Below are 57671 nucleotides of genomic sequence, written 5' to 3'. Positions count from 1 at the left end.
CTGCCGTGCCGGGTGGGCGGCGAGGAGTTTGTCCTGCTCTTGCCGAACAGTTCGCTACGGGCTGCAACCGATGTCGCAGAGCGCCTGCGAGCCTCGATCGCCGCGGCGCAGATCGATACTGTCGGGCACATTACGGTTTCGTTGGGCGTCAGCGTGTGGCAGCCGGGAAGTGGTTCGATCACCGCTGCGTTGGAAAAGGCCGACCAGTTGTTGTATCAGGCCAAGCAGAAGGGACGTAATTGCGTGGTAACCGAACAGCGCTCGCTGGCCGTCAGTTGAACACGGCGGCTGCCGTCGACTTGCTTGCACAGCGGCCAGTACCGGAGAATCCTCCCGGTCCGATACCTAGCAGAGGCAAGCCGCATGCTTTACCCGAAACAACTCAGCCCGGAGTTTTCCGGGGCGTTGCGCACCTTCAGTTTCTGGGTCGCCAACGGCACCCTCGGCTACCCGCTGCTGGAGGGTGTCGACTATCGCAGTTGCCTGAGCGAAGAGCCGAGCATGCTGGAGATGGCCTACGCGATTTTTGCCAATGTGCTGGAGCTGGACGAAGAGGGCGTACCGGTGAATGCCAAGTACGCCGAGTACCGTGCCGCCCAATACATTCGCCAGTACTGCGATCCGGGATACAGCGCATCGCCGGCGTTCGAGGACTGGGAGCAGGAGCTGTATGGCCCGCCTGATAGAGAGGACCGCAAGCCCTGGCCGCCCGGGCTGCGCGATGGCTGACGAGTCACTGTAGAAGCGAGCCGGCTGGCGATGGTCGCCAACGAAAACGCCGCGTTCATTGGGGAACGCGGCGTTCTTGAGGGCTTCGCGAGCAAGCTCGCTGCTACAGGTACGGGGCGCTGTGTCAGCGGTTGGCTGCGCTCCACTTGGCCCGTGCCGCGTGCAGCTTCTTGTAGCTGTCGATCAGGCGCAGGTGACGGTCCAGGCCTTCGAGCTGCAGGTTGGTCGGGGTCAGGCCGTAGAAGCGCACGCTACCGTCCACCGAGCCGATCACCGCGTCCATCCGTTCGTTGCCGAACATGCGCCGCAGATTGGCTTCGTAGTCGCCCAGCTCCAGTTCGTCGTCCAGTTCCACTTCCAGCACCGCGTTCAAGGCCTGATAGAACAGCCCGCGCTCGACGGTGTTGTCGTTGTATTGCAGGAACATCTCCACCAGTTCCTTGGCCGGGTCGAACTGCCCCAGGGCCACGTGGAGCAGCAGCTTGAGTTCGAGGATGGTCAACTGGCCCCAGGCGGTGTTGTCGTCGAACTCGATGCCGATCAGGGTGGTGATGTCGGTGTAGTCGTCCAGCTCGCTTTCTTCCAGGCGCTCCAGCAGTGAGCGCAAACCGTCTTCGTCCAGGCTGTGCAGGTTGAGGATGTCTTCACGGAAGAACAGCGCCTTGTTGGTGTTGTCCCAGATCAGGTCGTCCACCGGGTAGATTTCCGAATAGTCCGGCACCAGGATGCGGCAGGCGGTGGCCCCCAGGTGCTGGTACACCGCCATGTAGACTTCCTTGCCCAGGCTTTCGAGGATGCCGAACAGGGTCGCGGCTTCCTCGGCGCTGGCTTTTTCCCTTTCGCTGAAGCCGCTCTGGCTGGTGAAGTCCCACTCGACGAATTCGAAGTCCGCCTTGGCACTGAAGAAACGCCACGACACCACGCCGCTGGAGTCGATGAAGTGCTCGACGAAGTTGTTCGGCTCCATCAGCGCCTGGCTTTCAAAGGTCGGTTGCGGCAGGTCGTTCAAGCCTTCGAAGCTGCGGCCCTGGAGCAGCTCGGTGAGGCTGCGCTCCAGCGCCACCTCGAAGCTTGGGTGGGCGCCGAACGAGGCGAACACGCCGCCGGTGCGCGGGTTCATCAGGGTCACGCACATCACCGGGAACTCACCGCCCAGGGACGCGTCCTTGACCAGCACCGGGAAGCCTTGCTCTTCCAGGCCCTGGATGCCCGCCAGAATGCTCGGGTACTTGGCCAGCACTTCCTGGGGCACGTCCGGCAGGGCCAGCTCGCCTTCGAGGATCTGGCGCTTGACCGCCCGCTCGAAGATCTCCGACAGGCACTGCACCTGGGCTTCGGCCAGGGTGTTGCCGGCGCTCATGCCGTTGCTCAGGTACAGGTTCTCGATCAGGTTGGAGGGGAAGTACACCACCTCGCCGTCGGACTGGCGCACGTAGGGCAGGCAGCAGATGCCGCGCTCGATGTTGCCCGAGTTGGTGTCGTACAGGTGGGAGCCGCGCAGCTCGCCATCCGGGTTGTAGATGGCCAGGCAGTGTTCGTCGAGGATCTCCTTGGGCAGCTCGTCCTTGCGCCCCGGCTGGAACCAGCGCTCGTCCGGGTAATGCACGAACTCGGCGTTGGCGATTTCCTCGCCCCAGAACTGGTCGTTGTAGAAGAAGTTGCAGTTCAGGCGCTCGATGAACTCGCCCAGGGCCGACGCCAGGGCGCTTTCCTTGGTCGCGCCCTTGCCGTTGGTGAAGCACATCGGCGACTGTGCATCGCGGATATGCAGCGACCAGACGTTGGGCACGATATTGCGCCATGAAGCGATTTCGATCTTCATCCCCAGGCCCGCGAGGATGCCGGACATGTTGGCGATGGTCTGCTCCAGGGGCAGGTCCTTGCCGGCAATGTAGGTGCCTGCGCTGGTGCCCGATTGCGGCATCAACAGCGCCTGGGCATCGGCGTCGAGGTTTTCCACTTCCTCGATGATGAACTCGGGTCCGGTCTGCACCACCTTCTTCACGGTGCAACGGTCGATGGAACGCAGGATGCCCTGGCGGTCCTTGTCGGAGATGTCCGCCGGCAGTTCGACCTGGATCTTGAAGATCTGGTTGTAGCGGTTTTCCGGATCGACAATGTTGTTCTGCGACAGGCGGATGTTGTCGGTGGGGATGTTGCGGGTCTGGCAGTACAGCTTGACGAAGTACGCCGCGCACAGCGCCGAAGAAGCCAGGAAATAGTCGAACGGACCCGGCGCCGAACCATCGCCCTTGTAGCGGATCGGTTGGTCGGCCACCACCGTGAAGTCGTCGAACTTGGCTTCAAGTCGAAGGTTGTCGAGAAAGTTGACCTTGATTTCCATGGAGGGCACCGGCATCACAAAGCAAAAAATGGCGGGCATTATCCGGGATTTTGCGCGGGAAGTGTTGCGGTTTTCGGCGCACGGGTGGATCGCCAGGGCTGGCTGCCGGTCACAGACACCGGCACCCGGCCCCGGGTATCACTCAGGCATTCAGGCTTTGAGGATGAAACGATTGGATATCCGCGAATAGCCCAGGGGCAACAACTCGGCTTCGTGCTCCTTGATCAGTTCATGCAGCGCGTTGGCGGTTTCGGCCACCGGCCTGGCTTGCTCCCTGGCCTGTTGCATGACCTGGCACGACTGCCTGAACAGGCTTTCGTAGGCGGGCGAGTTCAGGGACAGGCAGCCAGGGAAGCGCACCGCCTCAAGCGCTGCATCGAACTGGCGGGCGTCGCCACTGTGTTCCAGGTCGTGCAGCAGCTTTTGCAGAAAGGCACTGCCCAGGTTGGAGCCGCTGAGCCAGACCCGATGCCACACGTTCCACAGGTGAAAGTCGCTGAAGGCTTCATAGGAGCAGGAAACCAACTGGTCATTGGTCGCCACCGCGTTCAGGCAATGGCGCTCGACTTCGATGAACTGTTCCCGTTGCCAGCGGTTGCTGCGGGCGGCGTCCAGCACCTTGGGGGCCAGTCTGAGGATGGACTCGAAGGTGGTGATCAATCCCCTGGAGAACAGCGGGTCGATAAACCCTGTGGCTTGCGGCAGCAGGCAGAAGCGATCCCCGACATTTTGCACGCTGCGGTAGTTGATGCGCGGCGCGTAGATCCACTCCCGGGCATTGACCGCATCCTTGAAGTGTTCGCCGATGGCCGGGTACTTTTTCAGCAGTTTGCGAAACTCGATCTCCGGCGCCTCGGTGGGACGGTACTTGGCGTTGTTGAACTGGAAGCCGACGCTGCACAACTGATTGGTGCCCTGCGGATGGTTATTGAAGGGGATGACCCACAACCAGCCCTCTTCGAAGATGTGGTGCAAGGTGCTCTTGAACAGTTCGATGGGGGAACGAGTGCGGGACAACGGAGCCAGGGCATCTTCGTAGCTCTTCACATTGAGCATGTGGGTGAAGAATGAGCAGGTGTCGGTCGCCAGCCCTTCGGTGGTGCGCAAGCCCAGTTGGCGGGAGAGCGGAGAGCCCTGGGCAGCAGCGTCAATGATGAACGCGGCCTTGACGGGGGCGGCGTTGGACAATGCCACCTCGACCCCGTCGTCGTTGAGGCTGATCGACTCGATCTTGATGTTCTGTCTGGATTCGGCGCCGTGTTTCAGGGCAATCATCAGAGCGAAATAGTCGATGTCCTGCCGGAAAAGATGGGCTTCCGGCGCCTTCAGCGGCGGGGCCACAAGGTGGTCGGGGGACGACGGCGCGTTCTCTTGATGCCAGGCAAAACTGAAGCCCAGCTTGATCCCGCAGGCGCTTGAACCGACGTGCTGGATGATCTTGTCGGGGTGCGAGAGGTAGGCGATTTCAGGGATGTCGAAGCGCTTTGCGAGCAAGCGCAGCAGAAAACCGCTTTCCGGTGTTGCCGCTTCGCCGACGGAGAATCGTGGGTGCTGGGCCGAGTCGAGGATCAGTACGTTCAGCCCGGACTTCGCGAGGACGGCGCCGGTCAGCGCGCCGGCGATACCACTACCGATGATAATGACGTCGTACTGATTCATGATGTCTGGCTCTTGTCGTGCAAGGTGGTGGCTCTGGAAAGCGCTGAATGCATTGCCGTATCGAAATGCAGGGTGGCCAGGGTCTGCGGTATTTCCTTTTCAAACGGCAAGTCCCAGTAAGGCGTGCTGCCGATCGAGCGTTTCAACTCATTGATGAACAGGCGGGTCTTGGCCGGGACAACGCTGCTGCGTGCCCTCAGTGCGTAGATCGCTCCCTGTTGCGGATCGGCCTCGCAATATTCGTCGAGCAGCGACACCAGTTGGCCGCTGGCGATCTGTTCATGCACCAGCCAGGTGGGTGCGTGGATGATTCCTATGCCTTGAAGGGCGCCGTCCACCAGCAACTCGGAACTGTTGACCGATAGCCGGCTGCTGGGCATGAGCTTCTTGAACAGGCCATCGACCTTGAATTGCCAAGTCAGTGAGAAGTTGCTGCAGGTGCTGTGGATCAGGCAGGCATGTTGGTACAGGTCTTCAAGAGTTTGCGGACAGCCGTGTTGCCGGATGTATTCCGGGCTTGCGCAGAGCACGCGCCGCATATCCGCAAGTTTCGTTGGAATCAGATTACTGTCCGGCAATATGCCCAGCTTGATACAGATATCGACGTTATCGATGCTGGGGTCGAGAACGTTGTCGTTAAGCGAGAATTCAATGTTCAAACCGGGATGATGGTTCAGTATTCTGCTCAACAAAGGCGCTACATGGCGCCGTCCAAAGGCCACGGGTGCTGAAACCTTGAGAATGCCAAGGGTCGATGCAGTGTGTTCTTTTACTTCTGATCTAGCATGCCCAATGCATCTCGAGATGTTCTTTGCATGTTCGAGAAAGAGCAGGCCTGTTTCGGTAAGTACCAAGCATTTTGTCGATCGATTGAATAGGCAGGTTTCAAGTTCTTTTTCGAGGCTATTGATTCTGCGCATCACCGAAGAAGGTGGGATGCCAAATAGTCTTCCTGTTTCGGAGAAACTACCAGTTTTAGTTACGGATATATAAAGGTCTATGTCATTGACAACGCCTAGCGCCTTCATTACTAAATCCTTTTAGAGTTTTTAGTGTCTTGTTTTTGTAAAGACAAATTACAAATAGATCATGACAGCCTCCTTAGTACGGCTAGGCTTTTTGTTTGTCAAGCAGTGCTGGGCCCTTGATTAGTTGGCTTTGATAAAATTGATTCATAATATTTCAGGCTCCGCAGCTCCACCCGGCGCAGAGCGGAACACCGCCCAAGTGCAAGGCTTGGTTTGCACTATCTGGATACAAAAATAGTTCTAGTGGCCAATTGCGCAGAGCGCCAAAACTATGCTTTGGCGCTCGAAAATGACTTTCTGAAGATCGTCATACAGGCCTGTGGAACACCGTTAAGTTGTGTTGGTTTCGATGTTGTCGGGGCTGTTTTGCCTTTGCGGATATGCAAAGGCCTTTTGCAAAACCGGCTATTCACAAGTGCATTCTGATTGAGGATTGTAGACGGGTTTTCCCAACCCACGATTGTCGAGTGCAGGAGCGTACGTCTATGGACGGAGAGGAAGTTAAAGAAAAGATTCGTCGCTACATCATGGAAGATTTGATCGGGCCAAGTGCAAAGGAAGATGAGCTTGATGACCAGACTCCACTACTGGAGTGGGGCATTCTCAACTCGATGAATATCGTCAAGCTCATGGTCTACATCAGGGATGAAATGGGTGTCTCGATTCCAAGTACCCATATCACCGGCAAATATTTCAAAGACCTGAATGCAATATCCAGGACTGTCGAGCAACTAAAGGCCGAGTGCGCCTAACAGGGAGTGGGCAATGAGCGATCATGATTATGATGTAGTGATTATCGGTGGCGGGCCGGCGGGTTCGACCATGGCCTCCTACCTGGCAAAAGCCGGTGTCAAATGCGCGGTGTTCGAAAAAGAACTGTTCGAGCGCGAGCATGTTGGCGAGTCGCTGGTACCGGCCACCACTCCGGTGCTGCTGGAAATCGGGGTGATGGAAAAGATCGAGAAAGCCAACTTCCCGAAGAAGTTCGGCGCTGCCTGGACCTCGGCAGATTCCGGCCCCGAAGACAAGATGGGCTTCCAGGGGCTGGACCACGATTTCCGTTCGGCGGAAATCCTCTTCAACGAGCGCAAGCAGGAAGGGGTCGATCGCGACTTCACGTTCCACGTCGACCGCGGCAAGTTCGACCGCATTCTTCTGGAGCACGCAGGTTCGCTGGGGGCCAAGGTCTTCCAGGGCGTGGAGATCGCTGACGTCGAGTTTCTCAGCCCGGGCAATGTCATTGTCAATGCCAAGCTGGGCAAGCGCAGCGTCGAGATCAAGGCGAAGATGGTGGTGGATGCCAGCGGTCGCAACGTGCTGCTGGGCCGCCGGCTGGGCTTGCGAGAAAAGGACCCGGTCTTCAACCAGTTCGCGATTCACTCCTGGTTCGACAACTTCGACCGCAAGTCGGCGACGCAAAGCCCGGACAAGGTCGACTACATCTTCATTCACTTCCTGCCGATGACCAATACCTGGGTCTGGCAGATCCCGATCACCGAAACCATTACCAGCGTGGGCGTGGTTACGCAGAAGCAGAACTACACCAACTCCGACCTCACCTATGAAGAGTTCTTCTGGGAAGCGGTGAAGACCCGGGAAAACCTGCATGACGCGCTGAAGGCCTCGGAGCAGGTCCGCCCGTTCAAGAAAGAGGCGGACTACAGCTACGGCATGAAAGAAGTCTGTGGCGACAGCTTCGTGCTGATCGGCGATGCCGCTCGGTTCGTCGACCCGATCTTCTCCAGCGGCGTCAGCGTTGCACTCAACAGTGCGCGCATCGCCAGCGGCGACATCATCGAGGCGGTGAAGAACAACGACTTCAGCAAGTCCAGTTTCACTCACTACGAAGGCATGATCAGGAATGGCATCAAGAACTGGTATGAGTTCATCACGCTCTATTACCGCCTGAACATCCTCTTCACCGCATTCGTTCAAGACCCACGCTACCGCCTGGACATCCTGCAATTGCTGCAAGGGGACGTCTACAGCGGCAAGCGCCTGGAAGTGCTGGACAAGATGCGCGAAATCATCGCTGCGGTTGAAAGCGACCCTGAACACCTCTGGCACAAGTACCTGGGCGACATGCAGGTTCCTACCGCCAAACCCGCGTTCTAAACACTAAACACCCAGTCGAAGGAGATGACTGAATGGATGCTCGTGCGCCCATGGATTTTGAACCCATTGCAATCATCGGGAGTGGATGCCGCTTTGCCAAAGGTGCATCGACCCCCGAGGCATTCTGGGAGCTCCTTCGTGCTGGGACCGATTTTGTCGGACCGGTTCCCGCAGAGCGCTGGGACACAGCAGCGATCTACGATGAGAACGCTGCTGAAACCGGTACGACCTACAGCAAGGTGGGGGCGTTCCTCGAGCACATCGACCGCTTCGATGCGCATTACTTTGGCATCTCGGCCTCTGAAGCCAAGGAAATGGACCCGCAGCAGCGCCTGCTGCTGGAGGTCGCCTGTGAAAGTGTGGCCCGGGCCGGCCTGACCCGCGAGCAGCTCAAAGGCAGCAGGACCGCGGTCTATGTCGGCATGCTGGGCATGGATTACCTGGCGCTGCATTCCCGCGAGGCCGGCATCGAACAGATCAATCCCTACTATGCCGCCGGCAAGGAATTCAGCTTCGCCGCCGGGCGTATTGCCTACCACCTGGGTGTTCATGGGCCGGCAATGACCGTGACCACGGCATGCTCTTCGTCCCTGGTGGCCATGCACCTGGCCTGTCGCGCCTTGCAGGCAGGGGAGGCGGACATGGCCCTGGCTGGAGGGGTGAACCTGATGCTGGCGCCGGACCTGACGATCTACATGAGCCAGATCAGGGCGATCTCGCCCAGTGGCCGCTGCCGGGTATTCGATGCGGCGGCCGACGGGATCGTCCGGGGCGAGGGCTGCGGGGTCACGGTGCTCAAGCGCCTGGCAGATGCCCTGCGCGATGGCGACCCGATCCAGGCTGTGATCAGGGGCTCGGCGATCAACCAGGATGGCGCCAGTGCCGGCCAGACCGTGCCCAACGCCAATGCCCAGGCTGCGGTGATCCGCCAGGCCCTGAAAGTGGCCGGCTTGAGCGTGGACGACATCGACTATGTCGAGGCCCACGGCACCGGTACGCCCCTGGGCGATCCGATCGAACTCTCTTCGCTGGACCGTGCCTTCCAGGGGCGTGAGCGACCGCTGTGGGTGGGCTCGGTCAAGGCCAACATGGGCCATCTGGATGCGGCCGCCGGAATGGCCAGCGTGATCAAGACCATGATGGTTCTCAAGCACGCCGAGGTGCCTGCGCAACTGCATCTCGCACAGTTGAACCCACTGGTGGACTGGAAGCGTTCCCGGCTGGCGGTGCCCACGGCGATCGAGTCGTTGCCCGACCGGCCGCGCCTGGCTGGAATCAGCGGTTTCGGGCTCAGTGGCACCAACGTCCACATGATTCTCGAAGATGCCAGCGCCTATCGGCAGGCACAGCCGCAGCAGGAACCATCGGCACCGGGCCGGCCCTGGGTCCTGCCGGTATCGGCCAGGTCCGCGCAGGCCGTGGTGGAGCAGGCCAGGGCCTATGCCATTCATCTGCCGCAGCAGGACGATGGGCAATTACAAGCCTTTGTCGCCAGCGCCATTCATCGTCGTGATCACTTTCCCTACCGGTCGGCCGTGGTGGGTGCGAACGCCGCGCAATTGAAGAGCCAGCTGGAGCAGTTGCCGGCCCCGACCTTGGCCTGCGCGACGGACGAAGAGGATCGGCGCGGGCCCGTGCTGGTGTTTACCGGGCAGGGCGCCCAGTGGGTGGGAATGGGCCGCGACCTGCTTGAACGGGAGCCGGCCTTCCTGGCGATGATCCGGCGTTGCGACCAGGCGCTGGCCCAGTGGGCAAACTGGTCGGTGGAGGCCGAGCTGCGCAGCGACGCCAGTGGGTCCCGCCTGCACCTGACCGAATTTGCCCAGCCCTGCATCTTTGCCATCCAGGTGGCGATCAGTGAATGCCTGCGCCAGTGGGGTGTGATCCCGGCGGCGGTGGTCGGCCACTCCATGGGGGAAGTGGCCGCGGCCTATTGCGCCGGAGCACTGAACCTGGAGTCGGCGGTGCGGGTCATCCACCATCGGGCCCAGGCCATGAAGGACACCCTGGGGCAGGGGCGGATGCTGGTGGTGGGCTTGCCCGCGCCGACGCTCCAGTCGCGTCTGGCGAACAACCCGCAACTGGAACTGTCGGTGGTCAACAGTCGAAACAGCTGTGTGGTGTCCGGCAGCCCGCAGGCTGTACAGGCTCTGGATCAGCAACTGCGTGACGAAGGCATCTTCACTTACCTGATGCCGGCGGAATATGCCTTCCACTCCTACCAGATGGATGAGTGCCTGACGCAGATCCGCGCGGGGCTGGAGGATTTGCCGGTGGTTGCCGCGCACACGCCCTGGATTTCCACCAGCGCGATGCCCGAGGAGCCGATCCTGGCAGATGCCGACTACTGGGCGAGGAATGCCCGTGGCATCGTGCGCTTCGATCGCGCCATTGAACAGTTGATCGAGCAGGGGCACCGGCTGTTCGTCGAGGTCGGCCCGCACACCGTGCTGGTGGCGTCGATCAACCAGGCCCTGGCCGACAAGGGAACCCACGGGCTGGTGTGCGGCGCCTTGCACAAGCAGGGCGACGCCGCCCTGGAGCTGGCCAGTATTGTTGCCCGCCTGTACGAGTGGGGCGCGGGTCCCGACTGGCAAGCCTTCCAACCCAGGGAGGCGGCGCTGGAGCTGCCGGCCTATCCCTGGCAGCAGGAGCGTTTCTGGTTTGCCCCGGCGCCGCGGCCGCAGCCGGCGGGACTCGTGTCCCAGCTGCGGGCGCAGGTACTGGTGTATGACGCCCAGGGCAATCTCTGCGCCCAGGCCAACGATGTGGCGCTGAGCGTGCCGCAGCTGGCACAAGTCGCAGTGCCGGCACCGGCCAAGGTGCCCGGCGCGGCGCAGCCGGTGGGGGATGTGCGGGCGCAGATTGGTGCACTGCTGACGCAGATCATCGGCGTGGCCTGTGCCGACCCGGACCCGGATCGAGGCTTCTTCGAACTGGGCCTGAGCTCGATTTCCCTGGTTGAATTCAAGCGCATGCTGGAACGCCAGTTCGCCCTCAAGCTGTCGGCGACCGTGGGCTTCGACTATCCCACCATCAACCGGCTGGGCCAGTACCTGGAAGGGCTGCTGTCCCGGGAGCCGGCCAGTACCCCGGTAACGGTCGATCCCGGGGCGACCGACGCCGCAGGGAGCATCGCCGTGGTGGCCATGGCGTGCCGGTTTCCCCAGGCCGACAGCCCCGAGGCACTCTGGAAGCTGATACTGGAACAGACGGACACCGTAGGGCCGGTACCGCCGTCCCGGCTCGCCGGCGCCAAACCGGAGGAAACCTTCCCGCGGTTTGCCAGCCTTATCCAGCGCCCCGAAGGGTTCGACGAAGCGTTCTTCCGCATTTCCCCCAAGGAAGCCCGGAGCATGGACCCCCAGCAACGGCTGTTGCTGATGGTGGCCTGGGAGGCTCTGGAACGGGCCGGTATCCCTCAGGAGAAGCTGCTGGAACAGAGGGTCGGGGTGTTTGTCGGGGCCAACGCCCACGACTACGAAACCCGGGTCCTGGGTAGCGCGCAAGGCGTGGATGCCCACTACGGCACTGGCAGTTCGTTTTCGGCGATCTGCGGGCGCCTCTCACATTTTCTCGGCGTGCGTGGGCCGAGCCTGACGGTGGACACCGCATGCTCGTCATCGCTCACGGCCATCCATCTGGCGTGCAACAGCTTGCGTGCCGCGGAGTGCGACATCGCGATTGTCGGTGGGGTGAATGTCATCGCCTCGGCATCGATCTTTCAATCCATGGGGCAGGCCGGCGCATTGGCCCCGGACGGCATCAGCAAGGCCTTCGACGACAGTGCCGACGGTTACGGTCGAGGGGAGGGCTGCGGCGTGGTCATTCTCAAGCGCCAGGCCCAGGCCGAGCGGGAGCGTGACCCGATTGTCGCGACGATTCTCGGTTCGGCGGTCAATCACGACGGTGCCTGTGCCGGGCTGACAGTGCCCAATGGTCCGGCGCAAGAGGCGCTGATCAGCGAAGCACTGGCCAACGCCGGCGTGCATCCGGGGCAAGTCAGCTACGTCGAGGCCCATGGCACCGGTACGGTGCTGGGTGACCCCATCGAGCTCAACGCCCTGCACAACGCCTATCGCCAGGCCAGCCCCGACAGTCCGGCGCTGACGGTGGCCTCGGTCAAGGCCAATATCGGGCACCTCGAGGCGGCAGCGGGCATCGCTTCGCTGATCAAGGCCTGCCTGGTGGTGGAGCACGGCCGGATTGCCCCGCAAGCCCATCTGCAGCGGGCCAACACCCGTGTCGATTGGGCGGCCATGAACCTCAAGCTGGCGCATCAGGCCATGGACTGGCCGGGCCGGCCGGAGTCGCGGGTGGCCGGGGTCAGTGCCTTTGGTTTCACCGGGACCAACGTGCATGTGCTGCTCAAGGGCTACACGGCGCCCGCGACAGCGCCTTTGCCTCCCGCCACCGCGCCAGTGGCCTTGTGCCTGTCCGCGGCCACCCCGGCGGCATTGGCGGAGCTGGCCCAGCGCTATGTGTCCTTCCTGGGCACTACCGAGCACTGCCCACAGACCATCTGCTACAACGCGCTGCTGCGGCGCACGGCGTTCAAGGAACGCCTGGTCGTCCAGGGCCAGGATTGCCGCGAGCTGGCTCAGGCACTACAGGCCTGGCTGGCCGGCAGCCCCATCGCCAATGACCGCAAACCCGCGGCCGGCGAACCCTGGGCAACCCTGGCCGAGGCCTTTGGCCGCGGCGTCCAGGCGCCGGGCCCCGAGCGCTTGCCGGACGGCTGTCAGGCCATCGGGTTGCCCACCTATCCGTGGCAGCTCAACGACTACTGGATCGACGCTGGGCAGCCGGCCACGGCGGTGCAGCCCGCCCGGGCAGCCTCGGGCCACCCTTGCCTGCAGATGCTGGTACGGCCGGCCGGGCAGCTCTGGTACTGGTCGGGGGCTCTCGCTCCCCAGGCCGGGCATTACGACCCGCTGGGCGAACAGGGGTACAGGGTCAAGACTCACCTGTTGCTGGATGCCGTGCTCCAGGCGGTGCAGGAAACACCGCGGGGCGTGCAGCAGATCCGCGACTTGCAGATTGCCCAGCTGCGTCTGCGCGGCGAACAGCACCTCACTTCGCACCTGAGCATCCACCTCAGCCAGGCCGCTGACGCCTGCTTCGAACTGGCCTTGCAAGGGGCCGGCGACGAGCGCCGCCAGGTCTGCATGAGCGGAACCCTGGTCGACTGTGCAGCGCAGTTGCAGGAGCAAACCCTGCGCGCGGTGTCGATGCTCGATGAGCCTTCAGCGCCGGCGCCGGACGTTGGCCTGTGCCCATGGTCCGGGTGTGCGGCCACGGGCGGGCAGCGGGCCTTGTACCGCTTTGCCCACTCCCTGACGGCGGCCGAGCGCCAGACCCAGTTGCTGGCCAGTGTGGTCGAGCTGTTTGAAGGCGCCCACGCCGCCGCGCTGGTCGGGTTCTCCGGGCTCCAGGTATGGGCAGACCTGCCGGCGCAGGTATGGATTGTGCTGGCCGGCCATGACGCCGACAAACCCGACAGCCTGCAGGTAGTGGATGCCCGGGGTTGCCAGCTGGCACTGTTCGAAGGTCCGCAGTTTGGCCATCCTGGTTCGTGGTACTTGCCCGACCTCCAGAGCGCACCCCTCGACCTGCCGATGATCGTTCGCCAATGGCAGGACTATCCGATGCCGGGCGAGGGTGCTCGGCAACGCGAGGGCTACTGGATGGTGCTGGCCTGGAGCACCGCCGAAGTCCAGCCACTGGCTGCGGCGTTCGCGGCTGAACAGCGTCCGGTCGAAGTCATCGAGCTGCACGCCGGGCAACAACCTCTGGCCCGCCAACTGTCCTCGGCGTTGCGCGGGGCAGTGGCCGATCCGTCCTGCCTGGGGGTGATCGTTGCCGGCGCTGATGCTCAGGAGGCCGACGACCTCGGTGTATCCCTGGTGGCCTCTGCGGCGCTGGTACAGGCCTTCGCCGGTGCGATTGCCAGCGTCGGAACACCGGCAAAGCCGGTCTGGTTCGCCCTTCATGCCAGGGATGCTGCATCGCCGGCCATGGGCGCTGTCCAGGCCACCTGGCAGGGCGCCGCGCATATCTTCGCCCTGGAGCATCCTGCCTGGTGGGGCGGTCTGGTGACTTTGCAGGGCAGCGACGGAAGAAGCTACGCCAGCCTCTGCCGGCTGTTGCACGGCCAACCTGGCCATGATCACTTTGCGATCAGCGGCGCCCGGGTCGAGGTGCAATACCTGGTGGAGGATCAAACCGACCCGCTCCAGCGCCTGGAGCCGCCGGCGCTGAACGGAACCGTTGTGCTGCATGCCGTCCCGGGATGTGACCTGGAGCCTGTGCTGACGGCACTCGGGCAGCGGGGTGTGCAGCGTGTGCTGCTGCTCTGCGAGGCCCCCGGGCAACTGCACATGCCTGAGCGGATGCCCGGGGCGATGGCGATCAGCAGCCTCTCGGACCTGAGCCGGGAAAACCTGGCTGACACCTTCGCGACGCTGCGAGCGCAAGACCGCATCGCCGGCTTTATCCACCTCGATCTTGACTGGCGCACGGTTGCACTCAAGGAGCCAGAGTTTGTCGTGCGAATGCAGGAAAGCGCTCGGCCGCTTGAGGTCTTGCAGCAGCTTCACCAACTGATCGATGACCCCGAAGCGTTCTTCCTGATCCTGGGCAGTGTGTCTTCCCTGCTTGGCGGGGCCGGCTTCGCCCGCTCGGCGATTGCCGATGCGTATGCCTCGTGGGTGCATGCACAGCGCCGGCGCCAGGGGTTGAACTGCCAGCTGCTGCACCTGACGCAGAGCGAACAGGAGCTTGAGCAGGACGCCGCCGCCCGCACGACCATGCAAGGCAGCGGCCTGCAGCCTTTGCAGCGCTCGCAGATAGTGCAAGCCATAGCTCGCGTGCTGGGCGGCCAGGGCCAGTGCGGGCTGCTCAATGTCGACTGGCAACAACTCAAAGGGCTGTACCTGAGCGTGCTGCGCTGGCCCCTGCTCGAACACCTGGGCGCCGCGGATAGCGCCGCGGATCAGCGTCTGGCCGAGCTGATTGGCCTGCCACCGCTGCAGCAGCGCCGGGCCATGCAGGCGCTGGTCTGCGAGGTAGTGGGGCAAGTGTTCGGCGTTGCCGATGGCCTGGAGCTCGATGTCAGGAAGGGCTTCTTCGACATGGGCATGTCCTCGGTCATGTCGCTGGACCTGCGCTCACGGCTGGGCCGGGCGTTGAGCATCGACCTGCCTTCGACCTTCGGCTTCGAATACACCTCCATCGAACAGGTCACGGACTACCTCATGGGCCAGCTCCTGGCGCCTGAAACCCGGGAGCCGGTGACGGCGCCCGAACCTGTGTCGCCAGCGTCGCGGCATCAGGACCTGCATGAACTGTCACGGGCCGAGCTGATTGGTGCTCTCGAAGACGAGCTGCGCGATATCGCCAATTACTAGCCCTGGGGCTGGATGACCACTGCCAGAGAATCACTGATCGAGGCCTTTATGGATAACGATGTCCGCGATGTAAGCAAGGAACAGCTGCAAGAGAGTCTTGCTCAGGCAATCACCACCATCCGTGCGCTCAAGGAAAAGGTGGCCGGCAAGAGCTCGGCGCCTGTCGAGCCGATCGCCGTAGTGGGCCTGGGGTGCCGGCTGCCGGGCAGTGCCGACACACCGAAGCGGCTGTGGAGCCTGCTGAAAAATGCCACCGATGCGGTGGGCGACATGCCCCGCGACCGTCTGTACGGCACCGACTATTACCATCCTGATCCCCAGGCACCCGGCAAGGCCTACGTCATGCGTGGCGGCTTCATCGAGGGGGTGGATCAGTTCGACCCGGGCTTCTTCGGCATTTCGCCCAAGGAAGCCGAAGGCATGGACCCCCAGCAGCGCCTGGCCCTGGAGGTCGCCTGGGAGGCCCTGGAGAACGCCGCGATCGCCCCCGACAGCCTGCATGGCAAGAAGCTCGGCGTGTTCATGGGGGTCAGTACCAATGATTACGTGCGCCTGCGCCAGCAGTTGGGCGCGGTCGAGGACGTCAACGCCTACCAGTTCTATGGCGAAACCAGTTTCGTGGCCGGGCGCATTGCCTACACCCTGGGCTCCAGGGGCCCGGCGGTGGTGCTCGACACCTCCTGCTCCTCATCCCTGGTGGCCCTGCACCAGGCCTGCAACAGCCTGCGCAGCCGCGAGAGCGAGCTGGCGCTGGCCGGTGGGGTCAATCTGATCCTGTCGCCCTACGGTTTCATCCTGGTCAGCAAGCTGCGGGCCGTGGCCCCCGATGGCCGCTGCAAGACCTTCGACGCTGCGGCCGATGGCTACGGGCGTGCCGAAGGCTGCGTGATCCTTGCGCTCAAGCGGCTGAGTGATGCGGTACGCGACCAGGACCCGGTGCTGGCCGTGATCGAGGGTAGTGCGGTCAACAATGACGGCGCCAGCAGCGGCATCACCGTGCCCAACATCCACGCCCAGGAAGAGGTGATCAGGCTGGCGCTCGGCCAGGCCGGGCTCCAGGGCAGCGAGGTCGACTATGTCGAGGCCCATGGCACCGGCACCGCGCTGGGCGACCCGATCGAACTGCACGCCCTGCATGCGGTACTGGGCAAGCAGCGGCCCGTGGATGCGCCGCTGCTGGTGGGCTCGATCAAGGCCAACATGGGGCATCTCGAACCGGTCGCCGGGGTGACCGGGCTGGCCAAGGTCCTGCTGTGCCTGCAACAAGAGGCCCTGGTGCCCCAGGTGCATTTCAACACGCCCAATCCGCGGATCGAATGGGATCGCCTGGCCCTGAAGGTGGTCACCGAATCCACGCCCTGGCCACGCCAGGGCAAGGCGCGGCACGCCGGTGTCAGTTCGTTTGGTGTCACCGGCACCAACGCCCATGTGCTAGTGGGCGACGCGCCGCTACGCGAACGTGCCCAGGGGCGCGACAATCCCTGGCAGCTGATCACTCTGTCGGCCAAGGGCGAGACGCCCCGGCGCCAGATTGCCGGACGCTATGAACGTTTTATCGCCGACAACAGCCAGCTCGAACTCAAGGACCTGTGCTACACGGCGAACGTCGGGCGGGCGCACTTTGGCCATCGTTTCGCGGCCGTGGCCGATAGCCGTGAGGGGCTGCGCGAGCAACTGGCGGCCTATGCGTCACGCAAGGTGGTGGGCCATGTATTCGAAGGGCGCTGCCAGGGAGCGGCGGCGCCGCTGGTGATGCTCTTTCCGGGGCAGGGCTGCCAGTACCGGGCGATGGCCCAGGCACTGTATGACAGCGAACCATTCTTCAAGGCGCAGATCGATGAATGCCGCGCCCTGTTGCAGCCGCTGATGGACGTGGACCTGCTGACCCTGGTGCTGGACGCGGGTGCGGCCAGTGACAGCTACCTGCAACAGACCCGCTATGCCCAGCCGGCGATATTCGCGGTTGAATATGCCCTGGCGCGGTTGTGGATGCATTGGGGGGTCGCTGCCGATGCGCTGTTCGGACACAGTTTCGGCGAGATCAGTGCCATCTGTGTGGCCGGGGCGGTATCCCTGGCTGACGCGCTGCGTATGGTGGAGGCGCGTGGGCGCCTGGCCCAGCAACTGATGACGGCCGGCGGCGCGATGTACGCACTGGGCATGAGCGAGGCGCAACTGCTGGAGCTGCTCAAGGACCGGCCCGGCAGCGCAATCGAACTGGCGGCGGTCAACAGCCCGCAGGACGTGGTGGTGGCCGGGCCGCAGGCCGAGGTCCAGGCGCTGGCCGAAGCGGCGCTCGCCAGCGGCTGCAAGGTCAAGAAGCTTGCGGTTTCCCATGCCTTCCATACCGCAGCCACCGAGCCGATGCTTGAAGCGTTCCGCCAGACGGTGGCGCAGATCACCTTCAGCGAGCCGCGCTTGCCGGTCATCAGCAGTGTCACTGGCCGGGTGCATACGCTCTCCAGCCTGAGCTCGCCCGATTACTGGTGTACGCACACCCGCCAGGCCGTGAGGTTCAGCGAAGGGGTCAACACCCTGATCGCAGAGCTGGGGGTGAAAACCTTCCTTGAAGTGGCCTCCGATGCTGTGTTGACGCCGCTGATCGGCCGTCACCCCCTGGCGCACGACAGCCTGGTCCTGGCCAGCCTGCGCCGGGCCGGCGATCCGCCCAGGGACCTGCGCCTGGCCGCCGCGCAGCTCTACGTGGGCGGCCATAACCTCGACTGGGCCCGGCTGCACGAGCATGACGGGGCCTTGCGCCAGGCCTTGCCCGGGTATGCGTTTCAGCGCCAGCGCTACTGGTTCGACAACGCCAGCGGCTCGCCCCTGCAACAGGTCGCTGCGGGAGCGGTCGGCCGGCTGCTGGGGCACTCGGTCAATGCACCCACTCCGGCATTCGAGTCGACGCTGGATAGCGCGCTCCTGCAGGCCGTGGGCGGCGAGATCCGCGATGACCTGGCGCTGCTGCGTCCTGACCGGTTGCTGGCAGCCCTGAGCGATGAGCTGGCCGGGCACTTGCAGCTGGACACCTATGGGGTGAGCCTCGCCAGCATCACCCCGGCCCTGGCGTTCCATGTCGATGACCAGTTGCATCTGTTTACCGAACTCAAGCCGCTGCCCGGGGCGGCCTGGGAGGTCAACTGCTCGGCCCTGAGCGCAGCGGCCAAGGTTGCCGGTGCCGATTGGCAGCCGGTCCTGTCGCTGACCCTGGAGGGCATGCCGGCGGTCACCCGTGGCGGCCTGCCGGACCCGGGCCATGCCGCCGCCCAGGACGCAGGCTTTGTCTATCACATGCAGTTGCCGGCAGAACCCGATCCGCACGGCAATCGCCTTGGGCAGGTCCTCGAGTACCTGGGGCAGGCGGCGCCGGGTGATGCGCCGGGCTCGATAAGCGGCATCCGCCGCTGGGTCGCCAGCCGGTCCGCTTCGCCCCGGGCACAAAGCCTGGTGATTGCCACGAGCCAGGCACATCCGCAGCAGTTCGACTGCGCCTTGTACGATGCCCACGGCCAGTGTGTAGGCAGCCTGGAAGGGCTGACCCTGGCTGCCGCGCCGAGTGAGGAGGCGCTGCGCGGCATGCTTTACCAGCCCGACGTGCTCTACAGCCTGGATTGGCTCGAACGCCCTCGCCAGCGCGCCGAAGTGCCGCAGCAGGACCGCTTGTTCACCCTGGTCAGCCGCTCTCCAGAGACCGCCGCTCCCCTGGTCGAACACCTGCAGCGTGGCGGGCATCGTACCCGGGTCCTGTGCCCGCAGCAGTTGCTCGATAGCGCACGGAGGGTGCTGGCCCAGGACCCGAGCCAGCCATTGGCCGATGAAGGCGAGGCCTTGGCCGCCGATATCATCGTGCTCGATGGCAAAGACATCGAGGATGCCGGCTCGACCACGCTGCAGAGCCTGTCGAGCCTGCAGGCGACACTGTTCCACCCGTTGCTGGAGATGGTCCAGGCGCTCATCGAACTGGGCCCGCGCGGTGGCCGGTTGTGGCTGGTGACCCAAGGGGCAAACGCCGTTGGCCTGGATCGCGACCAGCCCTTGCAAGTGGCGACCGGGCCGTTGTGGGGGCTGGGCAAGACGCTCGCCCTGGAGCACCCCGAACACTGGCGCGGGCTGATCGACCTGGCCCCCGACGATCCTCACTGGGCAAGGGCCCTGGCCGAAGAAGTCAGCGACCCCGATGGCGAGGACAAGATCTGCCTGCGCCCGGGCAAGCGCTATGTCCAGCGCCTGAACCATTTCAGCGCTGCGCAGTTGCCAGCACAGGCCTATGCGCCTTGCCCGCAGGGCAGTTACCTGATTACCGGCGGCATGGGCGGAATTGGCCTGGCCATGGCCCAGTGGCTTCTGGATAAAGGCGCTGGCGCTGTGCTGATCACCGGCCGGCGGCCACTGGAGGATGTTGCTACGGGCCTGGAGCGCTTCGGCGCTGCGGCATCGCGGGTGAGTTACGTCCAGGCCGACATCACCTCGCCCCAGGACATGCAGCGGCTGTTCTGCGGTCTGGAGGCGTCGGGCGCGAGCCTGAAGGGCATCTTCCATGCCGCCGGGATTTCAATTCCGCAGGACCTCAAGGACGTCGACCGTGACAGTTTCGACCAGGTGATGCGGCCCAAGGTCGAGGGCACCTGGTTGTTGCACGAACTGTCCCTGGGGCTGGACCTGGACTTCTTTGCCCTGTGTTCGAGCATCGCCAGTGTCTGGGGTTCGCAGCATGTCGCCAGCTACGCAGCCGCCAATCAGTTCCTCGACAGCCTGGCGTGGCAGCGTCGGGCCATGGGCCTGAGTGCCCTGGTGATCGACTGGGGACTGTGGGCCGGCGGCAGTCACCTGTTCGACGAGCAGGTGCTGAATTTCCTCACCAGCGTTGGCTTGAAACAGATCGCCCCAGTGCAGAACGTCGGCCTGCTGTCGCGGATTCTGGCCAGCGAGCTGCCTCAGCTGGTGGTGTCAGGGGTGGACTGGAATCGCTTCAAGCCACTGCTCGAATCCCGCGGCCCGCAACCGCTGCTGCAGTACATCCGCAGCCAGGCTCCGACCGCCAGGGCCGGCGACAGCAGCAACGTGGAGATCCTGCAGCAACTGGCGGGCGCCGACGAAGCCGCCGCCCTGGCATTGCTGGATGACTACGTGTGGGAGCAGTACGCGCAGTTGCTCGGGGTCAAGACCGAACAGGTGCGGGCCAAGCTCGAGGATGGCGGCAGCCTGATGGACTTCGGCCTGGACTCGCTGCTGGTGATGGACATGGTCGCCCGCTGCCGGCGCGATCTGAAGCTGGAGATCAAGGCCCGCGAGTTTCTTGAGTGTCCGGGCCTGATGTGGCCGGACTTCCTGGCCCGTTCGATAAAGGAACAGGGCTGCGTGGCCGAGGCCTGACGGGCCGCAGGCAGTGCAACCCAGACCCATGATCTGTGATTGAGGTGGTTATGAACGATGTGCAGTCTGGCAAGGCGCCAGAGCATTACGACATTCTCTTGGCGGGCAACAGCATCAGCGTGATCATGCTCGCCGCCTGCCTGGCCCGGAACAAGGTCCGGGTCGGTTTGTTGCGCAACCGGCAGATGCCCCCCGACCTTACCGGTGAGGCGACGATTCCCTATACCTCGATGATTTTCGAGCTGATTGCCGACCGCTATGGCGTGCCGGAAATAAAGAACATCGCCCGCACCCGGGATATCCAGCACAAGGTGATGCCGTCTTCCGGGGTCAAGAAGAACCTCGGGTTCATCTATCACCAGCGCAGCCGGGCGGTGGACCTGGGCCAGGCGCTGCAATTCAACGTGCCTTCCGAGCATGGCGAGAACCATCTGTTCAGGCCCGACATCGACGCCTACCTGCTGGCGGCGGCCATCGGTTATGGCGCGCAGCTGGTGGAGATCGACAACAGCCCCGAGGTGCTGGTCGAGGACAGCGGGGTCAAGGTAGCTACGGCGCTGGGACGCTGGGTCACTGCCGATTTCATGGTCGATGGCAGCCAGGGTGGCCAGGTGCTGGCGCGGCAGGCGGGCCTGGTCAGCCAGCCTTCGATGCAGAAGACCCGGACCCTGGAATTCTCCACTCATATGCTCGGGGTGGTGCCGTTCGATGAGTGCGTGCAGGGCGATTTTCCCGGCCAGTGGCATGGCGGCACTCTGCATCACGTGTTCGATGGGGGCTGGGTGGGGGTCATCCCGTTCAACAACCACCAGCACTCGCACAACCCTTTGGTCAGCGTGCTGGTTTCACTGCGTGAGGACCTCTGCCCGAGCATGGACGGCGATCAGGTCCTGGCCGGCCTGATCGAGCTGTACCCCGGCCTGGGGCGACACCTGTCCGGCGCCCGGCGGGTACGCGAGTGGGCGCTGCGCCAGCCGCCCCGGCAGGTCTATCGCACGGCGCTCGAACGCCGCTGCCTGATGTTCGATGAGGGCGCCGCGAGCAACGATCTGTTGTTCTCGCGCAAGCTGTCCAATGCTGCGGAACTGGTCCTGGCCCTGGGGCACCGGTTGATCAAGGCGGCGCACAGCGGTGACTACCGCAGCCCGGCCCTGAATGATTTTGTCCTGATCCAGGACAGCATCATCAGCTTGAGTGACCGGATCGCCTCAGCGGCCTATGTGTCGTTTCGCGACCCCGAACTGTGGAATGCCTTCGCCCGTGTCTGGCTGCTGCAGTCGATTGCCGCCACCATCACCGCGCGCAAGATCAACGATGCCTTTGCCAAGGACCTGGACCCGCGAGTGTTCGATGAAATCGACCAGCTCGCAGAGGACGGTTTCTGGATGCCTCTGTATCAGGGGTACAAGGATATTCTCAACACTACGCTGGGCCTTTGTGATGACGTCAAAAGCGCCAATGTCTCAGCTGCGCAGGCGGCGAGCAGCATCTTTACGGAGCTTGCCAACGCCAGTTTTGTGCCGCCTATTTTTGATTTTGCTAATCCTCACGCTCGTGTCTATCAACTGACCACCTTGAGAAAGCTCAAGGCGCTCTGGTGGGGCCTGATGCAAGTGCCCTCAGAGGTCGGACGGCTGATTTTCTATCGATCCTTCAGAAAACCTTCCCTGCGCAAGGAGAGTTGAAATGGACTTCAACTACGACGATACCCAGAAAAAACATGCGGCCATGATCGCCCAGGTGTGTGCCGAGCAACTGGCGGCCTGTGGCAATGAACACTCGCGGTATTTCACCGCCCGGCAATGGGCGATCTGCGGCGAGGCCGGGTTGCTGGGGCTGTCGATTCCCCGGGAATACGGTGGCCAGGGCCTGGGTGCACTGTCGACGGCCATTGCCATGCACGCCTTTGGCCTGGGTTGCACCGACATGGGCCTGGTGTTCGCGGCGGCGGCCCACCAGTTTGCCTGTGCGATGCCGATCGTCGAGTTCGCAACACCGGAAACCAAACGCGATGTGTTACCCAAACTCGCCAGCGGTGAATTCATCGGCTCCAACGCGATCACCGAACCCGAGGCCGGCTCCGACTCCAGCAATTTGAAGAGCCGTGCCTGGCCCCAGGCCGATGGCAGCTATCGCCTTGACGGCCACAAGAGCTTTGCCGGCAATGCGCCGATTGCCGACATCTTCGTGACCTATGCCACCACCCAGCCCGAGTACGGTGCCCTGGGGGTCAGCGGTTTTATCGTCCACCGCAGCACTGCGGGGCTCAGGGTCAGTGAGCCCCTGGACAAGGTATGCCTGAGAAGCTGCCCCGCGGGTGAAGTGTTCTTTGACGATTGCATGGTTCCTGAGGTCAACCGCCTGGGTGAGGAGGGGCAGGGCCGGCAGGTGTTCCAGAGTTCCATGGGCTGGGAACGTGCCTGCCTGTTCGCAGCGTTCCTGGGGATGATGGAGCGGCAACTGGAACAGGCCATCGAGCATGCGCGCACCCGGCGCCAGTTTGGCAAGCCGATTGGCGACAACCAGGCGGTTTCGCACCGTATCGCGCAAATGAAGCTGCGCCTGGAGTCGGCGCGGTTGCTGCTGTTCCGGGCGTGCTGGGGCATGGACCAGGGCGATCCGGGGCAGCTCAACATTGCCCTGTCGAAACTGGCCATCAGTGAGGGGGCGCTGGCATCGAGCATCGATGCGGTGAGGATTTTCGGCGGCCGGGGCTGCCTGGAATCTTTCGGGATCGAGGCGATGCTGCGTGATTCCATCGGCACTACGATCTTTTCCGGCACCAGCGACATGCAGCACGAGATCATTGCCCGGGAGCTGAAGCTATGAAGCTGCTCCATGAACGGATGATGCACAGCCTTGCCCGCTACCCGCGGCAGACGGCGGTGGTGGATGAGCAGGATGCCTTGAGCTACGAGGCACTGGAGCTCAGGACCCGGGAATTCGTGGCAATGCTCTGTGCCCTGGGGGTCGGGCAGGGGCAGCGGATCCTGCTCTGGGCGCACAAGTCGGTGGACCTGGTGGCGGTCATGCAGGCGGCCCTGCGGCTGGGGGTGGTGTATGTGCCGGTGGACCCTCTGAGCCCGGTGTCGCGCCTGGAAAAGATCGCCGGGGATTCCCAGGCCGTGCTGGTTCTCTGCACCGCGGCACGCCTGGAAGAACTCGCCGGCTCCGCGCTTGCCCAGGTGCGCAGCGTGGTCCTGGACGACCCGGCCAGCGCCGGCTACTGGCGCAACATCGATACCGGCTCCAGCCTCGTGCCGACGCTGGACATCCAGCCGGACGATCTGGCCTACATCCTCTACACCTCCGGTTCCACCGGCGTGCCCAAAGGGGTTGCGCTCAGCCACGGCAATGCCCTGGCCTTCGTCGACTGGGCGTGCGAGCGCTATTGCTTCCAGCCTGGCGAGCGGTTCGCCAACCATGCCCCCCTGCATTTCGACCTGTCGGTCCTGGACATCTACTGCGCGCTCAATGTGGGCGCGACGGTGTGCCTGGTTCCCGAGTCGATCGCGTTCTCGCCGCGGCTGCTGACCGACTTCATCCGCCAGCACGAAATCAGCATCTGGTACTCGGTGCCCTCGGTACTCATGATGATGATGCAAGACGGCGACTTGCTCAGCGATATCCAGGACACCCTGCGGGTGCTGCTGTTCGCCGGCGAGCCTTTTCCGATCAAGCACCTGCGTGACCTGCGCGCGGCCTATGCCGATGTGCGTCTGGCCAATCTCTTCGGCCCCACGGAAACCAATGTGTGCACCGCATTCGAGGTCGGCGCCATCGATCCCGAGCGCGTGCTCCCGGTGCCCATCGGCACGGCCGCCTCCGGCAACCAGGTGTGGGCGCAAAAGACTGACGGCAGCCGCTGCGCAGTGGGTGAAGAAGGTGAGCTGGTGGTGCAGGGGCCTACGGTCATGCTGGGCTATTTCGCCAAGCCGGCTCAGGAGGGGCCCTACAAGACCGGCGATATGGTCAGGCAGCGGCCTGACGGCAACTACGAATACCTGGGGCGTCGTGACGACATGCTCAAGGTGCGTGGCAACCGGATCGAGCGCGGGGAAGTCGAAGCCGCGCTGCTGGCCCATCCCCAGGTCAGCGAGGCCGCCGTACTGGTGGTCGGGGAGGGGATGAACGCGCAGTTGTGGGGCGTGCTGGTCGCTCACACCCGGGACGCTCTTTCGCTGATCGACCTCAAGCGCCACTGCGCCCAGCGCCTGCCTCGCTACATGATCATCGACAAGGTGCTGTGCCTGGATGCACTGCCACGCAACGCCAATGGCAAGGTCGATCGCTTCGCCCTGGCCAGGCAGGTGGAGGGCTGACCCATGGGAACTCCATCACGCGTGGCCAAGGACGCCTGGTTTCCCTATGCCAGCCGGCCTCGGGGCAAGATGCGCTTGTTCACCTTTCCCTATGCCGGGAGTGGGGCCTCGGTCTTTCATCGCTGGTTCCTGCCCCTGTACGACCAGGTCGACCTGTATGCCTTGCAGCTGCCGGGCCGCGAGGGTCGCAGCCAGGAGGCCTGCTACAGCGACATGCAGGCGGCGGCCAATGACGTGGCCGACTGCCTGGAGCAGTTTGGTGATGACGTCCCCTGCTGTTTCTTCGGCCACAGCATGGGCGCCTTGCTGGCCTTTGCGGTCGCCGGAGTGCTGCAGGAGCGGCGGTTGCCAATGCCGCAGCAACTGATGCTCTCGGGCATGGTTGCGCCCCATGTGCGGCAACGGGTAGCACCGCTGCACCAGCTGCCGGCAGAGCAGGCCATCGCCGCGCTGCAGGCCATGGGGGGCGTGCCGGCGGTGGTGCTGGCCGAGGAGGACCTGATGCAGATGTACCTGCCCATCATTCAGGCCGACATACAAATGGTCTACTCCTACGCCGGTGCCCAGCCGCAGCCGCTGGACACCCGCATGATCTGCCTGAGCGGCGCCCAGGACCTGATTGCGCCGCCTGCGCAGATGCAGCAGTGGCGGCGCTACACCCTGGGCGGCTTCGAGCAGTTCGTGTTTGCCGGTGGCCATTTCTTTCTCGACGCCCAGGTCATGTCGCGGGTCAAAACTGTGCTGGGCAGCGCCCTGCACAATCAGCCTGGCAGTCTGGCGGTGTGAGCCGACTATTGGGCAATGGCCGCGAGGCCGGACCTGGCGAACAGCTTGAAGTGGGCTTTCAGGGCGTTGGCGTCGTGTTGCAGGACGGCTTGCAGCGGGCTGGGCTGCTGGCGATCTATCACCGCCAGCATCAGGCAGGGCGCGATGATGCTGATGGTGCAACGCGCCAGCGCCGGGTCACCGATCGGAAAGCCGGTGATCTCGCTGATGAGCGCTTCCAGCAGACGGAATTTGGGCATCACTTCTTCTTGCACAAGGCTGGTGAAATGGACAGTGGGCGCCAGTATTTCCCGTGCACAGACTTTGCTTTGCCAGCTCTGCTCATCGAGCACCCGGGTGACGATGGCATCGATGAAGCTATCGAGCTTGATCAGCGCCGGCTCTTCGCTTTGCGCCAGCTGCGACAGGGCTTCGAAGCTCACCAGCTGCTTGTGTCCCTCGATCAGCACTGCCTTGTACAGGGCTTCCCGGCTACCGAAGTGGTAGTTGATGGCGGCGAGGTCGGCGCCGGCTTCTTCACAGATGAGCTTGCTCGCGGTGTTGGCATAGCCATGCTGGGCAAACAGGCGGGCAGCCACATCGAGAATGCGGATTTTAGTGTGTTCGCCGTCGCTTCTGCTGGTTCTGCGTCGCGTGTTCATGATGTTCCTCGTGGTCTGAGCGGGGGGTTGCTTCATGGCCAGTATCTGTTATTTTCTAATTTAAATTCAAATTGAATTTTAATTAGGCCTTGGCAAACAAAGGACTCATGGATGAAGAAGCAGTTGATTGTAGGGGTTGCCGTACTGCTGGTGGCCACAGCGGGTGTTTCCTGGTTTCTCCTTCGCCCCGAGAAGCAGAACGACCACCTCAAGCTCCATGGCAACGTCGACATTCGCCAGGTGTCCCTGGCGTTCGACGGCAGTGAGCGAATCGCCGCGCTGTATGCCGAAGAGGGCGACCTGGTGCAGCCAGGCCAGGTCCTGGCGGAACTCGACACACGCACACTGCGCCTGGAAATAAATCGCTCCAAGGCCAGGATCGGCGCCCAGGAACAGGCGCTGCTGCGCTTGAAGAATGGCACACGGCCTCAAGAGGTCGAGCAGGCCAAGGCACGTTTTGATGCCGCCCAGGCGCAAATGCAGCTGGCTCAACTGCACATGCAGCGCCTGCGCAGGATCGCGGACGACACCCAGGGCAAGGGCGTCAGCCAGCAACGCCTGGACCAGGCAGCCGCCCGCTTGCAAGTGGCCAAGGCCCAGTCGCAGGAGCAGCGCGAATCCTGGACCCTGGCCAAGATCGGCCCACGCAATGAAGACATCGCCCAGGCCACGGCCGACCTGCAAGCCTCCAGGGCCGACCTGGACCTGCTGGAACATTACCTGGCGCGCGCTCAGCTCAAGGCGCCGACCCAGGCCCGGATCCGCACGCGCTTGCTGGAGCCGGGGGATATGGCCTCGCCGCAGCGCCCGGTGTTTGCCCTGGCCCTGACCGACCCCAAGTGGGTACGGGCCTATGTCAACGAACGTCAGTTGGGCCACATACGTGCGGACCAGAGGGCGCGGGTCTACACCGACAGCTTTCCTGACCAGGCCATCGACGGCAAAGTCGGCTACATCTCCTCGGTTGCCGAATTCACCCCCAAGTCGGTGGAAACGGAAGACCTGCGCACCAGCCTGGTCTACGAGATCCGGGTACTGGTCAAGGACCCTGACGATCGCCTGCGGCTCGGTATGCCGGCGACCGTCTACCTTGACCAGGCACCGGTGGCCGGGGCCACGCCATGAGTGCGCCAGCGGTAACGGTTCAGGCTGTTGAACTGGTCAAGCGCTTTCGCAGTGGAACGCGAGAGCAGTTGGCTCTGGAGCAGGTTTCTCTGGAGGTGCCCAGTGGCAAGTTGAGTGCCCTGGTGGGGCCGGACGGGGCCGGAAAAACCACCCTGTTGCGGATGATTGCCGGCTTGCTCAAGGCCGACGAAGGGCTGTTGAAGGTGCTGGGGCTGGACGTCGCCGCAGATCCGCAGCAGGTGCAGGACCTCATCAGCTACATGCCGCAGAAGTTCGGCCTGTACGAAGACCTGACGATCCAGGAAAACCTCGAACTCTATGCCGACCTGCATGGCGTGCGCGCCCAGCAGCGCGAGGAGCGCTTTTCCCGCTTGCTGCAGATGATGGACCTGACGCGTTTTCGCGACCGGCTGGCCGGACAGCTCTCCGGCGGCATGAAACAGAAACTGGGGCTGGCCTGCACCCTGGTCCGTTCACCGCAACTGTTGCTGCTGGACGAGCCCACCGTGGGGGTGGATCCGCTGTCGCGGCGGGAACTGTGGAGCATCATCGAACAACTGATCGAGCAGGAAAACCTCACGGTGCTGATCAGCACTGCCTACATGGACGAGGCCCAGCGTTGCGCCCAGGTCTTTGTGCTGTACCAGGGGCGGCTGATCGCCCAGGGGCCACCGGCGCAGTTGTGCCATCTGGCGCAGGGCCTGTGCTATGGCGTCGACCCCGAGGCCGGCACCCCGGCCAGGCTGTTGCAGGCGCGCTTGCTTGACGACAATGAACACATCATCGATGCCGTGCCCGAAGGCGGCATGGTTCGCTTTATCCGCAGCGCCCAGGTGCCTCTGCAGGCCATTCCATCCCTGGCTGGCCAGGCCTCTCCCCAGGCGCTGGAGGCCCGCCTCGAAGATGGCTTCATGGTGTTGCTCCGGCAGCAGGTTGGCAGCGTTGCAAGCCTGGACGAGCCGGCGCAGGTGCCCGCCAGCGACGGCCAGGGCGACGTTGCCTCTGGGCGTGCGGTGGTCATCGAGGTCCGCGACCTGGTGCGCAAGTTCGGGGACTTCACCGCGGTTGCCAGCACCTCGTTCGAGGTGTTGAAGGGCGAGATATTCGGCTTGTTGGGCCCCAACGGAGCCGGCAAGACCACCACGTTTCGCATGCTTTGCGGTTTGCTTCCCGCCTCCAGCGGGCACCTTGAGGTGGCTGGCGTCAACCTGCGTACCGCACGGGCGGCGGCGCGGCGCAAGATCGGCTACGTCTCGCAGAAGTTCGCCCTGTACGCGAACCTGTCGGCCCTGGAGAACCTGCGCTTCTTCGGCGGCGCCTATGGCCTGCACGGCGCGAAGCTGAAAGCGCGGGTGGCGTTGATGCTCGAACAGTTCGACCTCGACGAACACAAGCACCTGCGCAGCGGCGAGCTGCCCGGTGGCTACAAGCAGCGCCTGGCCATGGCGGTCGCGCTGCTGCACGAGCCGCAGATCCTGTTTCTCGACGAACCCACCAGTGGTATCGACCCCTTGGCCCGCCGGGCGTTCTGGCGCCGTATCACCGCCCTGGCGCAAAGCGGCACGACGATCGTGATCACCACCCACTTCATGGAAGAGGCCGAGTACTGCGACCGTATCGTCATCCAGGATGCCGGACGGCTGCTGGCCCTGGGCACTCCGGAACAGGTACGCCACCAGGGCAGCGAGTCGCTTGCCGACATGAACAGCGCCTTCATTGCCGTGGTCGAGCGTGCTCGGGCCCAGGCCAGCGCCCCGGTGCAGTGAGGAATGACCATGACTGACTCCAATCGATCCGCCTCAGGGTTCAGGCGCAGGCTCATTGCGCTCACCCGAAAGGAGTTGCGCCAATTGATGCGCGACAAGAGCAACCTGGCGATAGGCATTGTCCTGCCCATCGTACTGATCCTGATATTTGGCTACGGCCTGTCCCTGGACATTCGCAACACGCCGCTGGCCGTGGTCCTGGAAGACAGCTCCCCCAGCGCCCGCAGCGTGGTGGCGAAGCTTGCGAGTTCGGACTACTTCTCGGTGGTCCAGGTGACCAGCATGGCCGAGGCCCAAGCACTGATGGACAAGCGTCGGGTCGACGGCATCGTTCGCGTGCCGGCGGATTTTTCCAGGCGCCTCGAACAGCAGGATGCGCGCTTGCAATTGCTCCTGCATGGCGCCGATGCCAACAGCGCGGCGACCCTTGGACGCTATGTCAGGGGCGCGCTGAATGTCTGGCAACAGCAGCAGTTCGACCGCTCCGGGCAGCCCCAGTCGGCCGGTCGGGTGCTGGTCGTCGAACGCATGTGGTTCAACGCCGCCAACAGCAGTACCTGGTACCTGGTGCCCGGGCTCATCGCCCTGATCATGACCCTGGTGGGTGCCTTCCTGACCTCTCTGGTACTGGCCCGGGAGTGGGAGCGGGGCACGCTCGAATCACTGTTCGTCACCCCGGTCAGGTCGATCGAAATACTCCTGGCCAAGATCATTCCCTATTTCCTGGTGGGCCTGCTGGGCCTGGTGATGTGCCTGGTTTCGGCGCGGCTGCTGTTCGAGGTGCCGATCCAGGGGGCGCTGGTGCTCCTGCTGCTGAGCTCCATGCTCTACCTGCTGGTCACCCTGGGCATTGGCCTGCTGATTTCAGCGAAGACACGCAACCAGTTCCTGGCCAGCCAGATCGCGATCATCTTCAGCTTCCTGCCGGCGCTGATGCTCTCGGGGTTCCTCTTCGATCTGCGCAATGTGCCGACGTTCATCAGCGTGGTGGGCTCGATCCTGCCGGCGACTTACTTCATGGAACTGGTCAAGACCCTGTTCCTGGCTGGCAACAACTGGCCATTGATCGCCAAGAACCTCGCAATCCTCGCGGCCTACGCCGTGTTCCTGTTGAACGCTGCACGCCTGTGCACCCGCAAGAAGCTGGATTGAAGCCATGGACAAGCTAATGAATTTCCTACGCGAGTTGCTGTTCCTGTTTCAGAAGGAGTTCCTGGCCATCGTCAAGGACCCGGCCAACCGGGTGATCCTGATTGCCCCGGCGATCGTCCAGTCATTGCTGTTCGGCTACGGCGCCACCTACGACCTGAACTACGTGCCTTATGCCGTGCTGGATCAGAGCCAGGGGCGCGCTTCGACAGAGCTTTTGGCCCGCTTCGATGCCTCCGGGGTGTTTGCCCGAGTGTCGACCCTGACCAGCGTCGATGAGATCGCCCCGGTGATCGACCGGGGCAGTGCCTTGCTGGTGCTGCATATCGCCGCAGACTTCGACGAGCGCCTGAGCCGGCATGAAAACGCCGGCTTGCAGTTGATCCTGGATGGTCGCAACTCGACGACCGCGGGAATGGCGGCCGGGCATATCGCCAACCTGGTGGCTGACTTCAACCAGCAGTTCCTGGCGGTGGACAACGCGCCGATCCGCCTGGAGACCCGTGCCTGGTTCAACCCCAACCTGCAAACCCGCTGGAACATAGTGCCGGGCCTGATCGCCGCGCTGAGCATGATCCAGACCCTGATGCTGGCGGCGTTGTCGGTAGCCAGGGAGCGCGAGCAGGGCACCTTCGACCAGTTGCTGGTGACTCCGCTGACGCCTTTCGTGATCTTGCTGGGCAAGGCACTGCCGTCGGTACTGATCGGTCTTTTGCAGTCCAGCCTGATCCTCCTCATCGGCCTGTTCTGGTTCAAGATCCCCATGATCGGCTCCGTGCTGGACCTGTACCTGGGGCTGTTCGTCTTCACCAGCGCCTGCGTGGGCATCGGGCTGTCGATCTCGGCGCTGTCGGCCAACATGCAGCAGGCCATGGTGTACACCTTCGTGCTGATGATGCCGCTGATCCTGCTCTCCGGCCTGGTCACCCCGGTGCACAGCATGCCCGAGGCCCTGCAACTGCTGACCTATCTCGATCCGCTGCGCTTTGCCATCGACCTGGTCAGGAGGATCTACCTGGAGGGGGCAACGCTGGCGGATGTGTCCTGGAACCTGGTGCCCATGTTTGCCGTTGCGCTGGTGACCCTGCCGCTGGCTGCGTGGCTGTTTCGCAATCGATTGGTGTGATAAGGAACGTCATGAAAACTACTCACTCTGGATACCTGCGTAATGGGCTGACGCTGGCCATGCTGCTGGCCATTACCGCCTGCACCGTCGGGCCCGATTTCAAGGCGCCGGCAGTACCTAGCCCGGAACGCTGGACGGATTGGCACAGTGGCCCGCCAGCCTCTTCGGTGCCGGGCAAAGCCCCGGCGACCACCTCGCACACCGCAGACGGCAACTGGTGGCAGGTGTTTGGCGACCCGGTGCTGGACCAGCTGCAGGCCCAGGTGCGCGAAGGCAGCCCGGACCTGCACACGGCCTTGCTGCGGTTTGCCCAGGTGCGGTTGCAACGCCAGATAGTCGCTTCCCTGGAAACGCCCGAAGTGTCCTTTTCCGCGGCGGCTTCGCGAAACCGGCAAAGCCGGTACGCGCCGAACAATCGAATGCTTGAAGCCTTGGGCAGCGACAGTGATGCCCTGGAAAAGGTGCTTACCGACCCTTATAGCCTGTACCAGGCCGGGTTCGACGTTTCATGGGAGCTGGATCTCTGGGGGCGGGTGTCACGCCTGGGTGAAGCCGCCCAGGCCGAGGTCGATGGTGCGGCCGCGACCCTGGACGACGTGTTGCTCAGTGTCTCCAGCGAGCTGGCGCGAAACTACTTCGAAGTGCGTACCGCACAGCGCCAGACCCGTCTTCTGGAGCAGGAGGCACAGATCCTGGCCGCGCACCTGCAAGTGGTTGCCGTCCAGGCCCGGGAGGGCGAGGAAGACGGGTTCGCGGTGGAACGCCAAGAGGCACGGCTGGCCTCGCTGCATGCACAGATACCGGGTTGGAAGGCGCTGCACACCCAGGCGGGCAACCGTATTGCGCTGTTGCTGGGGGAGCATCCCGGAGCCCTGGAAACCTTGCTCGCGGAGCGGCCTGATAATGCCTTGAGCCGCCCGCTGCCCAACCTGCAGTTGGGCCTGCCTGGCGACCTGGCCCGGGAGCGTCCGGACATCCGCGCGGCCCAGGCCCGCTTGCACCGGGCGACGGCGGGCATCGGAGTGGCCGAGGCCGAACTGTACCCGAGCGTGATGCTGGGGGCCGACTTCGGCTTCGAATCCTACAAGAGCGGCCAGTTTGCCGACTGGAGCAGCCGCACCTGGTCGGTAGGGCCGCGCCTGGACCTGCCGCTGTTCGACCGTGGGCGGCGCAGCAAGACCGTGGTCCTGCGCACTCTCGAACAGCAAGAGGCGGCCGTGGCATTTCACCGGACCGTACTGGCAGCCTGGCAGGAAGTGGACGATGCCATGAGCCGCTACCACAACGAATACCAGCGTGCCGCGCACCTCAAGGACAGCTATGACAGCAAGGCCCGCACCTATGAGTGGACCCGCGTCCGGTACGCGGCCGGGGAGGCCAGCTACCTGGAGGAACTGGAAGCGCAGCGCACCGTGCTGGAGGCGCAGCGCGACCTGGTCAATAGCGACAGTCAACTGCGTACTCACCTGATCAGCATTTACAAATCCATGGGTAGGCATTCCACCTGAGCCCCTGAAACGCTGCCTCTGGCAGCACTCCCCACAGACCCACTTTCCTAACGGAATAGGAAGCCATGCAAATGGATGACCTCTACAAGATCGCGCTTTTTTCGTCCCTGATACTGGTAGTGCCGGGGCCCTCAAACACCTTGCTGCTGGCCTCGGGCTTCAAGTTCGGCGTGTTGCGCTCGCTGCCACTGGTGTTGATCGAAATGCTCGGCTACACCGTTTCGATCTGCACTTGGGGCTGGGGGCTTGTGCTGCTGTCCCACGACTACCCGTGGCTGATCCACCTGATCAAGCTGCTGTGCGCCTTGTACATCGCGGCGCTGGCCTTGAAGACCTGGAAGACTTCCACCACCGGAGCCCAGCACACCGAGCGCTTTGAGAGCTGGCCACGGCACCTGTTGATTGCCACCTTGCTCAACCCCAAGGGGCTGATCTTCGCCAGTGTGATCTTCCCGGCCAGCTCATTCGCCAGCCTGGGAGGGTTCCTGCCGTCATTAAGCGCTTTCTTCCTGGCACTGGCGCCAATAGCCTTGCTCTGGGTCTCGCTGGGGGCGGGCATTCGAGCCGAATACCTGGGGCGGGTTTCTGGACCGCTGTTTTCCCGGGGCACCGCCGTCGTTCTGGCGCTGTTTTCCGCCACCCTCACTTACACCGTGGTTCGTGCGGTGTAGGTGTTTGTTGATCTGTCCTTGAACGCTGACATGCCCGAGCCGGCCTTTTCCATCTACCTCGCGTTTGATGCCGGAGAGTATCGTCACCCGGGGGATGGGCAGGATGAGTTGCCTTGGGAAAAGTGGACGCGGCCGGCGCTTGAACGGATTCTGCGCGAAGCCGATGAGGGGGCGTCTGCCGAGGTTTAGCCGGCCCGGGTGACGACCGGAACCCGGGCGAACTCACGCGGTTTCGCTACGGCTCCAGCATCAAGCGGCGCCAAAGAATCGGCGGTGCAACAACATCCGCCGGCACTTGCGGTGCAGGTTTGTCCGGCGCCTGCGCTGGCGTTGCCTCGTCGGGTTCAGGGGCTGTCGTCGATTCAGTCGGGTCATCGGTAGGCGCTGTGGTCATTTGATCTTGATCACCACCTTGCCCTTGGCTCGTCCCTGCTCGACGTACTGCAAGGCCTCTGCCGTCGATTCGAAACTGAAGCTGCGGTCAACCACAGGCTTGATGATGCCGGCCTCGATCAGCGCGGTGATCTGTTGCAGCTGGGCGCCATCGGCCCGCATGAACACAAAGGCGTAGCGGACGTCCCGCTGGCGCGCCTTGCGCCGGATACCGAAGCTCAAGAGGCGCATGACCTGCTGCAACGGCCAGGCCAGCCCTTGCTCCTGGGCGAATTGCACCGTGGGTGGCCCGGAGATGGAAATCAGCTGGCCGCCGGGCTTGAGGACCTTGAGGGATTTCTCCAGCACATCGGCACCGAGGCTGTTCAACACCAGGTCGTAGCCATGCAAGAGGCTTTCGAAATTCTGCTGCTTGTAGTCGATCACCTGATCGGCGCCCAGGGCTTTGACCCATTCGACATTCCCCGTGCTGGTGGTGGTCGCGACAAAGGCGCCGAGGTGCTTGGCAAGCTGGATGGCCAGGGTGCCGACGCCGCCTGAGCCTGCATGGATCAGCACTTTCTGGTCTTTTTTCAGTTGCGCGGTTTCCACCAGCACTTGCCAGGCAGTCAGGGCCACCAGGGGAATGGACGCGGCTTGCGCCATGTCGATGTTGGCCGGCTTGAGAGCGACCGCGTCCTGATGCACGGCGATCCATTGGGCAAAGGTGCCGATCCGCGTTTGCGGCGGGCGAGCATAAACGGCATCGCCGGGTTTGAAACGCCGCACTTGCGGGCCGACTTCGAGCACGACCCCTGCCAGGTCATTGCCCAATATCAGCGGCAATTTATAAGGCAGGATCAGCTTGAATTCGCCCTGGCGGATTTTCGAATCCAGCAGGTTGACGCTGCTGGCATGAACCTCGATCAATACATCGTGGGGGCCCACCTCGGGCGTGGGGACTTCGCTCAGGCGTCCGCTGTTCTTGCCGTAGCGATCAATTGAAAATGCCTTCATGGGTATGCGGCTCTGTTGGGTTGGCGTCAGTAGGGGGCTGTTGCGGTTGCGGCCAGGTGCTGTCAGTCATCAAGGAACCTCAATACCCGGGTCACGAAGTCCGTGTGGTGCTGGAAAATGCTGCCGTGGCCGGCGTCCTGATACAGCACAAGCTGCGCATGGGGGATGCGCTCAGCCAGGGCGCGCGAGTTGACGCTGGGCACCATGAGGTCGTTGTCGCCGTTGACCACCAGCGTCGGCGTTTTCAGGTGTTGCAGGTCGTGCGGCGTCTGTTTGCCCCATGCCGTGATGGCCTGCAACTGCCGCAGGAAAGCCCTCGGCGTCGGGCCCTTGTCGTGATTTTTTCGGCGTGCTTTGAGCCGTTGCAGATACGCCGAGGCGGCTCGGCGACCATTGTCCGTCGACGTGAAGAACAGGTAGACCTTGGGATCGCGCAAGGTCAGCAAGCCTTTGAGCATCAAGGGCCAGGTCACCGAGCCGACCTTGTCGATACCGCTGCCACCGGCCGGTCCGGTGCCGGTGAGAATCAAGCGGCGCACCCATTCGGGGGCTTTGAGGGCGATCTCCTGAGCAACGAAGCCGCCGAGTGAAAAGCCCAGTACATCGACACTCTTGAACCCCAGGGCCTGGATCAACTCAATGGCGTCTTGCGCCATTTCGCCGACCGTCAGTGGCGCGCTGCCACCCGAGCCGCCGATGCCGCGATAGTCGGTGGTGATGACCCGCCGGGTCTGGGCCAGTCCATCGATGATGGCCGGGTCGAAGTGGTCCAGCACCGCGCCCCAATGGTTGAACAGCACCAGGGGCACGCCGCCCACGGGACCGGTATCGCGGTAGGCGAAGGGAATGCCCCTGACCATGATCGACTGGTTCGCCGCGTCGATGAACGAGGTCTGCTTAGCCGGGGCGCGAGTTGTCTGTATGGGATTCATTGCTACTCCGAACAGCGGAGCGGATTCGTCGCAGTGCCTGCCGCGAATCCGCCGCGAATGCTCGCTATCTGACGATCATTGTTGGGCCTGGTAACGCTGGGCAACCTCGGATTGACGGATCTGCCCCAGCAGGGCCTGACGCGCGTTCTGCAGGTCATCCCAGCGTTCGGCCTGTTGCAGCGGCGGGATGGTCACCGGTTCGCGCCGATCGAAACCGACCAGGGCGGCATCCACCAGATCGCCGACTTCCATGATGTCGCTCAGGGTGTTGATGTCGACGCCGGAGCGGTCCCAGATCTCCGTGCGGGTCGCCGCCGGCAGCACGGCCTGCACGTACACGCCCCGGGGCGCCAGCTCCAGGCTCAGGCCTTGAGACAGGAACAGCACGAAAGCCTTGGTCGCGCCATACACCGTCATGCCGAATTCCGGCGCCAGGCCCACCACCGAACCGATGTTGATGATCGCGCCATCGCCGGCCTTGGCCAGGCGCGGGGTAATGGCACTGGCCAGGCGCACCAGCGCGGTGGTGTTGAGGGCGACCAGTTGCGCAACGCTGTCGGTGCTTTGTTCGACGAAGCTGCCGGACAGGGCGGCGCCGGCATTATTGATGAGGATGCCGATGCGGGCGTCGTCGCGCAGGCGGGCTTCAACGGTGGTCAGATCGCTGAGTTGGGTCAAATCCGCTTTCATCACCTCGACGGCGACCTCGTGCTCGCTGCGCAATCGGGCGGCCAGTGCGTCCAGGCGCGCCTGATCGCGGGCGACCAGCACCAGGTCGTGGCCGCGTTGTGCAAAGCGCTCGGCGTAGGTGGCGCCAATGCCGCTGGAGGCGCCGGTGATGAGAACGGTAGGGCGAGTGTTCATGGGGGTATCTCTCTTTCAGGAAAGGGACAGGCAACTGGTGTGAGCGGGTAGGGCTCAGTTGGCGCCGGCGCCCGACTCGGCCAAGGTCGGGTAGTCGATATAGCCCGTCGCGCCGCCGCCATAGAGCGTGGCGGGATTGAAGGCGGACAGCGGCGCACCGCTTTGCAGGCGCTCCACAAGATCCGGGTTAGCAATGAACGGGCGACCGAAGGCGATCAGATCGGCCTGGTCTTCGGCGAGCCGCGAGGTCGCCAGCTCCAGGTCATAGCCGTTGTTGGCGATGTAGGTGTTTTTGAAGCGCTGGCGCAGGGCGGCGAAATCCAATGGCGCCACGTCACGCGGGCCACCGGTCGCGCCTTCGACCATGTGCAGGTAAACCACGCCGAGGGCGTCGAGTTGATCGACGAGGTAATCGAATTGCGCCTGCGCATTGCTGCTGGAGACACCGTTGGCCGGCGACACCGGCGACAAGCGCACCCCGGTGCGATCTGCGCCGATTTCATTGATCACGGCTGCGGTGACTTCGAGCAACAGGCGCGCACGGTTTTCAATCGAGCCGCCGTAAGCATCGGTGCGCACGTTGGCACTGTCCTTGAGGAACTGATCCAGCAAGTAGCCGTTCGCGCCGTGAATTTCCACGCCGTCGAAGCCGGCGGCAATGGCGTTTGCCGCGGCCTGGCGGAAATCGGCGACTATCCCCGGCAGTTCGCTGATGTCCAGTGCGCGCGGCTCGCTGGCGTCTTCAAAGCGGTTGTTGACGAACACCTGGGTGGCCGCGCGCAACGCGGAAGGGGCCACGGGGGCGGCGCCGTTTTCTTGCAGGTCAACGTGGGATACGCGGCCGACATGCCACAGTTGCGCAAAGATCTTTGCGCCCTTGGCGTGCACGGCGTCGGTCACGGTGCGCCAGCCCTCAATCTGCGCCTGGGTGTAGATCCCGGGGGTGTCCTGATAGCCCTGGCCCTGTTGGGAAATCTGCGTGGCTTCGCTGATCAGCAAGCCGGCGCTAGCGCGTTGGCTGTAATAGGTGGCGGCGAATTCGCTGGGAACAGAGCCTGCGCCGGCGCGGTTGCGGGTCAGTGGCGCGAGGACGATGCGGTTCGACAGCGCGAGGGCGCCGAGGGTGTAAGGGGTGAACAGGTTCTGATCGGTCATCTGGTGTCTCTTGCGTGCCCGTGGGTGGAGGTCGGTGGTGCGTGCAATTAGGATGATGATCGAAATCTAAGCTGTCAACGGTTTTGATTATGATCGACATCTATGTATGATCGGGCCCATGATTTTCCGATGTATAGGAGGTATTGCAGGTGAGAGTGAGCAAGGCTCAGGCGCAGGCCAATCGAGAGCACATCGTTGAAACGGCCTCAGAGTTGTTCCGTGAGCGCGGCTTCGACGGTGTGGGGGTGTCGGACCTCATGGCGGCGGCCGGTTTCACCCATGGAGGTTTCTACAAGCATTTCGGTTCGAAGGCCGACCTCATGGCCGAGGCCTCGGCCTGCAGCCTTGCCAAGTCGCTGGCTGGCCTGCAAGCGCTCGATGTGCCTGGCTTCATCGACGTCTATGTGACCCGAGAACACCGCGACGAACGTGGCGGCGGTTGCACCATGGCCGCATTGGGTGGCGACGCGGCGCGTCAATCGGATGATGTGAAAGCGAGGTTTGCCGAAGGGATCGAGCACACCCTGAAAACCCTGGGGGACAAATACCCGACCCGGCCGGATGCCGCACCGGGTGAGGGCAGGCAGAAAATGATCGACCTGCTGTCGCGTGCGGTCGGTGCGATTATTTTGTCCCGTGCCTGCCCGGATGATTCGGCGCTGGCGGATGAGATTCTTGAGGTGTGCCGCGCTGAGATGTTTGCTTCGTTGCCGGTTGATAAAGACCAGCCGGCGTGAAGGGCGACGATTCAAGCCGATAGTGGTGTGGCGCACCAGCACCCGCAGCAGCCCCGGCGGTGGACGCACCCGCGCGAACGGTTAACGGCTGAACCATTGAGGCTGCTGGGCTCTGCTTGCTCTTAGAGCTTCATGCCCACCGCCAGCCGGTTAAAGGCATTCATCAAGGACACGGCCAAGGTCAGGTCGGAAATCTCGACCTCGCTAAAGTGCGCTTTCAGCGGTTCGTACAGTGCGTCCGGCGCGCCCTTGTCGTGGACATAGGTGAGGGTTTCGGCCCAGTCCAGGGCGGCGCGTTCGCGGTCGTTGAACAGTTCGCTGACGCGCCAGCCAGCGAGGCAATCCAGTTTGTCCTGGGCGACTCCACATTCACGCAGGGTCTGTGAGTGCTTGCCCAGGCAGAACGAGCAGCCGTTGATCTGCGACACGCGCAAATACACCAGCTCCAGCAAGGGCAGGCCCAGGGGGCTGGCGGCCAGGGCGGTGTTGGTGGCGAGCAGGCCTTGATAGGCGGCCGGCGACAAAGTGGCAAAGGGCAGTCTGAGTTGGCTCATGGTGAAACTCCGATATGGAAAAAAGTGATCAGGCACAAACGAGGGGGTTGAACAGGGGCTGCAAGGACAGTGCGCTGCGGGCCTCGTCGAGGGTTGCGCGCACCGCTTCGTCACCGAACACCAAGCCCTGCAGATAGGTGAACTGCAGGTCGAACAGGCCAAGAGTGTTCAACACCTGGCGCAGGTAAGGCGTGAGAAAGTCCGGTTGGCGTGCCCGTTCGCCCTGGTGAAAACCGCCGGAACTCACCAGCACATGCACCGGGCGGTCCTTGAGCAGGCCGACCTTGCCCTCTGGGCCGGAGCTGAAGGTGCGGTGAATGCGCAGCACGTAGTCGATCCACAGCTTGAGCGCCGCCGGCAGGGTGAAGTTGTGCATGGGCGTGGCAATCAGCAGCACATCGCAGCGCTCCAACTCACGAATCAGCCCTTCGGACACCTCGAACAACGGCGCGTCGAAGGGCGTGGCGGTGGTCAGGGCGTGGGCGTAGTCCAGGCCCAGCGGTGGCAACGGCTGCGCCCCCAGATCGCGCTCGACCAGTGCGAGCTGCGGATAGCGTTGGCGCAGGGAGCTCAGCAGCTCCAGTGCCAGCCGGTGCCCCTGGGAAACCTGGCCATGGGGGCTGGCGTTGATCAACAGGACAGTGTTCATGCCGGCTCCCCACCACGAAGCCGCTGGGTGAAGTGCATGCCGCGGGCCAGCAACCCCTGGCGGAAATAGAAGCGCTGGGCCAGAGGCATATGCAGGCCGGTATCCAGCACGAAGTGATCGCATTGACGCTGCACGGCCTCATCCCGCACCGCACTCAACAGCCGCGCTCCCAGGCCGCTGCGCTGCAGCTCCGGGCTCACCACCAGGTCATCGACGTAGATGAAGCGTCCGTAGAGCAGGTTTTCCAGCTCGCGGTAACCGGCCAGGCCGACGATGCGCTCGGCGTCCCACGCGGCGAGCAAGCGGTAGCCCTGTTCGGTTTGCCGGGCCAGTTGGGCGACATAGGCCGCCGGGTGGGTGAGGTGCGGGCGCAAGACACGCATCACGTCGAAACTGGCCGCCAGGGCCGCTTCGCTATCGAGGTGTTGAAGGGTGTAGGGCATGTCCGTCATCCGCTGCAAAGAGATGACCCACTGTAGAAGGCCAATGGCTTAAGCTACAGGGCCAAAAAATGCATAAATGACTAGGCCATGATCCTTCCTTTCGAACTGGACCGCAGCCAGACGGCGCCGATCTATCGCCAGCTGTACCAGCGGTTTCGCGAGTCCATCGCCGATGGCCGCCTGCGTCCGGGAGACCGCGTGCCGGCGGTTCGCGCCTTGGCGGCGGAGCTGAACCTGGCGCGGGGCACTGTGGAAGCCGCCTACCAACTGCTGATAGGCGAGGGCTACCTGATTGCTCGCGGGGCCGCCGGGACCATTGTCACCCCGCAACTGGCGCCGATTTGTGCGCCCACGCAGCGCGCCCCGGTGGCTGCAACGACCCATCAAGCCACCCATGCCGGCATGTCGCCCTTGGCACTGCAAATGGGCCTGCCAGCGCTGGACGCCTTTCCGCGCAAACTCTGGACCCGCCTGGCGGGCCGGCAACTGCGCCAGGCGGGCGTCGAAGGCCTGGTCTACCCGGACGCTCGCGGCTACGCCCCGTTGCGGGCGGCCATTGCCTCCTACCTGGGGATTTCCCGCGGCATCACCTGCCACCCGGAGCAGATTTTCGTCTGCGCCGGCTACCGCGCCTGCCTCGACCTGATCAGCCACACCCTGATGCGTCCAGGCGCCACCTGCTGGCTGGAGGAGCCCGGCTACTTCATGGCCAGGAACGCACTGCTGGAAGCCGGCGCGCAGTTGGTGCCGGTGCCCGTGGACGATCAGGGCCTGGACGTCGCCCAAGGCATCGCCCGCGCCCCAGAGGCCGGCTTTGCCGTGGTCACCCCGACCCACCAGAGCCCGCTGGGGGTGTCGCTGTCCCTGCCGCGGCGCCTGGCCCTGCTGGACTGGGCCAACCGCCAAGGCAGCTGGATCATCGAGGACGATTACGACAGCGAATACCGCTACCAGGGCAAGCCCTTGCCGGCCCTCAAGAGCCTCGACCAGCAGGGCCGCGTGCTCTACACCGGCACCTTCAGCAAAGTCCTGTTTCCAGGGCTGCGCCTGGCTTACCTGGTGGTGCCCGCCGAACAGACCCCAGCGTTCGCCCGTCAGGCGGATCGTCTGCACAATCACTGCCCGCACCTGCTTCAAGCGACCGTCACCGCCTTCCTCAACGAGGGTCACTTCGCACGGCATCTAAATAAAATGCGCGGCCTCTACGCGCGACGCCGTCAATGGCTGATCGATGCGTTGCATCAACAGTTTGCCGAGGGTTTACAGATAAACCCTCAAGCAGGCGGCATGCACTTGGTCGCCGGTCTTGGGCAAGGGAATGATGTCGAGTTCGCCCAGCGCGCCCGGGCGGTGGGCATCGCGGTTGAGCCGCTGTCACAGTGGTACCTGGAGGCCCAGTCCAGGCAGGGGCTGGGGATGGGCTTCACCAACGTTGCCAGTGCCGAACAGGCATCGACGCTGGCGCTGCGCTTGGCGCAAGTCATCCAGTGAAGAAGGAAACTGATTGTTACTGGCGCGAAATGGCCCGCAGCAAGGTTTGAGTCGCAACAGTCCCGCCGGGACCACTTCGCGATGCAGCACTTTTTTCTGAGCTTGAAAAGGGAACGCATGTGGCGGCGTGGTTATGCCGACCCTGCCGAAGCAGGCAGCGACATCGCTGAACGAGGTGTCTGTTTGCCGTGGCGTTGCTGCGTATCGCAAGGTTGGGTGTTCTGGTATAGAAACACTCCACTCAAGCCAAGGACGACGACTGTGCAGATACGCAAGATGACTCACGAAGACCTGCCGAGCGCCACAGCCCTTTGCCTGGAAGCGTTCATGCTGGCAGTTGCGCCTTCGCTGTCAGCGCAGGGCGTGGAAACCTTCGCCAAGGTGGCGGCAAAGGAGGCGTTTGCCGAACGAATGGCGAGTGACAACCTGATGCTGGTTTGTGTCGCAGAGGGAACCCTGGTCGGACTGATCGAGCTCAAGGAAGGGCGCCATGTGGCGATGCTGTTCGTTGCGCCGCTGTGGCAGCGTCGCGGCGTTGGCAAACGCTTGGTGAGCGCAGCTCTGGAGCAGGCCAGAGCCGATGTGGTAACCGTCAGAGCGTCTCTGTCCTCAGTGGCCGCTTACGAAGGTTACGGTTTTGCCTTGGCTGGGGAGGAGGGTGAGTTTGCCGGGCTGATCTATCAGCCGATGGAGAAGCGGCTGAGCCTGTGAATCCACACCCTTTCTCCCGGCGTCATTCCACGTAGCGCAGCCACAGGTGTGTCCGCTCGCGGATCGCCTGGACGACCGCTGAAGTCACCGCTTGCCGGTTCTCTTCAGGGGTGTTGTAGAGCGCACAAAAATCCTTCGCCACGGCGTTGGCGACGTGCAGGTCGGCAGGCGCTGCACGCAGGAAACCGAGGTAAGACGCGCCAACCCCGATCAATTCATAACCGTGGGCCTGAGCAAAATGGCGCGCTAGCGCATAGTTTTGCGCGGGGCCCAGGTCGCAACTGAAATAGCCGTTGGGAAACGCAGCCAGTGCCTGGCAGGCATGCTCGACCGGAACCAGGAGCGCCGAGAGAGGCTGGTCGAGCAGTGAAACCGGGTTGTCCTGATAGTCCATCCATTCCTGCAGGGCGGGCTGGTCAAGGGTCAGGCCGTGGGCGCAAGCCTCTTCGAACGAGCTGCCGGCCACCAGCTTGGTGAAGTTGCGCAAGCAGATCGGGAACTCGGCTTTGGTGGTGGAATAGCCCAGGTATTCGCCCTGTTCGAAGCATTCGGCAGGTAACTGGGCAATGTCCTGTTCCGAGGCCTCATCCAGCCCCAGGTTGTTGCGTGCATGCCCGCAGGTGTAGCGGGCCTGGGGCAGGTCATCCAGCGAGAGCAGGGGCCTGAAGCCCGGGTGCTTGTCGGCGATCTGGCGGTAGACGTCGATCAGCTCATCCAGGCTGGAAATGCCGCTCAGGCTGTACTCATCGCAGGTGCCGGCAGCGGGGTTGTCAGGCATTGCGTTGCCGCGAAATTGGATATCCATCGAAGGGCTACCTGTTCACTGTTGATGTTCAGACGAATGATTCAGCTTTCTGCGCGCCAGCGCACCCCCCGCCAGCACCGCCGGCATGATGGCCAGGCAGCAACTGATATGCACCCAGCTTATCTGGCTCAAGGAGAAGATCCCCACGGGAATGCCCCAGACCAGCAGGATGATGACCCCGACCCAGAGGGCGGGACGCAAGGAGCGGGTCGCGTGGGTCCGGGTGCTGACAAATCCCCCCAGCCCTGCCATGAGGGCCCAGCTCAGCACCGTCAGCCATTGAACGCTATGCAGGCTGACCAGTTGATTGTGCTGTTGTTTCCAACCCGGTTCGCCAAGGGCAACGAACCCAGGCGGGAGAAACTGTGAAATCACCAGCCCGAAAACAGGCAGCACCAGGGCGCAGGAGAGCAGGCCGAAGAGAATGGCTTTAAACATGGGGTGTTCGACATCCGTGTTGAGAGGGGCTTGGAGGGTGTTGCTGATGGAATGCGGGGTTATCCAGGCTATGCAGTGGTTTGCTTACGGTTTGCCGGCAGGGATCGTCATCGAAGTCGATAGCGTCAAGAGAGAACATCCTGTTTTGGCATGAAGAATCGAGCGAAGAGTTCGGATTGCGACTTGATGTTCAGCTTGGCGTAAATGTTGCGACGGTGAACCTTTATCGTCTCTGCCGAGAGGGAAAGTTTGCCAGCGATCTCCTTGTTGGAAAAGCCACTGAGCAACAGCCTGAGCACATCGCTCTCGCGGGTGGTTATTTGTGTGCCTAGCTGGCTAATGGTTTCGGGCCATTGCGGCGGGGCGCTGAGGTTTTTCTCGACATCTGTTTCAAAGCACATGCGCTGATGCATCAATGCAGTGACCCACGGCTTGATCAGATCCAGCATCGTGATCTGTTCTTGATTGAAGTGCACGCCGCTGCCAATGGAGATGCACAGGGTTCTGTCGGCATCGAGCTGGATGTTGTATTGCACTTCATCGACAGAAATGTATTGCGCAAAGTACTTGTGGTAGTACTCGGTTTCCCGAAAGTACTCCGGTGCAATATCCAGCAGGTGAAAGAATCCGCTCTGCGGGTTTTCTCGATTGGCGATATAAAAGGGGTCCAGCAGATATAGCCCCTTTACATACAGGTGAATAAACGCATCCACCTCTTCCACATCGGCTACTTCGGGAAGACTGACCACTTGTACTTGTTGATTGCTGAAGATCAGCACGACCCAGTTATCGATCTGCACATATTCATTGAGTGTGCGAATAAGCGAACTCCAGAAGTCTGGACGGTTCAGCTGCATGATCAGTTTTCCAATCGAGCGGTGCCAAGCCAGGCTATGCAGGTCGAGTGGCATTTTCTACCCCTTTAGGGTTAGGGAATCGTGGGTCAAGGGTAAGTAATCGTAGGTATTTACTATTGCCCAAGGCTCGGTATATTCGCCTTCAAGGTTTACGACAGCCATGAGGGCACGTCGTCTAGACAGGGATGTTGCATGAGAAAATCACCTTTGCGAACCGTTTTTTCGGTCGCGTTGCTCTGCGCCGGAATCAGTACATCCGCAGGTGCAGTAGAGCCAGGGATGTACCTGTACAACTGGTTCGGGCTGCTGGCTCCGGAAACGCCAAAAGAGTTCGAACAGGCCACGGGCACCCGAATTCACATGGATGCCTTCGACAGTGCCGAGATCATGCAGAGCAAGGTCATGGCCGGTCGCACCGGCTACGACGTGGTGGTGGCGACCTCCAATGTGTTGCCCAGCCTGATCGAAGCGGGGGTGCTGCAGCCGCTGGACCCTGCCCAGCTGAGTAACCTGTCCCACGTCGATCCGGCCATCCTGGCCCAACTGGCGGTCAACGACCCAGGCAATCGCTACGCTGTGCCTTATTTGTGGGGCACCACCGGCATTGGCTATGACGTGGATAAAGTCAAAGCGGCATTGGGTGATCATGCGCCGGTCGATAGTTGGGACTTGATCTTCAAGGAAGAGAACATCAGCAAGCTCAAGTCTTGCGGTGTGGCCATGCTGGATTCGCCCAGCGAGATCATTTCGATTGCCTTGAATTACCTTGGGCTCCCCAGCAATAGCAAGAACCCGGATGATTACCAGAAGGCTCAGGAACTGCTGTTGAAGATCCGGCCTTATATCGTTTATTTCGACTCGTCGAAAATCGATACGGACCTGGCAGGCGGCAACATTTGTGTCGTGGTGGGCTGGGCCAATGGTGCCCTGGCGGCGCAGGCTGCCAACGAGAGCGCCAACACCGGACGCACGATCAGCTACAGCCTGCCTCGCGAAGGTGCGTTGGTCTGGTCGGAAAACCTGGTGCTGCTCAAAGACGCGCCTCACCCAAAAGAAGGCCTGGCGTTTATCAACTACATGATGCGTCCGGAAGTGATTGCCAAAACGTCAAATCACACGCTGTATCCTAATGCCAATAAGGACGCCACCGAGTTTGTCCAGCAGAAGTTGCGCGATAACCCATGGATATATCCAGACAAGGCAACCGTCGCAACACTGGTTCCGCTTGAACCGCTGCCATTGAAGTTGGAGCGCATCCGGACGCGGGTCTGGACTAAGGTGAAGAGCAGTATCTGATCGGGTTTGACTCTTCCTCTCCTGCGCCATGCACGTTTCATAGCGAGTGCGGGCTCATTATTTAAAACATTCGTTGAAATGTATTCGTCATGCGGGAAATTAACTTTCCCGCCTGGCGGTATGCGCCTGTGTCCATTCAATACCTGATCCAAGAGGAGCACAGTGGATGTTCAGCCCAGCCAATCAAACGCACTTCTGTTTGACCATCGACGGTTTTGCGCATGAGGTTCAAGTGCTCGCATTCACCGGGGAAGAGGCGATCAGCAAGCCTTACTTTTTCAAGGTGGAGTGTGTGAGTGAACGACCCGACCTGGAACTGCAAAGCCTGGTCGACAGGGAGGCCTTCCTGGCTTTCGATGGCCACGGCCATGGCATTCACGGGCGCATCTATCACATCGCCCAATGTGCGGACACCCAGTGCTACAACCTGGCCCTGGTTCCGCACCTGTCCTACTTGCGCCACCGTACCAACCAGAGGATCTATCAGCAGTTTTCGGTGCCGGCCATCGTTGCCCTGATTCTCGAAGAACACGGGATTCTGGGCGATGCCTACCGCTTCGAGTTGGGCTCGACCTACCCCGAGCGTGATTGCTGTACCCAGTTTGGTGAAACGGATTTGCACTTCATCCAGCGCTTGTGTGAGGAGGAGGGGATTCACTTTCACTTCCAGCACAGTGCTCAAGGTCATGTGCTGGTGTTTGGCGATCATCAGGCGGTGTTTCCCAGGATCGAGCAAGCCACGGCTGTCGCCCCCGAGGGCGACAGCCGGGCCACTGAGCGACTGATCAAGCCCGCCAGGCAGGTCACCCCGCAGGCCGGCGAGCACCGCCGCGCGGCCTACCGTCCGCTTGAAAGCCAAGGTCAGCAAACCGGGCTAGCCAGTGGCCATGTTGTGGAAATCCCCGGCCCGCCGGGCCAGGAGCGCCATGAGCCATGGCTACTGACTCGGGTCATCCATGAAGGCAGACAGCCACAGGTATTGAATGAGTCCGCCAGTGGCGACCCGGCTGACGATGACCGGCATCCGGGTTACTGCAATCGCTTCATGCTTGTGCCGGGGGATGCGCTCTATCGTCCGCCTTTGGCTCACGAGAAACCGCAGGTGCCCAGCCAGACTGCGCTGGTTATTGCCATGGAAGATGAAGCGCTGCGCACTGATGGGCGCTGCGCGAGGCTCAAGGTCAAGTTTCCCTGGGATCGGGAAGGTCGGTTTGACGACAAAAGCAGCTGTTGGCTAGGGGGCGCTGCCAATTGGCAGTGTGAATTGACGCCACTGCGAACGGGCGTGGAAGTCAGGGTCACCTTTCTTGAAAGCGACCCCGATCAACCGTTGATCAGCGGTTGCCTGTGCTGTCAGTGATTCGATGCTGAGCCTGCCTTGCTCGTTCATACGCAGCGCAACTGACGGGTTTTTGCGGCGGCTTGACGGACCTGTGGTCAACGAAGACGAGCTGGCCGCCAGCGTTTACCGCGCCGTCGCTGTTTTCAGTTGCCACGGTTTGAAACTCAGCCACAGCAACACCCCAGGTACCTGCAAGGCAATCATCACGCCCAGCGACCACTGGTAAGCCTCCACCGGATGCCCTTGTCCATTGGCCGGCCACAGGTTCAGGATCTCTCCCATCAACCATTGCAAGGCGAACGCCAGCACGAACACCACCAGGTTGAACGACGAGCTGACCCGCCCGGCCAGTTCAGGCGATACCGACTGAGCTACGATCGCGTAGTTCATGGTGGTGGAGGTGCCGAAGAAGCTGAACCCCATGGCAATCAGCAGCGGCGACACCGGCAGTCCGCTGATCATCAGCGATTGAAACACGATGAAGATCGCAACCCCGGCGCCGCACACCATGATCGGCTGCACACCAAAGCGGCGCAGGTAGTCGGTGATCGAGCCGAAGGCCAGCGAGCCTGCCACCATCGCCACGGTGCCCCAGAGCAAGGTATTGGCCATGCTCGACTCACTGAGCTGGGCGACATCGCGCAGCCACGGTCCCATCCACAGCGACAGCACCGACATGTAGATCGCATGGGCAAACACCGAGTACAACGCCAGTCGCCAGAATACCCACGAGGAGTAAAGCGTCCCCACGGCCTTGGACATTTCGGCCAGAGTGGTGTGCTTGGGTTTGTAGGTGCGCGGCACGCTCAGGTGAATGACCACGCTGACGAACAGAGTCAACAGCGCCAGAATCAAGAACGCTTCACGCCATGAGATCCACTTGAGCAGTTCATGCAGCGGCGTGGTGGACGCCATGGCGCCCAGGCCGCCTACCGACAACAGGCACGCCGTACTCAGCGGCAGGCGCTCGACCGGCAGCCAGATGGTGCACGCCTTGATCGCACTCATCAGCGAACCGGCAACCCCCAGGCCGATCAGGCCGCGACCGATGATCAGACCCAGCTCGGTGTGGGAGAAGCTGAAAATCAGCGAGCCCAATACCGCGAACAACAGCATGGGGGCCTGCACGCTGCGCGGACCGTAGCGGTCGAGCATGACGCCGAGCGGAATCTGCGCCGCGGCGAAGGTCAGAAAGTACACGCCGGTCAGCAGGCCCATGCTGCTGGCGGGCAGGTGCAGTTCCTGCTCCAGGTCCACATAGATCAAAGCGTTGACCGTGCGAAACAGGTACGAGACGAAATGGCCGAGGCCAAAGGGAATGAATATGGTCAAAAACAGGTACACAAAGGTGTGCTTTATTTCCTGGTCGGCCTTGGCGCAAGAGGCTGCATTTTCTTTACTCATGTCGCAAGAGCCTCGCATGGGGAAAAGGTTGTGCGTATTTCACAGCAGAAACGCCCTCGTGCCTCTTCAAGCCAAAGTTCATCGGGGCACGGTCGCATTTCCGAGAACTTGACGTGGCCTGCGTTCTTCAGCGCATTGCTGATGCCGTCGAAGGACAAAGGGTTGTCGAAGTCGAGGAACAGCGGTTTGGGTTCGGTATCGATCTTGACGAAGGCATAGCGGGGCAAACCGTGAGCGCCAGCCCAGGCACGCCATTGCAGGGTGTGTTCAAGCTCGTCGATCGAGCCCTTCGGTTCCGGCAGGCGATCGCGGGCAAATAGCCAGGAAGCGCGCTTGTAGAGGGTCCGGCCCAACCAGATACGGCGGTGATCGTGTTTGGCCACGGCGCTGCCGGCCAGGGCGAAGCCCAGCCGATGCAAGGGCGTGGAGTACACGCACAGCAAGTCTTCGCTGAACTGACCCAGGGCGTCGACCACTTGCAGACGACCGTTCACCCGCAGCACTTTTGCCCTGCCAGCGGCAAACTGCTGGTGCGCTGCGACACAACCGCCGCCAGACGGCAGCACCAATTGCAGGTAGGAGGGCTGCAGTGGCCAGTCGATGTGGGAGCGCTGATAGCTCTCGGGCGAGTCAGCCAGTACCAGGCGAGGGCGTTGGAAAATCGCCTCCACCTGTTGGTTTATCTGCGTATTGAAGGGGCCGAACGGGGCGGCAACGGGCTGGCTCAGCGTATGAACTGCCGGGTGCACTTCACCGACGATGATTTCGTAGTCGCCGCGATTGAAAGCCTCGACCGAGGCGCTGGAGAGCAGGATATCCGGAGAGTGAAAGTCGCTGCCGAACACCTCGAAGCCTTCGACATCCAGACGGCTGTTCAGCAGGCTGATCAGGCGTTCGACGTCCGCAGCACACAGACGCACTTCGGCATGCCCCGGGAAGTCCTGCAGCAGTTGCGCCCAAGCGCTTTCCAGGCGCTGATCGAGGTCGCCGATGATGCGCGCCTCAAGTGCAGGCAACAGAGGGGCAAGGGTGTTGAGCAGGTCGAGAAAATCAACCGGTTTGCCGGGGTTGGCCACCTGGCGCTGCTCCCAGACCTCAATGAAGGCCTGATTGAGCTGGTGCGCGATGGCTTTGATCAGCCACTGATTGATGCGCATCAGCGGCGCCAGTTCTTGGTTGACTTGGTCGAGCATGGCTTGCCCAAGGCTGATGTTCATGTTTCTCGAACAATCTTCGTACAGCGGGTAACGGCCGACATACATGGCGCCGGTTTCTCGGCTGAGGTCGACCCCGGCCTCGCCAAGCAGTTGGTTCAAGCGCTCCAGGCATTCGGTCCGACGCATCAGGTCGCCGTGGGCATAGTCATGGCGCAAGCCCTCCAGCGCTTCAAGGCGCGATTGCCAGAGCTGGTTGAACGGGTCGGATACCCCCGCGTTGGCCAAACAGCGTTGCAGCTGCACGATGGGGTGACGCTCACGGGGCGACATTTGCCAGCCCCGGCGCACGATACGTTTGCTCACCAGGTGCTCCAGCAGATCGCGCAATGTGCCAGCCGCGTCTTGCGGGCAGTCGTTCAATATCCCCGCGTAAGTGGCGGCTCGATCCTGGTGCTCGCTGATGTACTGCAGTACCTGGGCGGTTTGCGGGTTGAGGCGCTGGCTTTTGCCAATCGGCATGAACAGGGTCTGTTCGTGCAGGTAGCAACCGGTATTGAGCTGCAAGGGCATACGGTCGGTGTCTGGGCATTGCTGGTTGATCTGTTCGACCAACCGCTGTACCACCCAATTCTCGAAGAAGGTGTGGCGATCCTTGATCCACGCCGTGTCATCCTGGGTCAGATGCACATTGGCTGTCTGCCGGGTATCGAACCGGCCCCAGGCCAAAGGTCCGAAAAAACTGGAGGTATCGTTCTTGGCGCAGAAACGTTGCGCGTAACTCCAGCCCAAGCGCAGCTTCTGCTTTTTGCGGGTGTCGTTCCTGCTGTGCCGATCCCTGATCAGCTCACGGATGCGTGTCAACGCCGACGGGTTGGAGATGAACAAGGCCTCGGCCACCGCATCGTCATCCAGGAAGTCGATCAGTCCTTGGCGGGCGCTTTCCAGATAGGCGTCATATTCACGGGCGGCTTCTTCAGGCGCTGACGTTCGCGCGAGCAAAGCATTCCAGTGTTGCAAAGCCTCACCGAGAGGTTCGCGCAGTACTTCTGGCAGATCGGTGGGTTGCAGGGCCTGGTTCTCGTTGAGTTTGCGGATGAATTTGCGGCAGGCCTGGGGCGAATGCGCGTTGGCCTTTTCAAGTAGCGTCGCCTTCAGCGTCTGCAAGGAGCGGAAGTCTTGCTCGAAGGCGCGGCACGCCGGCAGGTCGGCGAATCGGCCCAGATCCGTCAAGTGATGAATGGGGAAGCCGGTCGAGCGCAGCCAGAAGTACTGTGAGCTTTCCATGGTCTAGGCCGGCATCCTGATGGCGTTGAGTCGATGCAGCTTATCGAGCAGTGCCAAGTCTTCACCGCTGGGTTGTGCGGCGCTGGAACCCAGTATCTGCATCAAGCTGACGAGTGACTGTGGTTGCTCCAGGCAGTGATAGAGGTACGCAGCGCGCGGGCTGATCAGGGTGAATTTGTGGCGCGCCTCAGGGCTGGGCAAATACACCAAGATGTGCTCGCAGGCTTCCTCCGGTCTGCTACGCCCGAGTAGGCTTTTATCACGCAACCAGTGCGACAGCGCATAGCGGCTCTGGTAAATGCGTGCACCGTCGGTGCGTTGATAAGTGCCCGGCACTGCGGCACTGGTTTCCACCAGCCCGATGTAGAGGCGCACAGATTCGCGCTCAAGGCCCATCAGGTCGCGAATCTGCGGGTAGTCGGCAAGTTCCTGGCGCTCGAGCAGAAAGCCCAATGCCGCGTCGCAATAGCCATACACTCTTGGCCCGTAGTCGAACCACTCTTGTTGGCGCAGGAATGCCTTGGACAGTGCCGGCAGGTCCAGGCCGATATTGAGCAGCGCGCGCAGCGTCAATGGCGCGCCGGTTTCCAGCGCATTGATAAAGGAATTGACCAAGCGGAACTGATAGTTTTCGACGAACCATTTCACTCGTTCAAACTGACTGCCATAGGCCTGCAGAATCACCCGCTCGTTATCAGGAAAGTGTTCCAGCCATTGAGTCGCGCCTTGAGCTTCGAACAACTGCTGCTGCAGTGTTTCATCGCGTAGCAGGCGTCGCCACAGCTTCCAGACCTGCTCAGCATCCATGCGTCAGCTCCTGTGCCGCTTTTGTGTAGTGATTCCAGATGTTCTGTGCGCGCCGCACATCGGTGACGATCATGTGTTCGTCGTTGGCGTCCATCACGCGAGTCAGTGCGTGGTGAGCCTGCCCCTGGTATTCGAGGATGATCGCCGAGGGTTGGCAGCGGGACATGAGTTCCTGGTACAGATCCCAAACAGGTTCGGGCACACACGAGTCATGCCAGTCGTGGTAGAGCCCCTCATGCCAGCTGCCACCTGCCAGATGCACAGAGATCACCTTGTCCAACGGCAAGGTGTCGAGGTAGTCGCGCAAGTCGAAGTCTTTCAGGTTCAAGTGGTTGGTGTAGATGTTGTGCAAGTCCAGATGCAAGAAGGTGCCGGACTGCTGCACGAGACGGGCCAGGAACTCGGCTTCGCGCATTTCTGCACCCGGGCACTGCAAGTAATAGGCGGCGTTTTCATGGGCCAGTGGCATCCCATAATGTGCCTGCAAAGCCTTCGCGCGTTCGGCGCAGCGCAGAACCTCTGCATTGGAAAACTGCAGCGGGCTGCTCCAGATATCCAGCCAGGAGTTGTCGCCATAAAAACAATGGTTGGCGACCCATGGGCTGTTGAGCATCTTGGCCAGGGGCACATGGCGTTGCACAGCGGCGGTTTCTTCAAGAGGGCTGAAACCAAAGTCGCAACCGTAGTTGGAATGCGCCAGCAAGGTGAATTTCTCAGACAGCCGATTGATCATCGCCTGGGCCGCGGGCTTGATGATCTGGGGGCCGTCCATAGGGGCCATGATGTTGTCGAGCAGTATTTCCAGCACATCGACTTCGATGTCCTCAAATGGAAACCAGTCGAGGATCTCGGGGTTGTACTGGATACCCACACCAATCGGTTCGGGCTTAACGAAGTGAGCCATGTGGTTGCCCAGTTTGAGGAAGGGAAGGCTTCCTCGACGTCAAGCCGAGGAAGCTCGGAGCGATCAGGCGAACACTTTGCTTTCGATGATTTCGATATCGTCGAGGTCGAACTCCTCGAACGGTGCATCGGTAAGGGCTTGCGGCGCGACGTCGGCCGGGGCGGTTGTGGTGGTGGCTTCATCCATGGCGGCAATCGCCGGAGTCACTGTAGGTTGAGTCATGACACTGTCCTTATGGGTGGTTGAAAAGGCGAATCAGGGTGGCTGCGATGAAGCTCCAGGCGATGACCCAGCCCAGGCAGGTCAACAGGAATGTGCCCCAGTAGAGCCTGCGCAATGCAGGAGAAACCGTTTCCTGCGGCGCGCTGCGCCAATGGCGCTTTACATAGTTGAAAGCACGCTGGCGCAGGCGTGGTTGCCCCAGCACTTCGGTAATCGCCAGGTAGGTGTCGCCATTGAAGATGGGCAGCAGGGTGGGGATGAGGGAAATGCACGAAGCCACGATCATCACCACGAAAAGGGCGGGCAAAACCCCTTGGGTGTCACGGAACATCGCCCACAGGGCAATGCCCACTCCCGCATACAGAAGGCTGACCAAGGGGCCTGCCAGAATGGTGATCACCCGTTGGTTCAGCGGTAGCTGCGACCATTGTGTCTGCACCGGACGTACCCAACCGGTGGCGAGCAACAAGTAGATGCCGATCCCGAAATCGTTGACCTTGACCCCATAGTGACGACAGGCCATCGCATGCCCCAGTTCGTGAAGGGCGATGGAGGTCAGGATCACCGGGAAGTGCCAGAGCAGCCAGCGGTAACTCTGGATATAGGTGGCGCTGGCATCGGCCATGAAGCTGTCCAAGTGCGCGCCCAGGTACACGAAGCTCAACAGGGACAAGGCCAGCAGCGGCAAAATGAATGCCGCGCGGCAGCACCAGGGCGCCAACCGGTAAAGACGATCAAGCAATGGCTGCGGGTTGGTTTTAACCAGGTTAATCAGCAAATGCTCTTTCAGCGGGCCATAGGTTATGCCCGTGGCGGGATCGCGCAGGTCCTTTTTATGATCCGTTTGCTCGCTGCTCAGCAGTTTCAGGTTGAGCAGTTTGCGCTCGAACTGCGCAAGCTTCTCGGGGCTGACCTTGATTCGATGCTGCGCCAGGGCGGCGTCGACAATCTCTTGCAGGTTTCGCTGGCCATCGAAGAGCAAGGCAAGTGAGTACTCGGCCTGGCCCAGTTCAAAACCGATATCACTACGGGGGTCGTAGAGGTTGTAGCGCCGGGTGACCGCGTCTGCTGGCGGTGGTGTCACGACCAGATCATCCCTGAAGCAGGAATGGACGCGGGCACTCGACTTTTCGAGGGCATAGGCCGAGGCACTCATGTGCGGGGTCGCATCGAGTGCAGGCTTGGCATGTAGGACTCCTGCAGTGCCTTGCGGCCCTGAGCCTTGATGCTTTCGAGGTGCTCGGTGGCAGGCTGGGCACAGGCTCGCCCCAGCACGAACACCGCCCCCGGTCGGGTCGGCCCGCACACGGGCTCATGGGTAGTCTGGATCGGCTCCCAACCATGCCGGTACATCAGGTGCTCGATACTGCTGGCACTCAAGTAGCGGCGATGGTTATGGGTTAGAAACCCTTGTTTGATGCCATAACCCAACGCGCGACCTTCAATCAGCAGCAATCCATCCTCGGCACTGGCCTGCCGGCAAAGCTGCATGACCTGGTTGACGTCATGCACATGCTCCAGCGAACCGTTGATGATGATCAGGTTGTAATCACCCGTGGGGCTCATGTGTTCGGCGCCCACCAGGTCGATGTCCAGGCCGATATTCTTGCCGTATTCGACGTAGGCCCGGTCAGGGTCATTGCCTCTGACTGTCCAGCCGCGCTTGGCAAAAGGAATCATCAGGCCGCCGGCGGAGCAACCGACGTCAAGCATTTTGCCTTTGGCGGGAAGCACATCTTGCAGGTGCTGATACAGGTGTTCGCCACGGCGTACCTGGTCCAGAAAGAAGGCGCGCTCCGGCTCCGTATTGCCGAACAAACTCAGGCGGTAGAACTTGTCGTAGTAAGCGCTGTAGAAGGCTTCGTCGAAGCGGTATTGCTGGAAAATATGCCCACAATCCTGGCAGCCGAGCACTGGCAATGCCACCGCCTGGTCACCGGGGCCCTGGACACTTTCCAGCAACACCCGATGATCTTTGGAATTGCAAAGTTCACAATCCATTTTCTGCGCACGAAAGGTTTCAGGCATTTGCAATAGTTGCAAATACTGTTGTTCTATAGTTGTACTCACAATGAAGCTCCATTCACTTAATGCAGAAGAAGCCTTCAAAGCAAATATATTTGAAAATACTGGTTATATCCTTGAAGCCGGCGCGGGATAACATGTCGATATTGCCGGCCGTGGAAAAAGGCTCAAGGACACCTTTTAAACTTCTGGTCTTCGCCAGGATTTCATCGGCGTTATAACCTTGGTCGCGCTTATAATCTACATACAGGCTGCTGAGGATATCTTGAAAGCGTGCGTCTGGGCCGCGTACTTTTTCAAACATGATAAAAGCACCGCCCCAGTTCAAGGTCTCGTAGATACGATCGAACAAGGCTTGGCGAATGCGCGGGTGCACGAACTGAATAGTGTAATAAGCAACTATCAGATCACTTTTTTCATAGGGAAAGGTCAGGATGTCGTCGGTAACGAAGCTGACGTTGTGCTGCGGCGACGCGCTCAAGAGCTCATTCGCCTTGCGCGTCATGGCCTCTTCCACATCAATGCCCACCCACTTCACCGAGGCGCAGTGGCGCTGTGCAAGTTGTCGAGTGAGGGTGCCGGTGGAACTACCCAGTTCGTAGCAGGTGCTATCGCTCTTTACAAAAAAGTCGCTGAGCGACAGCACGATGTTATGCCCGTCCTTATATTTAGGTACGGACTTCGAAACATGGGAGTCAAAGTGTTGCGGAGTACTGCCTCCGAAACTCCATGAGGCATTACTCGACTCTACGCCGTCACCGACGGTTTCGTAGAGAGTGGCAGGCGAGGTAATTAGGGAAGACATGTATGTCACATCCTTGTCCGATACCAATGGGGGTGTACTAGTACAACGAGAATCCTTTCTCTCGGACAGGAGAGTATCCAGTCTTAGTTAACGTGTCATCATTTTTTTTTTGCGAACAATAAAGGTGCGATCGCACCAAAAAGGTGCGAGAAATCGCTGTTGAGAATAGTCCGCAGTACACATCGATTGTTGATGTTCTCGGTACTTGAGGTTGCACTGTTTGAGGCGGTGGATCTTGCATCGCCTTGAAGGCGCATCAAGCCGCAAGGCAGAGGGCTCGGACCGCGCTCGACAGTGATGCGTTGTTTGACATCATCGGCCTGATTCCCGGTATCGATCTTGAGGCCAGGTCTTCTTCATGACTGTTTGGCAGCGTAGGTCTCGCCAGTCAGCAGCAGGACGCCTTCTTTTGAGCTGACGCGGGTGATGCTGTTGATCACGACATTAAGGCCGCTTGAATGCGGGAACAGCGACAACAACAACTCGAAATACAGGTAGTCCTGGACCAGGCGCGCCGCCAGATCGGGATGATCTTGCAAGAGCGCCCTGAAGCTTGGGTAGCCCAGCTGTGCCAGCTGCGGAATGTCGACAAAACCCTGGTCGATATCGTCGGTTTTGCATTCGGCGGCAAAGGTGTCGGCGCAGTCAAGAAAGCATTGCGGCAGATCGCGGTGGTGGATGCGCAGTTCATAGGGCGTTGCTGGGATCGTCAGCGCCTCGCCGAAGCCCAGGCTGCGATAGCCGATGGTTTTTGGGTCGATGAGTTGGTCGGCCGAGGTGAATTTCATGGGGATTGGCGCCTGATGGTCCACGTCGGCTGTGCCGGTTCTATTGGCCAGTTGTTCGGGAGTGAAGTGAGTGTCATCCATGATTTGCAATCGTCAGAGAAGCCGGGAAGGGACTGTACTGTGTCCGATGTATAGTGGCGAGCGGCAGTTAACGGATGCTGCGCCCATGACTGATCGGAACGATACGGATGTTTGATGAACTGATCTTTACCTGTGAAATGCCTGCAAAAGATGATGCCTATGTCGGTGGCGGGGCCTGTCTGCCGACTGATCTGGCATGGCCCTGTTCGCCTGATGGCGTGCCGCTGACACACCTCATGGCCTTTCCTGGAAGTTGGTTTTCAGAGGCCTTGATTGATGGGGTGTATTGGGTTTCGGTTTTTATGCCTTATCAGCTGGGTGACGTGGCTCACTATCGAAAGCTGCGCGCCATTGACGGTCGTTCGCAAGCAATTGTCATGGGCTATGTTCGAGCCGGTTCCGAGCGGAATGAGGCGGTTCAGCCGATTTCAGATCGCGGGACAGTGCGGCTGGGGATGAACGCCGACGTGGACGATGATGAAAACCTGGCCTCGAAGTTGGATGGCGTGGACGCTTGGCTGCAGGCGCCTGTTTCAGCGGGGGCAGGGCGCAGAAGGGTATCCATTTATGGGGGCGATCTGGATAGAGCGCTGCCTGAGCACAAAGGCGTGCTTTCGGATGGCATGGGGTATCTGTTTCTGGATGAGGACTTTTCAGAGAGGACAGGCGCGGGGATTGGTCGGTTCTTTTTGCAGTTGGGGTAGGGCGATAGGGCGCTATCGAAAGCGGAGGCCAGGCCAGCGATCTTCGCTGAAAGGGCGTTTAATGCCAGTTGAGAGG

General features: G+C 61.9%; 45 protein-coding genes (1 of these 45 cut by a window edge). 22 read left to right on the top strand and 23 right to left on the bottom strand.

Going from position 1 to position 57671, the window contains the following annotated elements:
• Positions 1-279: the end of a diguanylate cyclase gene (locus ACMGF8_RS21885; protein ID WP_416757072.1), read on the top strand. 1107 nt of this gene lie to the left of the window's left edge; 279 of the gene's 1386 nt are visible here — the last part of the coding sequence; its start codon lies beyond the left edge, outside the window; the stop codon is at positions 277-279.
• Between the two features lie 84 nt (positions 280-363).
• Positions 364-729, top strand: a complete 366-nt coding sequence (locus ACMGF8_RS21880; RefSeq protein WP_102863356.1) for a DUF7677 family protein — start codon at positions 364-366, stop codon at positions 727-729.
• A gap of 124 nt (positions 730-853) precedes the next feature.
• Here the strand turns inward: ACMGF8_RS21880 and ACMGF8_RS21875 are convergent, their stop codons facing one another.
• From ACMGF8_RS21875 to ACMGF8_RS21865, 3 genes are all read right to left on the bottom strand, one after another.
• Complete coding sequence (locus tag ACMGF8_RS21875; RefSeq protein WP_416757071.1) at positions 854-3073, bottom strand: OsmC domain/YcaO domain-containing protein; 2220 nt, start codon at positions 3071-3073, stop codon at positions 854-856.
• A 150-nt stretch (positions 3074-3223) separates the two neighbouring features.
• Entirely contained in the window at positions 3224-4732 is a 1509-nt protein-coding gene (locus ACMGF8_RS21870; protein ID WP_115580183.1) for an NAD(P)/FAD-dependent oxidoreductase, read from the bottom strand.
• A complete protein-coding gene (locus tag ACMGF8_RS21865) occupies positions 4729-5760 on the bottom strand; it encodes a LysR family transcriptional regulator (RefSeq protein ID WP_115580182.1) in 1032 nt (343 codons plus the stop codon). The genes ACMGF8_RS21870 and ACMGF8_RS21865 overlap by 4 nt, the downstream gene beginning before the upstream one ends.
• 485 nt (positions 5761-6245) lie before the next feature.
• On the opposite strand from ACMGF8_RS21865, the gene ACMGF8_RS21860 reads away from it, so the two are divergent.
• From ACMGF8_RS21860 to ACMGF8_RS21825, 8 genes are read left to right on the top strand one after another with little or no spacing between them, the layout of a single operon-like run.
• Positions 6246-6512: a phosphopantetheine-binding protein gene (locus tag ACMGF8_RS21860; RefSeq protein ID WP_011061078.1), complete on the top strand. Its 267-nt coding sequence runs from the start codon at positions 6246-6248 to the stop codon at positions 6510-6512.
• Positions 6513-6525: 13 nt separating this feature from the next.
• Positions 6526-7875: an NAD(P)/FAD-dependent oxidoreductase gene (locus ACMGF8_RS21855; RefSeq protein ID WP_011061079.1), complete on the top strand. Its 1350-nt coding sequence runs from the start codon at positions 6526-6528 to the stop codon at positions 7873-7875.
• Between the two features lie 32 nt (positions 7876-7907).
• Positions 7908-15284: a type I polyketide synthase gene (locus tag ACMGF8_RS21850; RefSeq protein WP_416757070.1), complete on the top strand. Its 7377-nt coding sequence runs from the start codon at positions 7908-7910 to the stop codon at positions 15282-15284.
• 48 nt (positions 15285-15332) lie between these two features.
• Entirely contained in the window at positions 15333-20657 is a 5325-nt protein-coding gene (locus tag ACMGF8_RS21845) for a type I polyketide synthase (protein WP_416757069.1), read from the top strand.
• A gap of 50 nt (positions 20658-20707) precedes the next feature.
• Complete coding sequence (locus ACMGF8_RS21840; protein WP_416757068.1) at positions 20708-22342, top strand: NAD(P)/FAD-dependent oxidoreductase; 1635 nt, start codon at positions 20708-20710, stop codon at positions 22340-22342.
• Between the two features lies 1 nt (position 22343).
• Positions 22344-23486: an L-prolyl-[peptidyl-carrier protein] dehydrogenase gene (gene pltE / locus ACMGF8_RS21835; protein WP_207165971.1), complete on the top strand. Its 1143-nt coding sequence runs from the start codon at positions 22344-22346 to the stop codon at positions 23484-23486.
• The gene (gene pltF / locus ACMGF8_RS21830; protein ID WP_207165970.1) at positions 23483-24979 is read left to right on the top strand and encodes an L-proline--[L-prolyl-carrier protein] ligase; all 1497 of its coding nucleotides are present in this window, start codon (positions 23483-23485) and stop codon (positions 24977-24979) included. The genes pltE and pltF overlap by 4 nt, the downstream gene beginning before the upstream one ends.
• A gap of 3 nt (positions 24980-24982) precedes the next feature.
• Positions 24983-25765, top strand: a complete 783-nt coding sequence (locus tag ACMGF8_RS21825) for a thioesterase II family protein (protein WP_207165969.1) — start codon at positions 24983-24985, stop codon at positions 25763-25765.
• 5 nt (positions 25766-25770) lie between these two features.
• Here ACMGF8_RS21825 and ACMGF8_RS21820 read toward each other — a convergent pair whose 3' ends face one another.
• Positions 25771-26406 carry a TetR/AcrR family transcriptional regulator gene (locus ACMGF8_RS21820; RefSeq protein WP_180988573.1) on the bottom strand — a complete coding sequence of 212 codons (636 nt, stop codon included), beginning with the start codon at positions 26404-26406 and terminating at the stop codon, positions 25771-25773.
• Positions 26407-26517: 111 nt separating this feature from the next.
• Here ACMGF8_RS21820 and ACMGF8_RS21815 point away from each other — a divergent pair, with 111 nt between their 5' ends.
• The 6 genes from ACMGF8_RS21815 to ACMGF8_RS21790 all read left to right on the top strand — a co-directional run bounded on the left by ACMGF8_RS21815 (position 26518) and on the right by ACMGF8_RS21790 (position 33751).
• Positions 26518-27531: an HlyD family efflux transporter periplasmic adaptor subunit gene (locus ACMGF8_RS21815; protein ID WP_207165968.1), complete on the top strand. Its 1014-nt coding sequence runs from the start codon at positions 26518-26520 to the stop codon at positions 27529-27531.
• Entirely contained in the window at positions 27528-29297 is a 1770-nt protein-coding gene (locus tag ACMGF8_RS21810; protein ID WP_207165967.1) for an ATP-binding cassette domain-containing protein, read from the top strand. Before ACMGF8_RS21815 ends, ACMGF8_RS21810 begins: the two co-directional genes overlap by 4 nt.
• A gap of 3 nt (positions 29298-29300) precedes the next feature.
• A complete protein-coding gene (locus ACMGF8_RS21805) occupies positions 29301-30449 on the top strand; it encodes an ABC transporter permease (RefSeq protein WP_416757067.1) in 1149 nt (382 codons plus the stop codon).
• A 4-nt stretch (positions 30450-30453) separates the two neighbouring features.
• A complete protein-coding gene (locus tag ACMGF8_RS21800; protein ID WP_416757066.1) occupies positions 30454-31572 on the top strand; it encodes an ABC transporter permease in 1119 nt (372 codons plus the stop codon).
• Between the two features lie 11 nt (positions 31573-31583).
• On the top strand, positions 31584-33080 hold the full coding sequence (locus ACMGF8_RS21795) for an efflux transporter outer membrane subunit (protein WP_115580176.1): 1497 nt from the start codon (positions 31584-31586) through the stop codon (positions 33078-33080).
• A 65-nt stretch (positions 33081-33145) separates the two neighbouring features.
• Entirely contained in the window at positions 33146-33751 is a 606-nt protein-coding gene (locus ACMGF8_RS21790; RefSeq protein ID WP_102863371.1) for a LysE family translocator, read from the top strand.
• A 390-nt stretch (positions 33752-34141) separates the two neighbouring features.
• Here ACMGF8_RS21790 and ACMGF8_RS21785 read toward each other — a convergent pair whose 3' ends face one another.
• From ACMGF8_RS21785 to ACMGF8_RS21770, 4 genes are all read right to left on the bottom strand, one after another.
• Positions 34142-35140 (bottom strand): NADP-dependent oxidoreductase, encoded by a 999-nt coding sequence (locus ACMGF8_RS21785; RefSeq protein ID WP_207165966.1) that lies wholly within the window; start codon positions 35138-35140, stop codon positions 34142-34144.
• Between the two features lie 62 nt (positions 35141-35202).
• Positions 35203-36072, bottom strand: coding sequence for an alpha/beta fold hydrolase (locus ACMGF8_RS21780; protein ID WP_207165965.1), 870 nt, complete (start codon positions 36070-36072; stop codon positions 35203-35205).
• Between the two features lie 75 nt (positions 36073-36147).
• The gene (locus ACMGF8_RS21775) at positions 36148-36936 is read right to left on the bottom strand and encodes an SDR family NAD(P)-dependent oxidoreductase (protein ID WP_207165964.1); all 789 of its coding nucleotides are present in this window, start codon (positions 36934-36936) and stop codon (positions 36148-36150) included.
• A 54-nt stretch (positions 36937-36990) separates the two neighbouring features.
• Complete coding sequence (locus tag ACMGF8_RS21770; protein WP_207165963.1) at positions 36991-38091, bottom strand: alkene reductase; 1101 nt, start codon at positions 38089-38091, stop codon at positions 36991-36993.
• 149 nt (positions 38092-38240) lie between these two features.
• Between ACMGF8_RS21770 and ACMGF8_RS21765 the strand changes: the two genes are divergently transcribed.
• Positions 38241-38828: a TetR/AcrR family transcriptional regulator gene (locus tag ACMGF8_RS21765; protein ID WP_180988380.1), complete on the top strand. Its 588-nt coding sequence runs from the start codon at positions 38241-38243 to the stop codon at positions 38826-38828.
• A 122-nt stretch (positions 38829-38950) separates the two neighbouring features.
• Here the strand turns inward: ACMGF8_RS21765 and ACMGF8_RS21760 are convergent, their stop codons facing one another.
• The 3 genes from ACMGF8_RS21760 to ACMGF8_RS21750 are packed head-to-tail and all read right to left on the bottom strand — an operon-like array spanning position 38951 to position 40474.
• Positions 38951-39382: a carboxymuconolactone decarboxylase family protein gene (locus ACMGF8_RS21760; protein ID WP_016968757.1), complete on the bottom strand. Its 432-nt coding sequence runs from the start codon at positions 39380-39382 to the stop codon at positions 38951-38953.
• 28 nt (positions 39383-39410) lie between these two features.
• Positions 39411-40031 carry an FMN-dependent NADH-azoreductase gene (locus ACMGF8_RS21755; protein WP_207165962.1) on the bottom strand — a complete coding sequence of 207 codons (621 nt, stop codon included), beginning with the start codon at positions 40029-40031 and terminating at the stop codon, positions 39411-39413.
• The gene (locus tag ACMGF8_RS21750) at positions 40028-40474 is read right to left on the bottom strand and encodes a GNAT family N-acetyltransferase (protein WP_207165961.1); all 447 of its coding nucleotides are present in this window, start codon (positions 40472-40474) and stop codon (positions 40028-40030) included. The genes ACMGF8_RS21755 and ACMGF8_RS21750 overlap by 4 nt, the downstream gene beginning before the upstream one ends.
• Before the next feature lie 87 nt (positions 40475-40561).
• On the opposite strand from ACMGF8_RS21750, the gene ACMGF8_RS21745 reads away from it, so the two are divergent.
• A complete protein-coding gene (locus tag ACMGF8_RS21745; protein WP_102863381.1) occupies positions 40562-41965 on the top strand; it encodes a PLP-dependent aminotransferase family protein in 1404 nt (467 codons plus the stop codon).
• A gap of 261 nt (positions 41966-42226) precedes the next feature.
• On the top strand, positions 42227-42676 hold the full coding sequence (locus ACMGF8_RS21740; RefSeq protein ID WP_102863382.1) for a GNAT family N-acetyltransferase: 450 nt from the start codon (positions 42227-42229) through the stop codon (positions 42674-42676).
• Between the two features lie 22 nt (positions 42677-42698).
• On the opposite strand, the gene ACMGF8_RS21735 is transcribed toward ACMGF8_RS21740, so the two are convergent.
• From ACMGF8_RS21735 to ACMGF8_RS21725, 3 genes are all read right to left on the bottom strand, one after another.
• Positions 42699-43481 (bottom strand): hypothetical protein, encoded by a 783-nt coding sequence (locus ACMGF8_RS21735; protein ID WP_242553861.1) that lies wholly within the window; start codon positions 43479-43481, stop codon positions 42699-42701.
• A 15-nt stretch (positions 43482-43496) separates the two neighbouring features.
• A complete protein-coding gene (locus tag ACMGF8_RS21730; protein WP_102863384.1) occupies positions 43497-43919 on the bottom strand; it encodes a hypothetical protein in 423 nt (140 codons plus the stop codon).
• 125 nt (positions 43920-44044) lie between these two features.
• The gene (locus tag ACMGF8_RS21725; protein WP_102863385.1) at positions 44045-44830 is read right to left on the bottom strand and encodes a response regulator transcription factor; all 786 of its coding nucleotides are present in this window, start codon (positions 44828-44830) and stop codon (positions 44045-44047) included.
• A 138-nt stretch (positions 44831-44968) separates the two neighbouring features.
• Here ACMGF8_RS21725 and ACMGF8_RS21720 point away from each other — a divergent pair, with 138 nt between their 5' ends.
• Positions 44969-46072, top strand: coding sequence for a polyamine ABC transporter substrate-binding protein (locus ACMGF8_RS21720; RefSeq protein ID WP_207816371.1), 1104 nt, complete (start codon positions 44969-44971; stop codon positions 46070-46072).
• 166 nt (positions 46073-46238) lie between these two features.
• Positions 46239-47432 carry a contractile injection system protein, VgrG/Pvc8 family gene (locus ACMGF8_RS21715; protein ID WP_416757065.1) on the top strand — a complete coding sequence of 398 codons (1194 nt, stop codon included), beginning with the start codon at positions 46239-46241 and terminating at the stop codon, positions 47430-47432.
• Positions 47433-47537: 105 nt separating this feature from the next.
• Here the strand turns inward: ACMGF8_RS21715 and ACMGF8_RS21710 are convergent, their stop codons facing one another.
• The 9 genes from ACMGF8_RS21710 to ACMGF8_RS21670 all read right to left on the bottom strand — a co-directional run bounded on the left by ACMGF8_RS21710 (position 47538) and on the right by ACMGF8_RS21670 (position 56891).
• Positions 47538-48818 (bottom strand): MFS transporter, encoded by a 1281-nt coding sequence (locus ACMGF8_RS21710; RefSeq protein WP_102863388.1) that lies wholly within the window; start codon positions 48816-48818, stop codon positions 47538-47540.
• Entirely contained in the window at positions 48815-51259 is a 2445-nt protein-coding gene (locus tag ACMGF8_RS21705) for a lantibiotic dehydratase (protein ID WP_416757064.1), read from the bottom strand. The genes ACMGF8_RS21710 and ACMGF8_RS21705 overlap by 4 nt, the downstream gene beginning before the upstream one ends.
• 3 nt (positions 51260-51262) lie before the next feature.
• Positions 51263-52066, bottom strand: coding sequence for a hypothetical protein (locus ACMGF8_RS21700; protein ID WP_207165957.1), 804 nt, complete (start codon positions 52064-52066; stop codon positions 51263-51265).
• Positions 52056-52970, bottom strand: coding sequence for a DUF692 domain-containing protein (locus tag ACMGF8_RS21695; RefSeq protein WP_115580162.1), 915 nt, complete (start codon positions 52968-52970; stop codon positions 52056-52058). Before ACMGF8_RS21695 ends, ACMGF8_RS21700 begins: the two co-directional genes overlap by 11 nt.
• A gap of 63 nt (positions 52971-53033) precedes the next feature.
• Positions 53034-53192, bottom strand: a complete 159-nt coding sequence (locus ACMGF8_RS21690) for a TglA family RiPP precursor (RefSeq protein WP_162884043.1) — start codon at positions 53190-53192, stop codon at positions 53034-53036.
• A gap of 10 nt (positions 53193-53202) precedes the next feature.
• Positions 53203-54276: a M50 family metallopeptidase gene (locus ACMGF8_RS21685; protein ID WP_416757063.1), complete on the bottom strand. Its 1074-nt coding sequence runs from the start codon at positions 54274-54276 to the stop codon at positions 53203-53205.
• A 68-nt stretch (positions 54277-54344) separates the two neighbouring features.
• Positions 54345-55157, bottom strand: coding sequence for a class I SAM-dependent methyltransferase (locus tag ACMGF8_RS21680; protein ID WP_242553860.1), 813 nt, complete (start codon positions 55155-55157; stop codon positions 54345-54347).
• Positions 55158-55275: 118 nt separating this feature from the next.
• Positions 55276-56022, bottom strand: a complete 747-nt coding sequence (locus tag ACMGF8_RS21675) for a methyltransferase domain-containing protein (protein WP_102863393.1) — start codon at positions 56020-56022, stop codon at positions 55276-55278.
• Positions 56023-56378: 356 nt separating this feature from the next.
• The gene (locus tag ACMGF8_RS21670; RefSeq protein WP_416757062.1) at positions 56379-56891 is read right to left on the bottom strand and encodes a hypothetical protein; all 513 of its coding nucleotides are present in this window, start codon (positions 56889-56891) and stop codon (positions 56379-56381) included.
• Positions 56892-56998: 107 nt separating this feature from the next.
• Here ACMGF8_RS21670 and ACMGF8_RS21665 point away from each other — a divergent pair, with 107 nt between their 5' ends.
• Complete coding sequence (locus ACMGF8_RS21665) at positions 56999-57595, top strand: hypothetical protein (protein ID WP_207165954.1); 597 nt, start codon at positions 56999-57001, stop codon at positions 57593-57595.
• Positions 57596-57671 lie beyond the last annotated feature (76 nt).

The organism is Pseudomonas sp. BNK-7, from assembly GCF_048072025.1.
Taxonomy (GTDB): domain Bacteria; phylum Pseudomonadota; class Gammaproteobacteria; order Pseudomonadales; family Pseudomonadaceae; genus Aquipseudomonas; species Aquipseudomonas danubii.
This window is presented reverse-complemented; position numbering and strand designations above follow the sequence as displayed.

Bases quoted from the DNA above. Each gene is read 5' to 3' on its own strand.
- ACMGF8_RS21880 (WP_102863356.1), top strand. From the start codon at position 364: ATGCTTTACCCGAAACAACTCAGCCCGGAGTTTTCCGGGGCGTTGCGC.
- ACMGF8_RS21875 (WP_416757071.1), bottom strand. From the start codon at position 3,073: ATGGAAATCAAGGTCAACTTTCTCGACAACCTTCGACTTGAAGCCAAG.
- ACMGF8_RS21870 (WP_115580183.1), bottom strand. From the start codon at position 4,732: ATGAATCAGTACGACGTCATTATCATCGGTAGTGGTATCGCCGGCGCG.
- ACMGF8_RS21865 (WP_115580182.1), bottom strand. From the start codon at position 5,760: ATGAAGGCGCTAGGCGTTGTCAATGACATAGACCTTTATATATCCGTA.
- ACMGF8_RS21860 (WP_011061078.1), top strand. From the start codon at position 6,246: ATGGACGGAGAGGAAGTTAAAGAAAAGATTCGTCGCTACATCATGGAA.
- ACMGF8_RS21855 (WP_011061079.1), top strand. From the start codon at position 6,526: ATGAGCGATCATGATTATGATGTAGTGATTATCGGTGGCGGGCCGGCG.
- ACMGF8_RS21850 (WP_416757070.1), top strand. From the start codon at position 7,908: ATGGATGCTCGTGCGCCCATGGATTTTGAACCCATTGCAATCATCGGG.
- ACMGF8_RS21845 (WP_416757069.1), top strand. From the start codon at position 15,333: ATGGATAACGATGTCCGCGATGTAAGCAAGGAACAGCTGCAAGAGAGT.
- ACMGF8_RS21840 (WP_416757068.1), top strand. From the start codon at position 20,708: ATGAACGATGTGCAGTCTGGCAAGGCGCCAGAGCATTACGACATTCTC.
- pltE (WP_207165971.1), top strand. From the start codon at position 22,344: ATGGACTTCAACTACGACGATACCCAGAAAAAACATGCGGCCATGATC.
- pltF (WP_207165970.1), top strand. From the start codon at position 23,483: ATGAAGCTGCTCCATGAACGGATGATGCACAGCCTTGCCCGCTACCCG.
- ACMGF8_RS21825 (WP_207165969.1), top strand. From the start codon at position 24,983: ATGGGAACTCCATCACGCGTGGCCAAGGACGCCTGGTTTCCCTATGCC.
- ACMGF8_RS21820 (WP_180988573.1), bottom strand. From the start codon at position 26,406: ATGAACACGCGACGCAGAACCAGCAGAAGCGACGGCGAACACACTAAA.
- ACMGF8_RS21815 (WP_207165968.1), top strand. From the start codon at position 26,518: ATGAAGAAGCAGTTGATTGTAGGGGTTGCCGTACTGCTGGTGGCCACA.
- ACMGF8_RS21810 (WP_207165967.1), top strand. From the start codon at position 27,528: ATGAGTGCGCCAGCGGTAACGGTTCAGGCTGTTGAACTGGTCAAGCGC.
- ACMGF8_RS21805 (WP_416757067.1), top strand. From the start codon at position 29,301: ATGACCATGACTGACTCCAATCGATCCGCCTCAGGGTTCAGGCGCAGG.
- ACMGF8_RS21800 (WP_416757066.1), top strand. From the start codon at position 30,454: ATGGACAAGCTAATGAATTTCCTACGCGAGTTGCTGTTCCTGTTTCAG.
- ACMGF8_RS21795 (WP_115580176.1), top strand. From the start codon at position 31,584: ATGAAAACTACTCACTCTGGATACCTGCGTAATGGGCTGACGCTGGCC.
- ACMGF8_RS21790 (WP_102863371.1), top strand. From the start codon at position 33,146: ATGCAAATGGATGACCTCTACAAGATCGCGCTTTTTTCGTCCCTGATA.
- ACMGF8_RS21785 (WP_207165966.1), bottom strand. From the start codon at position 35,140: ATGAAGGCATTTTCAATTGATCGCTACGGCAAGAACAGCGGACGCCTG.
- ACMGF8_RS21780 (WP_207165965.1), bottom strand. From the start codon at position 36,072: ATGAATCCCATACAGACAACTCGCGCCCCGGCTAAGCAGACCTCGTTC.
- ACMGF8_RS21775 (WP_207165964.1), bottom strand. From the start codon at position 36,936: ATGAACACTCGCCCTACCGTTCTCATCACCGGCGCCTCCAGCGGCATT.
- ACMGF8_RS21770 (WP_207165963.1), bottom strand. From the start codon at position 38,091: ATGACCGATCAGAACCTGTTCACCCCTTACACCCTCGGCGCCCTCGCG.
- ACMGF8_RS21760 (WP_016968757.1), bottom strand. From the start codon at position 39,382: ATGAGCCAACTCAGACTGCCCTTTGCCACTTTGTCGCCGGCCGCCTAT.
- ACMGF8_RS21755 (WP_207165962.1), bottom strand. From the start codon at position 40,031: ATGAACACTGTCCTGTTGATCAACGCCAGCCCCCATGGCCAGGTTTCC.
- ACMGF8_RS21750 (WP_207165961.1), bottom strand. From the start codon at position 40,474: ATGCCCTACACCCTTCAACACCTCGATAGCGAAGCGGCCCTGGCGGCC.
- ACMGF8_RS21745 (WP_102863381.1), top strand. From the start codon at position 40,562: ATGATCCTTCCTTTCGAACTGGACCGCAGCCAGACGGCGCCGATCTAT.
- ACMGF8_RS21735 (WP_242553861.1), bottom strand. From the start codon at position 43,481: ATGGATATCCAATTTCGCGGCAACGCAATGCCTGACAACCCCGCTGCC.
- ACMGF8_RS21730 (WP_102863384.1), bottom strand. From the start codon at position 43,919: ATGTTTAAAGCCATTCTCTTCGGCCTGCTCTCCTGCGCCCTGGTGCTG.
- ACMGF8_RS21725 (WP_102863385.1), bottom strand. From the start codon at position 44,830: ATGCCACTCGACCTGCATAGCCTGGCTTGGCACCGCTCGATTGGAAAA.
- ACMGF8_RS21720 (WP_207816371.1), top strand. From the start codon at position 44,969: ATGAGAAAATCACCTTTGCGAACCGTTTTTTCGGTCGCGTTGCTCTGC.
- ACMGF8_RS21715 (WP_416757065.1), top strand. From the start codon at position 46,239: ATGTTCAGCCCAGCCAATCAAACGCACTTCTGTTTGACCATCGACGGT.
- ACMGF8_RS21710 (WP_102863388.1), bottom strand. From the start codon at position 48,818: ATGAGTAAAGAAAATGCAGCCTCTTGCGCCAAGGCCGACCAGGAAATA.
- ACMGF8_RS21705 (WP_416757064.1), bottom strand. From the start codon at position 51,259: ATGGAAAGCTCACAGTACTTCTGGCTGCGCTCGACCGGCTTCCCCATT.
- ACMGF8_RS21700 (WP_207165957.1), bottom strand. From the start codon at position 52,066: ATGGATGCTGAGCAGGTCTGGAAGCTGTGGCGACGCCTGCTACGCGAT.
- ACMGF8_RS21695 (WP_115580162.1), bottom strand. From the start codon at position 52,970: ATGGCTCACTTCGTTAAGCCCGAACCGATTGGTGTGGGTATCCAGTAC.
- ACMGF8_RS21690 (WP_162884043.1), bottom strand. From the start codon at position 53,192: ATGACTCAACCTACAGTGACTCCGGCGATTGCCGCCATGGATGAAGCC.
- ACMGF8_RS21675 (WP_102863393.1), bottom strand. From the start codon at position 56,022: ATGTCTTCCCTAATTACCTCGCCTGCCACTCTCTACGAAACCGTCGGT.
- ACMGF8_RS21670 (WP_416757062.1), bottom strand. From the start codon at position 56,891: ATGGATGACACTCACTTCACTCCCGAACAACTGGCCAATAGAACCGGC.
- ACMGF8_RS21665 (WP_207165954.1), top strand. From the start codon at position 56,999: ATGTTTGATGAACTGATCTTTACCTGTGAAATGCCTGCAAAAGATGAT.